This window comes from Catenibacterium sp. GCM10023432 (assembly GCF_042651925.1).
Classification (GTDB): Bacteria; Bacillota_I; Bacilli_A; order Erysipelotrichales; family Coprobacillaceae; genus Catenibacterium; species Catenibacterium mitsuoka.
This window is the reverse complement of sequence record NZ_JBHSEB010000038.1, coordinates 1-46,302: the sequence shown is the minus strand read 5'-3', so window position 1 is coordinate 46,302 and position 46,302 is coordinate 1. Positions and strand designations below refer to the sequence as shown.

The following is a 46,302-nucleotide window of genomic DNA, read 5'->3' as shown; positions in this document are numbered from 1 at the left end:
CACTACACTTGGCGGTAACTACCTGTGGTCGGACTATCTCCGACTGAATTAGTGCCATGCCCGGCACACCATTAAAAAACCTTCTCACGAAGGTTTATAGTGATAAGAAGAAATCCTGCATCTTCTTAGATTCTGTATTAACGATTATAGCTTTTTGATTGTTTCTAGTGATTTACTTAAGAAATATCCGTTACGTACTTTGTTAGAAACATCCTTCACATTTTTCACAATATCAAAGTACTTTTCTTCTGTCATATCACTCATAATATCAGTTAATTCATTAAGTGACTCTACCGCAAAACCAACATTGTATTTTTCTACGAATCCTGCTTCAGCAGACTGTTTCCATACAATAACTGGAATACCTGATGCAAGATATAAAGAAAGTTTATGTGGATTGTTATAACGCAAATAATTACCTGTATTACCTGTACATTCATCAACAGATGACCCGTCCCAAACTAAACCAAAACCTTTTGTTAATTGAGCAGGAACATCATCAGGTGGGAAAGCACCATTATAGTTCACGTTATCAGCTAAACATTCATCACTGCAGTTGACACCATATAACTCAAAATTTACATTTTTGATATTCTTTAACTGACTAATATAATTACTCTTTTGAGGGTTTAAGTTACCTGCTAATAATACTGATTTATCATAAGTTATAGTATTTTCATTTGGATATAAATAGTCAAATACTTCTAAATCAAAAATTCTATCTCTAGGAATTCCATAATCAATTAAGTATTCTGTCATTTTGTCATTATGAGAGATAATATAATCTGCAATTTCAAGCATTGTCTTATCCCATAATTCAAACTTTTCCCTATCATCAAGGAATAATCCTCTTAAGGTTTCTAAATCATGAATTAAAAATACATAAGTTAAATTTTTCTTTTTCTTAATTTTTTTCAATATATTAATATACTGAGTTTCTGTGTAAATCGGATGAGGAAAAACAATAAGAGAATCATTTGGGAACCCATAGAACTTTCTTAAAGCACAAATGTTATATAACTTTTTTATTACTTTATTTCCCTCTTTTTTGTTGTTAATGTCATAGTTTTTAAACCCATTTTCTTTTAAAATCTGATAACAGTCTTTTACTGCTTTTGACCCTGCGTCAAATTTATTATCAGCTGTTAAATTTAAATAATACTTTTCCATTTTACTCTCCTTATTTACTCTTAGAAAATTGTTTCTGTCTTACTTGTCCTACAAGTAATGCGAATCTATTCATCTTATGCTTTAAGAACCATAATGGTACTTTACGTGTAATAGAGATACCATTATAGTTAGAGTTCTTTACAGCACGTTTAAATAAATCATTCTTCATTAATGTATTTAAAGAAGACATCGCATTATCTTTATTTTGTGGATGTGCACAGTAATTCACAAGAATAAGTAAAACATGATAACTTACAAAGTTATAGAATAATGTTTCTATATTCTTGTCCTCTGCCATAACATCTTTTAAATCTTCTTCTACTGCTTTCATAGATAAGAGGAACTTATCTGCATAAGCTGTATCAAACTTACGTACAGCAGACTGATCATTAAATACATAATGAACAAGTGGATGCTCATCTCCCACAATTACGTTCCACTTCTGTGAAGCACGTGCACAATATTCTGCATCTTCTGCAAGACTCAATTCTTCATTTAATAATACATCTTCAATAGTAGAGGCTTTAATCAATTTTCCCCAACAGAATCCTACACCCGCCTGAACATTTAAAAGATCCTTTAAATAATCCTTCCAGTCACTGTACATTGTATCTCTTATATAATGAAGCATCTTTTCACTATGATCACTATAATCTCTACTATAATTACAGATAACACAATCTGCTTCAGCTTCTACTGCATGATTTAGAAGTATTTTACAGGCATTACTTTCAATCCAGTCATCTGCATCTAGAAACATAATATAGTCACCTTTCGCATTCTTTACACCAAGGTTTCTACCTGAACATACACCACTCTTAGAATTCTTAATAACTGTCACATTTTCTTTTGTATTTAATTCATTCAATGTATCCTGTAATTCATCATTAAACCCATTATCAATAATAATCACTTCTACATTTTTATAAGTCTGACTTAAACAGCTTTCAATTGTCTTATTAAAATATACAGGATTCCCACGATATACAGGAATAATAATAGATACTAAATTTTTCATTATTCAAATACCTCTTTTACTTTATCTAACGCAGCCGCAATAACTGCATCCATATCATAATACTTATATTCTCCTAGTCTTCCACCAAAGATCACTTTAGTTTCTGCTTCGCCTAGCTTCTTATATTCTGCATATAAGGCACCATTCTTTTCATCATTGACTGGATAGTATGGTTCATCTCCTAGCTTCCATTCAGAGCTGTATTCTCTACTGATGACAGTCTTAGGCTGTGTACCGAATTCAAACCATTTATGTTCAATAATTCTTGTCCATGGAGTTTCCGCGTCTGTATAGTTCACTGCCGCATTTCCCTGGAAATTTGGCTTATCTAATACTTCTGTTTCAAATCTGACTGATCTGTATTCTAATGTACCTAGCTTATAGTTGAAGTAAGCATCAATAGGTCCTGTATAAACAACCTTATCTGCAAGGCTGTCTAGTTCTTCCTTGTTTTCTAGGTAATCTGTATTCAATCTTACTTCAATACCTTCCAACATGTTTTCTACCATCTTCGTATAGCCACCCATTGGTATACCCTGATATAACGCATTGAAGTAGTTATTATCAAAAGTAAGTCTTACTGGTAATCTCTTGATAATGAATGATGGAAGTTCTGTACATGGTCTTCCCCATTGTTTTTCTGTATAGCCTTTGATGAGCTTTTCATAGATATCTCTACCTACAAGTGAGATAGCCTGTTCTTCAAGGTTCTTTGGTTCTCCCTTGATTTCCTGTCTCTGTTCTTCAATCTTTGCAGCAGCTTCTTCTGGAGTCACTACTCCCCACATCTTATTGAATGTATACATGTTGAATGGAAGTGAATAAAGTTCTCCCTTATAGTTTGCAACAGGTGAGTTTGTGAATCTGTTGAACTCTGCAAACTGAGTGATATACTGCCATACTTCCTTATTATTTGTATGGAAGATATGTGCACCATACTTATGTACATTGATACCTTCTACTTCTTCAGTGTAGATATTTCCTGCAATGTTAGGTCTCTTATCAATGACAAGAACCTTCTTTCCTCGTTTATTTGCTTCATGGGCAAAAATAGCACCATAAAGACCTGATCCTACTACTAGATAATCATATTTCATATTGATGTCCTTCTTTCGTCTCTTCAATAATACCATAATTTGTAATACAAAACGAGGGCTATCCAAGCCCCCGTCTCTTAATTAGTTATTTTCTTTTGCTTCTTTTTCAGCTTTTTCTACATCAAAGATTTTCTTTTCAGTATCGATCTTCTTACCATCACACATAGCGTTGATATACTTAGAATTTAATTTGATACTTTCTTCATCTGGGATGCAATACCATAATCTAGTCTTAGGCATTGAATATCCACCTGTCTGGATGACACCTTCACCCTTTAAGAATGATTTCTGGAAATCCCATTTGATATTGTCATCTAACTGCTTATTAACTAAAGCTCTGATGCTTGAAGATGGCATATTTGTAGTGAATGTATCTTTGATAGAATCTAAGATTTCACTATAGTTAGTAAGAATCTTTGGAGATACTGCTTTCTTGATAATAGCCTGTAATACAGCCTGCTGGTTTTCAGTTCTATGCTGGTCACCAGACTTATAAGTATAACGTTCTCTTGCGAAAGCAAGTGCCATACGACCATTCATATGAACATTACCTTCAGGAATCTTAATACCATGGTCTGTATATGGAATAAATGCCTTATCAGAATAAATATCAATACCACCAAGTGCATCAACTAACTGGATAACTGACTGGAAATCAACTCTTGCATAGAAATCAATATCGATATCTAAGAAGTCTTCAATAGTCTTTACACTGTTATCTGTACCACCATATAAAGCAGAATGTGTTAATTTATCTTTCTTACCACAGTTTGCAAGTTTTACATAGTAGTCTCTTGGAATACTTGTCATTAAGATCTGACCATTATTTGGATTAACAGTCACTAATAAGTTAACATCTGAACGGCTGTTTTCATTTACACCGCCACGTGAGTCAACACCACTGATATAACATACGAAAGGTTTCTTAGTAACGTTAATATCAGATGCAGTATTTTCAACTTTTTCTACAAGCTTAGTCTGCCATAATACTTTAGTCTTTGAATCAAAGTTACTATATGTTTCCTTGATTAAATCACGATAACTTTCATTTAAAAGAATTGCATCACAATCACCAGTATATAAATCTGATGCTAACTTAGCGTTATCTTCTTCTCCATTACCATGAAATTTAATCTGTTTCTGTAACTCATCTTTTACTTCCATAGCTTTCTTTTTATCGTTTGTATAATAATCGATTGTTTTACCTTTTAATGAAGAAACAGTCTTATAACCACTGCTCTTTAGTACAACTAAAGAATAAGTAGTTGTTTCAGTACCTACATTAGTAAGAGATGAAAGGAATGAGTCACCTTTGATGATTTTACTAGTACCAAAAACCATTGCGATACTTAATACAAGAGAAACTATTTTACCTACTAAAGGTCTTCCAACTTTGTTTTTCTTTGATGGCTTAGTAAACAATAACATTAATAGCCATAATACAACGAGTATTGCAAATGCAGCCATTAAATACTTTGTTGGTAAGATTCCAATCTTCACCACAAAGAATGCGAGCACTGCACTCACAACAGCCTGGATACCTAGAATCAAGGCACGTGATGTAATAAATTTCATAACTACCTCCTAATATTCGGGTTCATTCGTCATTATACTCGTAAATGAAAAAATGAAAACCTTTAACGGGATAAATACACAAAAATTACATATCATTTTCATTCACAAGTTAAATTATGACTATTTATTCAAGTCTTTTTTGATTCTTGTAGTACTGATTTCAGGAGTTCTTGGTAAATAAACGACTTCAGCGCCTTCTTCTTCTAAGAAGTCAAACTGACCTTTCCAGTCATCCCCCATAACAAATGTATCAACGTGATATTCATGAACATCTTTACGTTTCTGATCCCATCCACATTCAGGGATAACTAAATCTACATATCTTACTGATTCAAGTAGCTGTTTTCTCTGTTCATATGTAAAATAACATTTCTTCTGTTTTTCATTCCAGTTGAATTCATCTGTTGATAAACCAACAATTAGGTAATCTCCTAATTCTTTTGCTCTTCTTAATAGATTGATATGACCATAATGTAATAAGTCAAAAGTACCATAAGTAATAACTCTCTTCATTCCACTTTTCCTCGTCTTTCTTAATACTGACTCTTCAAATACATCATTAATAGATGGAAGAGGTGTTTCTGATTTTAAATCTCTCTGTAATAATGCATTCACTGCATCCTTTGGATTCAAGCCTTCATTAACGATTTCATTGACAGTCATCACAATAGGCATATCCACTTTATAAGTTTCCGCAAGTTGAACAGCTGCTGGTAATGCATTAATTCCTTCTACAACCATGCCAACTTCTTTCACTGCTTCTGCAGGTGTCTTTCCTTCACCAATCAAATGACCAGCCTGGTTGTTTCTACTAAATTCACTTGTACAAGTGACAATTAAATCACCCATACCTGTTAATCCACTAAATGTATGTGGTGTACATCCAATTCTACCACCCAGTCTCTCCATTTCAGCAAGACCTCTTGTGATTAAAGCAGCACGGGCATTATCTCCATAGCCTAAGCCTCCAGAAATACCTGCAGCTAACGCAATAATATTTTTTAATGCACCACAGATTTCAATTCCTTTTACATCGTTATTTGTATAAACTCGCATAAATGGACTACTGAAGAACTTCTGTACATATTTAGCCGCATCTAGATTCTTACATGCTGATACGATGGCAGTAGGCAATCCTCTTGCTACTTCTTCGGCATGAGTTGGTCCAGATAAAGCAACTAAATGTAATGTGTCATTATCAAGTACATCTTCAATCACTTCAGTGAGGGTCATGAATGTATCTGCTTCAATACCTTTCGCAACATCCACAATAATCTGATGGTCTTTAATATAAGGTTTAGCCTTCTCAGCTGTGCTTCTTACAAATATAGAAGGAACTGCAAACATAATAATATTCTGATCAGTACATGCTTCTTCTATATCTGTTGTATAACGAATGGTTTCAGGAAAATCCACACCAGGAAGTTTCGGATGTGTATGCGTAGTACTTAATTGTTCTACTTCCTGTGGAAGTGCAGACCACACTGTAACTTCCTTATCACAATCAGCAAGCATTCTTGCGAGAGCCATACCCCATGTACCAGCTCCTAAAATACCGATTCTCTGTTTATCAGGCATATCTCTGATTTCCTCCTTCGTATGAATATAATTATTTTACATCATTCATATCCATTAGTCATTACAATAAAAGTATACCCTTTATTGTTTTATAAGTCAAAAAGCGCAGATTATGCGCTTTTATGTTTTAACTTACTAAAGATTTGTGTCAATATTTCAATTACAAGTTTTTCTTTCATGATAATGAGTACAAGACCATATACACCAAAGAACAAGATAGCTGAAATAACGAGTGTAATAAATACATGTAGATTTAATGCAGTCACCCAGAAAGATGCAAGTGATGCAAGAATAATCGCAAGAATAATCTTTAAGTATTTAATATCACTAAAGGCTGTTTTGATTTCATTCTTTAACGCAACACACTGTACGACCATAACTGCAAATTCTGCAAGTAATGTACCAATGGCTGCACCACTTGATTGATATACTGGAATCAATAATGCATTCACTACTAAGTCAATCACTGCACCAACTATTTCAGATACAAGTACAGCTTTTTCATATCCTAATGGTACAAGAATCTGAATACCTAAAATATTGGTAATACCAATAAGAAGCAGGGTAGGCATAATAAGCTGCATTGGCACAACGGCTGGTCCAAAAGCATCACCTGATAGGAAATAGATTCCCTGCTTTGCGAAAAGCATGAAATAAATCATCATTGGTAAAGCGACTAGGAATACAAAGTTTAATGCCTTTCTACTCAACTTCTTAAATTCATCCATCTGCTGATGTTCAATATAATAAGCCGCTCTTGGAAGTAATACAGTACCTAATGACGTAACAATGGATACTAAAATATTCTTGATCTTGACGGCTGCACCATAGTAACCAACATCTGCATTAGTAGCCATGAAACCCAACATAACTGAATCTAGATTAGTATAGATTGTAGTTGCACAACTCATCGCAAAGAAGATAGCGACTGGCTTAAAATGTCTTTTAAAGTTATAATGTCCAACTGGTTTTAACCCAATATACTTATGGGCATTTAATAAGTTAAGCACAAATGAAGCACTCGCCGCAAATACTGTAATACCCGCATACATCACATAGTCGTTTTTTGTTCGTACTAACATGAACATTGCAACAAGTCCGATAAACTTGAAGATAATAGAACGGATAGTGATATATGTATATTGTTCTAGTGCTTTATAGAGCCATTCCATACCTATTGTAGTAAGTAAGATAGTACTACTAGTAATCACATACAATATCTTATCAGATGCAAGCTTTGGTACTGTGAATAACGCAATAATAAACGCAATATAAGAGACTACGGTCATGACAAGATTAATAATTAGTAATTCCTGTGTTGTTCTTGTTAATTTTTCATGATCATCTCTTACCTGTGCACATACTTTGATACCATATGTTGGAATACCTAACTGTGCAAACATAGAGAAATAAGTAATCAATGATGTCGCAAAGTTAACCTGACCTGTTCCTGTAGGTCCTAATACTCTCGATACATATGGGAATGTAATAAGTGGGAATATGAATGAAGACATTGTAAGTAATGCATTCATAATGAAATTCAACTTAAGTGATTTCTGCTTTTTCATACAAGACCTCTCTTTCCTTGTGCAAAAACGGAATCATTATAAATCAAAATACATAAAAGTTGAAGATAATTAATTAGTTTGTAATAAAATATCTTGTACTACCTTTGCTTCTAAATCGATATCATAATGATTATTTATAAAATCTTCTCTATTTAAACATTTACTAGTTTTTGAAAAGGCTTCTATGCTATCTACCCATTCATTAATATTACTATCTTCAATACCTAGTGCATCTACTGCTTTATTCACAACAGCTTCTTTAGGAATAGTATTAGAAATAACACAAGGTAATCCATTTGCTTCTGCTTCTACTAATGAAAGTCCTAATCCCTCAAAACGAGAAGGGAAGCAAAAAATATCCATTGCTTGTAAATAATCATTCACATTACTTACAACACCAGGTAATATTACTGAATTCTGAAGATGATATTCATTAATCATATCTTGAATCATCTTCATGCTTTCACCTTGTCCAATTAATATTAGCTTATATTTATCTGGATATCTTTGGTTTAATTCATTCATTACTTTAATTAAGAATTCCTGATTCTTTTGATAATGAAATCTTCCATCATGTCCAAGTAAAATCTCATTAGAAATATTCAATTTACTTCTATAATCTTTTCTTACTTCATCACTAGGTGCAAAATAGTCTAAATCAATCGCATTATAAATGACTCTATAATTTGGAAGTTCTTCACTAGCTTTTCCAAAGAACCATAAATCAGAATCCTGATTACAAGTCCAAAAATCTGTTGCATACTTAAATACTTTTCTTTGATGATATTTATGAAGTAGATTTCTTAAAAAAGAGTCTCCACCATTTGCCGCATTATGACAATGTATAATTCTTTTATGAATATGATATTTTTTTGCATATAGTAAATAATCAATATTTGATAAAGAACATGTATTAAACCATAATGCACAATATTTATCAGCATTGTTTTCGAAGAAATCTTTCATATCATGTTTATATTGTTTTAAATTCTTACTTCTGGCACATATATTATGAATAACACCACCCAGTTTTCTGATTTCATCTTCATATGCTACTTTTTCTGTATTACATAGGAATTCAAATTGTAAAACTGAACGATCAATATGTCTGTAATAATTCATAATGACGCTTTCCATACCACCTGGATTATCAGTCATCCCAAAAACTAATACCTTTTTCATTTCGCATCACCTCGTAAATATATGTATATTATAAGTCCATATATAGAAAAAAGGAATTAATTAAATTCCTTTTTAACTCTGTCTAATGCAGCTGCAATAACTGCATCCATATCATAATACTTATATTCTCCTAGTCTTCCACCAAAGATCACTTTAGTTTCTGCTTCGCCTAGCTTCTTATATTCTGCATATAAGGCACCATTCTTTTCATCATTGACTGGATAGTATGGTTCATCTCCTAGCTTCCATTCAGAGCTGTATTCTCTACTGATGACAGTCTTAGGCTGTGTACCGAATTCAAACCATTTATGTTCAATAATTCTTGTCCATGGAGTCTCTGCGTCTGTATAGTTCACTGCCGCATTTCCCTGGAAATTTGGCTTATCTAATACTTCTGTTTCAAATCTGACTGATCTGTATTCTAATGCACCTAGCTTATAGTTGAAGTAAGCATCAATAGGTCCTGTATAAACAACCTTATCTGCAAGGCTGTCTAGTTCTTCCTTGTTTTCTAGGTAATCTGTATTCAATCTTACTTCAATACCTTCCAACATGTTTTCTACCATCTTTGTATAGCCACCCATTGGAATACCCTGATATAACGCATTGAAGTAGTTATTATCAAAAGTAAGTCTTACTGGTAATCTCTTGATGATGAATGATGGAAGTTCTGTACATGGTCTTCCCCACTGCTTTTCTGTATAGCCTTTGATGAGCTTTTCATAGATATCTCTACCTACAAGTGAGATAGCCTGTTCTTCAAGGTTCTTTGGTTCTCCCTTGATTTCCTGTCTCTGTTCTTCAATCTTTGCAGCAGCTTCTTCTGGAGTCACTACTCCCCACATCTTATTGAATGTATACATGTTGAATGGAAGTGAATAAAGTTCTCCCTTATAGTTTGCAACAGGTGAGTTTGTGAATCTGTTGAACTCTGCAAACTGAGTGATATACTGCCATACTTCCTTATTATTTGTATGGAAGATATGTGCACCATACTTATGTACATTGATACCTTCTACTTCTTCAGTATAGATATTTCCTGCAATGTTTGGTCTCTTATCAATGACAAGAACCTTCTTTCCTCGTTTATTTGCTTCATGGGCAAAAATAGCACCATAAAGACCTGATCCTACTACTAGATAATCATATTTACTCATCTAAGTGTCCTCCTTGGTTAAATAGTAAATCATTTAGTACTGGTATAATTGTTAAACAGAATATTGAAAATGTAAGTGAAGTAATTCTAGGATTCAATAAACTGAATGTTGTAGTAATAAATGCAATGAACAATAATCCGTCTTTCTTATTCTTATAAAGATACCAGATTACTGCAGCTAAAATAATGAAGAATGAAATAAAGAAAATCCATCCATTTTCAAACAAGAGTCTCATGTATTCATTATCAATGAAATTGCTTCGAATAATACTATATTCTTTCGCATTATCTAATGAATAACCAACCAAATCTATATTACTTCCAAACAAACTATATCCTGATCTTTTAAAGTTATAAAATGTCTGATAAAGTCTGTTAGATAATACATCATTCAACTTTGAAAAAGCCTTAAATAGAAAACTATTGATGTCAGCATGATTAAATGCATAACCAAATATATTTACAATCACAAAACTTCCAATTGGATAAAGAATGAATAATGATGAAAACAACTTTTTGACAACATCAACCAATTTCTCTATCTTTTTAGTAATGTTAAACTTATTTAATACTAAACAAAATACTATTAATTCTGATACTAAGAATTCAGTTCTAGAGTTTGTTACAAAATAAGTAAATAACACTAATAACTGATATACACCAATTTCCTTAAAATCAACTTTAAATCTACATCTATATGACGCATGGAGTATATAAAACAAAACTAATTGTGCCAAGTATGTAGGATATCCAAATCCTAAAGAATGACGTGCTGTTCCATCAGTTCTCATATTAACGTAGTCATACAATATACCAAATGAGCATAGTGTAATAAATAAAACCATTACTAGAAACTGCATATTAGTAACTGAATCAACCATAGAATCAAAATCAAAACATGCAGCATAACATAATGCGAGCAATAAGAATATCAACGTTTTGTTTTTTGTTAAAACAAAATTAATCACTATACTTATTACTGCAACTAAAGACAAACCAAATAATACCCATTGTCTTGAATTAAATGATTTGATTTTATTGATATATTCACCAATATCAAGTCTTATTAATCTGCTGAATATAATGAATATAAAATATAGATAACACAAATATCTTAACAGTTTAATTAATACAACTGCTTTTGGAAAACTATGACTTACAGTAGATAAATCTAACCATAATGTAAAATAATAAAGACCAAACATCAACATACCAAAATTAGAAGTTTGTATTTTATGCAATAAACCTTTTTCTTTCAAATTACGCTCCCCCTCATTAACGCATATACATATATCTAAAGCTATATGGGGCACCACAGAAATTACGAATCAAATCAGTGACACCCATATTAATTAAGTATCTCTGTCCCTGATGGACAACTGGAATGAATGCATAGTCACGCATTGCGACTCTTTCTGCATTTAAGAATGCATAGTAACGTTCATCTTGATCCTTTGCGTTCACTGCAGTTCTAAAGTAGTTATTGAATTCATTATTCGCATAATGATTAATACCCTGGTTATTGACTGCAAGAGGGGCTAGATAATCATAAGCATCATTACATACACCCTTGATACGTAATAAAGAAAGTTCTGCCTGATTATAATCTACAGTATTTACTTCTTTTAAATACACCTTGATTTGTTTTGTTGCTTCAAGATCATCTTTAATCTTATCCGCAATTGCCTTAGTTGCTGGATAATCATTTGTATAAGTTAAAGTAAATGTGAATTTCTTCAATTTGTATTCATTAAGAAGCTTACTTAAAGTTTTCTTTGCTTCTTTCTTGTCATACTTTAATTTATAACTAGAAGCATCTCTAATAAACTGCTTATTAGAGTTGAAACAGATTCCCATAGGAAGTAATCCCTGTGCCTTATGACTTCCATCATGCAATACCTGTTTATTGTATTTCTTTCTTTCAAGTAATAAAGACATTGCTTCACGTACTCTTTCATCTGATAAATACTGATCCTTGAAATTAGGCACTAAATCCCAAATAACACTATCAGGATCTGCAGTACTTGAATCTTTACCATCATACTTCTTCGCATTTTCACCAGTCACTGCCGCAAAGTCAATCTTACCTTCATCAAACATCTTGATCTTATCTTCATTACTGATTCCAAAATACATATTAATACAATCGATATTTGTCTTCTTTGCGATATAACATGTCTTATTCTTCTTTAAAGTAATCTTATCTTTAGAAATAGAAGACACCTTATATGTCCCACATGACAATAATGTCTTAGGAGAAGTTGCATACTGATCTCCCTGTGCTTCTACAAACTTCTGATTTAATGGGAAGAATACTGGCTGAGTCACTAAATCCATAAAACGTGATGTCTTATAAGCAAGATTAACGACTAACTTCTTATCCTTCACATAAACCCCTAATGTATCTGCAGACTTTCTACCGTTGTAGATTTCATCTGCTCCTGCAATGGCTGCACCATAAGATGTAAGAAGCTTAGATGCATCAGAACGCATAGATAAGGCTCTCTTCCATGCATATACAAAGTCCTCTGCAGTCACAGGATCCCCATTAGACCATTTCACATTCTTTCTAATTTCGAAAGTATATGTTTTACCATCATCACTGACTTTCATGCTTTTCGCAATGGCAGGCTTTAACTTACTTTTCACATTATAAGCATATAAACCATCACCAAAAGCCTGAATCACATTCGTAGATGTTTCATCAATAGCCTTTGATGCATCAAGTGAAGTCACATAACCAGAATCTGCAAAATTAAATACCTTCTGTGAATCCGCATTATTAGTCAAAGAACATCCAGTCATCAAACTCATTGCGAGTACAAGTGTCACTATTTTCTTAAATAAACTCATTAAAAACTCTCCCCATACTTCTTATGTAAGAACTTAGCCTTTAAAAATCCCATTCCCTTTTTAAACATGTTGATCTTTTCCATATAAACAAATGGCACTTCCTTACATGAATAACCGTTCTCCATCATCCAGACATCTAATAATAATTCACTAATTCTACCTGGATAACGTGCATGGAAACTATTATATTCAGCATCTTCAAATCTCTTTGTCAATTCAAATAAAATACCAAATAACCATTCACAATAAGCATCAAAATATTCTTTCTTCATCACAAACATATTAAAAGCATGCATTGTCTTTTCTTTCATATGTTTATCAAAAGCTGGTAAATACTCTGGACACTTCTCTTCAATAATCTTTCTTGTTTCATCGAGTGGTTCTGGATAAAGTGTATGAACATAATGATCATAAATTGTTTCAATATAATAATTACGTCTCTTAGTCACTAAGATATCATTGTCCTTTAATAATTCTTCTGCTTCCTTAGAAGTAAGAACACAATCAAATGGATCCTTTGTTTTCTTCTTACCTCTAAAATGTCTACGATAATGCGCTAAACCTACATAATCTGCATCTAAATTCTTCCAAGCCCAATATAATCCTGTTAACTCACAGAACTGTGGGTTTAAAGAAGAAATATTATCACCTGTATTATCACGTGTATATCCAAGATCATCCTTACCTTCTGCACCTACCTGTACAGGAACATACATCTCATCATCAGGCATACGATACTTCTTATGTGTCGCAATAATAATCTTTACTGATGGCATATTCATTACTCCTTTACATTGATCCTTCTTTTTTGAAAACAACCTGTACTGTCTTCAATAAGATCTGAATATCAAGACTGAACTTCCAGTTCTTGATATATTCTTTATCTAATCTTGCGATTTCTTCAAAGTCAGTGATATTACTTCTACCGCTTACCTGCCACATACCTGTAATACCTGGCTTAAATGCAAGACGTGCTCTATGACGTAATTCATACTTATTCCATTCATCAAGAGTAGGAGGTCTAGTACCTACTAAACTCATATCACCCTTTAATACATTAAAGAACTGCGGAAATTCATCAAGAGACCAGTCTCTAATGAAGTTACCTACACCCTTCTTAATAGTTCCGTCGGCTTTCTTCTTACAGCCAATAATACGAGGGTCATATTCAAGTTTGAACATCATACCGTCCTTGACTCTATTCTGCGCCATAAGTTCCTTCTTACGTTCTTCAGCGTCCATATACATACTTCTAAACTTATACATATTGAACACTTTACCATTTCTACCAACTCTCTTCTGTTTAAAGAAGATTGGTCCTGGAGACGCAATAAAAATTGCAGGAGCTAAGAAAATTGTTAGAATGAGTGTAATTAAGCAGCCTACTAAACCACCTAAAATATCTAATATTCTCTTCGCAATCCAGTCGTATTCATTAATAGAGTTCATGCTGACAGTCAATACCTGGTTTTTACCCATTCTTTCAAACTGTTTACGATAACCCTTTAATGAGTTATATTCACTGATTTCTACATGAACTGCAAGACCCATTTCAGCTAAGTCTTTAACTAAAGAAGTTGAGAAAACACCTTCCCTAGGAAGAATAACCAATGCTTCATCCATCCACTGTCTCAATACATAATCTATGACAGTATCCTGAGACGCGACAATAGACCAGCCATGTGATTTCTGACCTTCCATATTCTTATCTAGAACCGCAAATCCAACACTCTGATATTCATCTAAGCCAAATGCTTTCTTATTCTCTGTAATAGAATCAATATACTCAGACTCTGTAATCACGATCAATGACTTCTTATTATTCTTTCTTCTACGTCTTACAATTGGCTTCATAACACAATGCACAATATAAGTAAACATTGCATCAAATACACATGTAAAACCTAAAGTTAAACGTGATACATCATCCTTCTGCGCATAGAAAATATAAGCAGTAGATACAACCATTAATAATAATGATTTCTCTATTACCTTTATCATTTCTGTAACGTTATTACGCTTTAAAATATTCTTTAAAATATTAAAGAATATAATAATCAACATATCCAATAATGTCATAACTATAGCGATATTTACATACAATGATCTAGTATATAAATCAAGTATTCCATGACGCATATAGTAAGCTAGAAAAATGGCTAGCTGTAAACAAATCAGGTCCGCAATTAAAAAATCTAAATGCTTTGCCCATCCTCTTAGTTTCCTTTTATACATCTCATATTCACATCCTTATTGTCAAGTTCGTACTAAGTTAACTATACCACAAAATGACCTGTAATTCACTCATTGCCGTTATTATACCTTATTACAAGGCCATCTATGTGTAATTTTTGTGTAATTATGGTAATACTTTCTTTCCCACTCTTAATTTTCGAATTAATGCAGTTAAAATAATCGTGATAGGAATCACAACGAGCGGCATACCTAAACGATAGATAATTGACTTTGTATAATTCGCAAGATGTAGGTATCTATTTAAGATTTCAATAATGTAATAATGCATTAAATAAATAGGGAATGTATATTTTTTAATGAACTGTACATATTTAGATATTTTAGTCTGCATGACTTTACTACTGATCTGTTTAATAAATAAGAAAATAGCACCAGAATACATCAAAATAGGGGTCTGCATTAAATTCTTATAGATCTGACTCACACCACCTAATGCGTAAGATTCAAAATAAGTACCACCAAAATGCATTAAGAAACCTGCCAAACCAAGAATATAAATAATACACCTCTGATTAAGTGTAAAATCTATCTTATGAATCAAATAACCCATTACCACAAAGATTGCATAACCACTTACTACATTAATTCCTAAAGGCCATGCTATATCAATATGAAAGGCTGATAGAAGGAATGGAATAGTTCCATTAAAAATAAATCCAATGATAAACAAATATTTAAATAGCTCGATTCTTTTTTCTTCCGAAATAGATGCAAATAGAGGAATAGATAAATAGATTCCAAACAATGGCATAAAGAACCAATAAATACTCACAAATTGATTATTAATAATACCATCTACTAGAACTCTTAAAGTTAAATCAGATGGTTTAAGTGTGTGTAAGAAAACAATATCAAATACTAGACCTACAAATGTCCAGAATAGAAATGGAATCACTGTCTTAGAGAAACGTTTCTTTAAGAAAGTCTTTGTATCATATCTCTTTTGATAATCCATCAATGTCACACTTGAAATCATAAAGAATACAGGAACTGCAAAAATAAATACACTTTCAATTAAGTTCGCAGTAATCCAATATCTTGATTTATTAAACTCCCAGAAACACCCATTTGTATGTAGAAATACAACTGCAATTGCCGCAATAACATTCGCTAAATCGATATATTCTATCTTTTTCGTTTTCATATAAATACCCCTCATTACTTCTTAAATACAAATAGCTTACTAATTAAATAATTTCCAATAAGCACAAGAATCTGTGCTGCAACCTTTACACCAATACTATTCATACTTAATAACTTAATACCCACATATAAGATGACTTCTTCCATTAAAAGAGTCGCAACACGTCCTCCAAAGAAAGAAACCATTTCTCTAAGAATCCCATTCATATCTTCCGCATTACTATCAAATACCCAGATACGGTTTGTTATATACGCAAATAATACCGCTAATATCCAAGAAAAGATATTCGCAATCATTGGATCCATATGCATGCCAATATCAAAGAATGCATAAGAACCGATGCTAATAAAAGTCGTTAAACCACCAAAGAATAAATAGAGTAATACTTCTTTATATTTCTTATAAAATGGATTAAAGATACTTAAGATCTTCCACTCCATGATTCTATCAAATATATCTTTATCTTTTTTCATAAAACCTCCATGATACACTCATACAGAATAAGTATACATCATATTGAGGTATTCTCCCAATTAAATTGTACTCTACAAAAAAAGTTCCTCCTAAATAGGAGGAACCTGAGATGTTAATAAATAATTACTTTAGTCTTCTTAGGAATGTTGTCATAGATCCATTTCGCATGATTAATATCTAATCTTACACAACCATGAGAGACTGCTGCATCCATCGCATTATCAATAATATTCTTCGGAGTATTCTGTCTATCATAGATAACTGAATGGAATAAGTAGTTACCAGTAATCTGTGTATAATACCAGCATCTACCTCTTGAGCCTGTATTAAAGTATTTACCTTTAATACCTACATAATACGTACCACTTACAGTAGGTGTAGAAGGTTTACCAACACAGCACTTATAATACTGTACATCCTGCCAGTTATTCTTACCACCCTTAAATATACCTACACGATGTGCCGCTCTATCTACAAGTATAATATAGTTTGTAGGACTTGTTTCATTACGCACTAATCCACGCATCTTATCTAAAGCACTATAAACCATCACACCATTAACTACTTCATAGTATCTGCCTTTACCATCGATCTGTGCAAAACCAGAATAATTCCAATCTAATACACCATGATTAATGTAGTAATAACTACCTGCATGATAGGCTAAACCTGTATAGTTCCAATCAAGAACACCGCCTCTAATACAATACCATGTACCAAAGTACTGGAATAAATCAGTATAGTTCCAGTTTAACTTACCATTTTCTACATAATACCATGTACCATAGTATTTAGTTAGATTAGTGAAATTCCAATCTAACTGTCCATTCACAACCATGTACCATGTACTATAATACTGTGTTAAGCCTGTATAATCCCAATTGATTCTACCATGGTCTACATAATACCAAGTACCACAATGTTGTGTTAAACCTGTATAATTCCAATCAAGAACACCATTCTTTACATAGTACCAAGTACCAAAGTAATAAGTGACATCATTGAATTTCCAGTCTAACTGGCCATTCACAACCATATACCATGTACTATAGTACTTTGTTAGACCTGTATAACTCCAATTAAGAATACCATTCTCAACATAGTACCATCTACCTTCATACTGAACTAAACCAGTATAATCAGTCTTTAATTTACCTTTTTCTAATAAGAACCATGTCCCATCAACATATGTTAAACCATTCTTATTCGTATCAAGAGAGCCTTTACGAATGTAGTATAAAACACCATCTGTTTTACATGCACCAGTATAGTCCCAGTTGATCTGACCTTTTTCAACATAGAAGTAGCCACCACAATGTTCTACTACACCTGTATAAGTCCAGTCAATCGTACCATTCTCTACAAAGTACCATCCACCACAATGATAAATAACATCCCTTGTTTCTTCATTCAAGCGACCCTTATCAATATAGTACCAAGTACCATCAATATAGACTACATCAGTTAACTTTGTATCTACAGTCCCATTCTGTACATAATACTTTTCACCTTCATACTCAGCGAGTCCTTTAAAGTCTTTGTTTACTTCTCCATCTGAATAATAGACAAACTGATTATCTTCATACATAAGTCCAGACTTTGGTGTAATCACATCTTCTGTTGTTTCATCATCTAATGCATAAACAGAATGATTCAAAGCAAGAGGTACCTGAATAACCATAAAAGATAAAATCAAGCCTAATAACAACTTACTTAGTTTCTTCATGAAATGTCGCCTCCTTTCTTTAGAATAGGATTATCATCCCATATTTATTCTACCCTTATAGTTCTTTATAATCAATTATTTGTATCAGATTGTATTTTTATTATACTTAATGTTTAAATACTCCTCTAAACATATCCCTTTATCCACTTTTTTTAGGTAAATAATTCTTCTCATAAAAAATATCCTCCTAATAGGAGGATATCGATCATACTCATCATTTCTAAACACGTTTACCATTAACTACTTTATAGTAAGTTCCTTTATTGTTCACCTGGGCATAACCATTGAAGTTCCAGTTTATCTCACCATTTTCTACATAGAAGTAATTACCAGAATGATAAACAAGACCTTTATAGCTATAGTTGATACGTCCATCTTTTACATAATACCAAGTACCTGAGTGTTGGAATAAGCCTGTGTGGTTCCAATCAAGCTTACCTTTCTTCACATAATACCAAGTGCCATAATAATAAACGACATCAGTAAAATTCCAATCTACTTCACCATTTCTCACATAGTACCATGTTTCTCCATATTTCACTAAGTCAGTATAGCCCCAATTAATTTTTCCATGATCCACATAATACCATCTCTTATCATAAAGAACTAAACTACAATAATCCCAGTTGATCACACCATGATCCACATAGAACCATTCATTATTATAATAAATAAGTCCTGAATGACTATAATCTACAACACCCTTCTTAATATAGTACCAAGTACCATCTTCACTTTGTGCAAGTCCTGTATAATTCCAGGCAACCTCACCATTCTTCACACAATATTTTGTCTGATAGTACTGAACAACACCATTGTAGTCCCAATGAATCATACCTTTATGAATATAGTACCAAATGTTGTTGTAAAGAATTAAGTTGCTGTAGTTCCAGTTAACTGAACCATTATCAAAATAATACCAGTTGTTCTTATAGTAAGTTAATGCGGTATAATTTTCATCTACAATTCCCTTAGTGACATAGAGATAATTTCCACCATTCTCTACAACACCTGTATATTGCGAATTAATCACACCATTCTCAATATAATATCGTTTACCATTATATTTACAAATACCAGTATAACTCTTATCTACCTGACCATTCTTAATATAGTAGTATTTTCCATCCTGTTCATAAAGGTCATTGAAATTATAATCAACCATACTATTTGAAACATAATACAAAGTACCATTTGATTCTACTAAGCCTCGATGATTCCATCTAATCATACTACGATCAACATAATAAATAACTCCATTATATTTAACTAGACTTGTATAGGTCCAGGTAATTTGCCCATTTTCTATATAATACCAATTATTATTGAAATAGTAGAGACTATTAAATCCTGTATCTACTTTTCCACCTTTTATATAATACCAGGTATCACCCGTATAGAATAAATCATTAAATCCATAATCAATCTGACTACTTGAGAAGTAATATTTAATGCCATTATAAGCTGCTACATTATTATACTTCCAGGTAATCATGCTGCTTTCTACATAATAGATATTGTTGTTGTATGGAACCGGACCATTAAATGACCAATCCAATACACCTTTATTGATATAGAACCAGTTCTTATTGTAGTAATACAGGTCAGTAAAGTTCTTATTCACCTTACCTGCATTCAACATATACCAGTTCACACCTGCTTGGGTAAATCCAGTTTTAGAAGTATCCACCTTACCATTCACAACCAGATAATCATTACCATTATAGGATGCGATACCATTATAAGATTTATTGATCTGGTTATTTGTATAATAGTAAAGTCCACCATTGACTTGATGTAATCCATCAGAATATTGAGGTTTATTCACATTAGATGGACCATTAAACGTCTTATACGCATAGTTCAGATCGACACGTCCTGAAATTCCAGGTACGCTACCAGTAGAAGAACATTGCCACATATCATAAGTACCAGTATAAGTACAAGTACTGTTATATTGTGCAACCCACTTCGTCCAGGAAGAGAATCGACTGTCTGTTAAGTAATTCGTAAACCAATCCTTGCTGGCATAAATACCTACTGTATATCCTTTTGCAGATAACTTATTGCAGAATGTTTCCGCAATATCACCAATGCCTGTCTTACTCACTTTATTACGCACTGCATATTCTTCTAAATCATAATAAACAGGATAGCTTAACTTCTTGCCTTGTAATAAGCGAATCGCATGATCTGCTTCACTAGAAGCCTTAGCGACAGTATCTGCATAAGAATACAAATACACACCATAAGGAATATTGTTTTCTACACATCCCTTTACATTCTCTTCCCATCTCTTGTCATCCTGAGATGTTTCATTTGTACCATATCCACATCGAATAATCGCATAATCAACACCTGATTGTTTTACTCTTCTCCAGTCAATCTTTTCATTATGGGTACTTACATCAATACCTTTTGCGATAGCTTTTGAATCCTGAGGCCACGAAGAATCAACTGCCGAACTTAGAAAGAGACTCATAGAATGTCCTTCTCTAGTTTCTCCATCGGTATATCTAAAGCTATTCGCAATATCATTCTTTTCATTATCACTGATATCTTCACTATAGGCTAGTAGAGATGCATTACTTAAAACCATAAAACAAGATAAAATAATAATCCAAAACTTAAAAAGTGTCTTCTTCATAAATGTACTCTCCTTCGCATATCAAAAAATTTTAACATCTACATTATTAATCATCAATTTAGGTAAAATAATTCACATTATTTCCTAAAATTTATGAAAAATGAAAGGGCCGTGCATGAAATATTTTCTTTTGTCTGTTTGATCTCTATTGATTCAATTCTTCTATTTAGTTCTCATATTATTATGGTTTTAACTACTCTTTTTTGAATCCTTAGACATCTATATTACTGATAAATATATTATACCATCACCCTGAATAATCAGTAACCCCCTTATGAAAGTATTTTCATTACTTATATATACTATCATTTGTATATAATTTCTTATTCATTTGTATTTTTTCTTTGCCTGATGTATATTGATACCCTAAGAAAGGAGAAAAAATAATGAAGAAAAAAGTATTACGTATTCTACTCACTCTACTCATCATTGCCTGGATGGGACTTATATTCTTTTTCTCTAGCCAAACAGGTCCAGCAAGTGCATCTTCTTCTCATTCTGTCTTATATCTATTAGGACATATTTCAAAGAGTCTTACAGGGCATGATTTAGTATCTGCATTATCACCTGCAGCTTTTGGTTTCCTAGAATTCATTATTCGTAAATGTGCGCATATGTTTGCGTATTTCATCTTAAGTATTCTCACAATGTCACTTTTGTTTACATATAAAAAATATCCTATACGCTTTAAAGCATGTCTATCTCTACTGATCAGTTTTCTTTATGCCTGTTCAGATGAGATCCACCAGTTCTTTGTAGGAGGGCGCAGTGCAAGTTTTAAAGATGTTCTCATAGATTCCACAGGTGCATGTATTGGAATACTTCTTACATTTATCATTTATATCATAATCAAAAAGGCACAGCATTATTAGCTGTGTCTTTCATTTGGCTTGAATTCTATATAGTCATAAGAATCTTCATCTGTATAATGCCACCATTCTCCCTCATATGCTATGAAGCCATATTTTTCCATTGTCTCTTCTAGTAATAGAACATGTTTAAGAGGACTTCCTGCTAACCATGAATAATCTCTACTTGCCTTACTAGTAAAATCATCAAACTCTGTAGGCATCGCTATTTCACTTCCATCACTCTTTACAAGAGTCACATCAACTACATTTCCAAAATTATGTGTCTTGGGACCATATGTCGGATCAGCAACAAACTCATCATCATGAATAAGTTTCCAGAAGTATTGTTGTGCAGTAAATGGTCTATAAGCATCCCAGATTTTTAAGCTATAACCTATTTCTTTTAACTCTTCCTGAACCTTCTTGAGTTTAAGTGTAGTACCTAGCCTTAAATACGCTTCATCAAAATCATAAACTTTAGTATGTGTAAAATTACGTTCTGTTGCATAACGTAGTTCCACATATATATCAGGAATATAATCCTTCACTCTCACATAATCACTCTTCATAACATCTCCAAAAGAAAATCCAGGGAATAACCCTGGATATTAGTAATTGTTTTTGACATGAATACGTGTAATAGCCTTCTTTAACGCAATTTCAGCACGCTGATAATCGACATCTGGATTCTTTGATCTTAATCTCTCTTCAGCTCTTGCTTTTGCTTCTTCAGCTCTGCGTAAGTCGATTTCTTCTGGTGATTCAATATCATTCACAATAAGTGTAACAGTATTATCACCATCTACATAAACAAATCCACCACCAACAGCGAATTCATATCTGTCTTTATCAATCCTATAATTCATTTCGGCGATTTCCACACCACTCGCCAATGGCATATGGTGAGCAAGTATACCCATCTGACCATCAGTTGTTCTGATGTTCAGAATATCTACGTCTACATCCCTGTAGGTACCTTTAGGAGTGACGATATGTAAATGAAATTTACTCACTTAAAGTTTCAGCTTTCTTTACTGCTTCTTCAATAGTACCTACATTATGGAAAGCCTGCTCTGGTAAATCGTCATATTTGCCTTCTAGAATTTCTTTAAATCCTTTTACTGTATCATCAACATGTACATACTTACCATCTAAACCTGTGAACTGTTCAGCTACAGTAAATGGCTGTGATAAGAAGTTTCTAATTCTTCTTGCACGTGCAACGATAAGTTTATCTTCTTCACTCAATTCATCCATACCAAGAATTGCGATAATATCCTGTAATTCCTGATATTTCTGTAACATCTGAGTTACTCCATGAGCCACTTCATAATGTTCTTTACCAACAACGTTTGGATCAAGACCTCTAGAAGAAGAGTTTAGTGGATCTACTGCAGGGTAAATACCTAATGCTGCAATACTACGATCAAGTACAACTCTTGCATCAAGGTGTGTGAATGTAGTTGCTGGAGCAGGGTCAGTCATATCATCAGCAGGTACATAAACAGCCTGTACTGATGTAATAGAACCCTGTTTAGTTGAAGTAATACGTTCCTGTAACTGACCCATTTCAGTTGCAAGAGTTGGCTGATAACCTGCCTGAGATGGAACACGTCCAAGTAGGGCAGATACTTCTGAACCAGCCTGAGTGAAACGGAAGATATTATCGATGAATAGTAAGACATCCTGTCCCTGTTCATCACGGAAATATTCCGCCATAGTAAGTGCTGATAATGCAACTCTAAGTCTTGATCCAGGTGGTTCATTCATCTGACCAAACACTAGTGTTGTCTTATCTAATACACCACTTTCTTTCATTTCATAGTACAAATCATTACCTTCACGAGAACGTTCACCAACACCGGCGAATACTGATAAACCGTTATGTTCAGTTGCGATATTGTTGATGAATTCCTGGATAAGAACTGTCTTACCTACACCGGCACCACCGAACAATCCGATCTTACCACCCTTGATGAATGGACAGATCAAGTCAACGACTTTAATACCTGTTTCAAGAATTTCAGTTTCTGTTCTCTGATCAGCAAATGTAGGTGCTGATCTATGAATTGGCATATGTTTTTCTTCAGTCAATTCATCTTTACCATCAATAGAATGTCCTAATACGTTGAACATTCTACCAAGTGTTTTATTACCTACTGGAACACTAATAGGTGCATTAGTATCCACAGCATCCATACCTCTTGTTAGACCATCAGTAGGACCCATTGCGATACATCTTACAATATCATCACCAATATGCTGAGCAACTTCTACAGTTAACTCTTCACCATGGTTATCAATTGTAATGGCTGTATTTAGATCTGGAAGATCTTTATCCGCAGCAAACTGTACATCGACAACTGGACCCTGAGCCTTGATAATCTTACCAACATTCAGAGCCATATGGCACCTCCTTCTTATTGTGCATTGGCACCAGCAACGATTTCACTCACTTCACTCGTAATCGCGCTCTGACGTGCCTGGTTGTATTTTAATAACAACTCATCTGTTAATTCATTTGCATTGTCTGTTGCGTTCTTCATAGATGTTCTTCTAGACGCATTTTCTGCAGTCACTGATTCAATCAAGTAACCATAGATAACGGCCTGTAAATACATCGGAATTAAGCTTCCAAGTACTGATTCAGGACTTGGTTCAAACAATGTATCTTTATGGAATTTCTTATCAGAGACAAGATCTTCTGCCTTAAGTGGAAGAAGAGTCACATCTCTAGGTACAAAAGTTAAATCATTCACATATTCTGTATATACAATATGAATAGACTTAATTTCTTTTTTCTTATAGCCTTCTAGAAGTGACGCAACTAATCTCACAACACTTCTAAAATCAAGGGTCGTATTAAGGTCTACATAAGTACCATCTACTTCACCTTTAAAATGTTTCTTAAACTGATTTAAGCCTTTATTACCAATCGCAATAATCTTCTTGGCATCATTCACTGATGCTTCAACCTGCTTAAAGATATTAGAGTTATATCCACCGCATAATCCTAAAGTAGAAGTGATAACAATATAAACATCTTCACCCTTATCATTTAATACTAAATAAGGAGAATCAATATCATTTCCTGCAGAAGATAAGATCTGTGCACAAGTATTCTTTACCTGTGTATAATAAGGCTTCATGTCATTCAACTGATTTCTAGTCTTAGAAAGCTTAGAGCTAGCAACAAGTTCCATAGCTCTTGTGATTTTCTTAGTAGATTCAATTGATTTGATACGACGCTTGATGGCTTGCATCTGCCCAGCCATAATTAAGCCTCAGCTTTCTGTAAGTTTTCGAACTGAGTTGTATAAGCCTTAACAGCTTCCTTCAACTTAGCAGTTAATTCATCAGATAATACTTTCTTTTCTCTGATTTCATCAAGAAGATCACTATGTGCAACAGCAAACTTCTCTACTAAACCATCCATGTATTCCTGTACCTTTTCCACTTTAACATTCTTAACGAATCCATTTTCAAGTGCAAATAGAGTAATGATCTGATCAATAACATCTCTTGGTGCATACTGTGCCTGTTTTAATACTTCACGTACACGTTCACCATGTTCAATCGCATTCTTAGTTGCTGCATCTAAGTCAGAACCAAACTGTGCGAATGACTGCATTTCTTCATACTGTGCTAATTCATACTTCAAGTTTCTAGAAACCTGCTTCATAGCCTTGATCTGTGCTGTAGAACCTACACGTGATACAGATAAACCTGTATCAATAGCAGGTCTGAAACCAGCATTGAATAATTCCTGCTGTAAGAAGATCTGACCATCAGTAATAGAAATAACGTTAGTAGGGATATATGCTGAGATATCCCCTGCCTGTGTTTCAATGATTGGAAGGGCAGTGATAGAACCTCCGCCATTTTCTTCATTTAAACGACAAGATCTTTCTAATAGTCTTGAATGTAAGTAGAATACATCACCTGGATAAGCTTCACGTCCTGGTGGTCTCTTTAATAATAGAGACACTGTACGATAAGCTACGGCATGCTTACTTAAATCATCATAAACGATTAATACATCCTTACCCTGGTCAAGCCATTCTTCAGCAATAGCACAACCTGCATAAGGAGCAATATACTGAACTGGAGCAAGTTCAGAAGCTGATGCAGAAACAACAACAGTATAATCCATTGCGCCTGCCTTCTTTAATTTTTCAACAACCTGTGCAACTGTGGAGTTTTTCTGGCCAATTGCAACATAGATACAATACATATCCTGACCTTTCTGGTTGATGATTGTATCAACAGCGATAGCTGTTTTACCAGTCTGTCTGTCACCGATGATTAACTCACGCTGACCTCTACCAACTGGAATAATTGCATCAATAGTAGTGATACCAGTCTGTACTGGCTGATCTACTGATTTTCTTGTCATAACACCAGGAGCTACTCTTTCGATTGGTCTAGTCTTTGTAGTGATAATTTCACCCTGACCATCAATAGGCTGTCCTAAAGGGTTAACGACACGACCAAGCATTGCATCACCTACAGGTACTTCAATGATCTTACCTGTACGTCTTACTTCGTCGCCTTCTTTAATTTCGTCCGCATTACCTAATAAAGTAACACCAACACTATCTTCATCTAGGTTCATGACCATACCATAAACATCACCTGGGAAAAGGATCAATTCACCTAGCATTGCATTGTCTAAACCATGAACAACACTGACACCGTCACCAACAGTCATAACTGTTCCGACGTCTTTCTGTTCCATGACATCATCATAATGCTTAATCTGCTCTTTGATTAAAGCACTGATTTCATCGGGTCTTAATGCCACTTGCGTCACCTACTTTCTCAACAGCTCAGTCTTGAGCTTGCTGACTTTGTTCTTTAATGAGCCATCATAGACACGGTTCTCAATCTGAACCTTAACACCACCAATAAGTGTCTTATCTTCAACAGTTCTTAAAGTAATTGTTTTGTTTTCTTTCTGAGAAATCGCTTCTTCAATTGCTTTTACCTGTTCATCGCTTAATGCGAAAGGTGTGAAGATAACGCCTTCCTCGATACCAAGATGCTTATTACTCATCTTAATAAAGCTTTTTGTAATAGGCGCAATATATCTTGTTCTTCTTTTCTTTACAAGCAGTTTAAGAAAATTCAATACATAATGATTTACTGAAGTGCCAAAACCTTTATCGAGTAATGCACACTTTGCTTCATCATCTACAAGCACATGAGAGAAGAATTTTTCAAATTCTGGATTACTTTCTAAAACTGTATCAACTAGTTTCATATCTGCTAGATAATCTTCTAGCGCATGATCTTCTAACGCTAACTGATATAAGCTTTCAGCATAACGTTCTGCAACATTTGCATCCATTAGTTAACAACCTGTTTTACGAAATCATCTACTAAAGCTTTATTGACTTCAGTATTCATATTCTGATCCATGACTTTAGTAGCCACTTCAACAGCAACTTCCACAATTTCTTTCTTCATTTCATCCTGTGCTGCAAGCTTTTCAGATTCAATTTCATGGCGAGCCTGTTCAATCTTTTCTTGAGCCTGCTTGTTAGCTTCATCCATGATTTTACTCTTAGCCTTTACGGCATCTTCCTTAGCCTGATCTATGATTTCTTTATACTGTTTTGCAGCTTCTTTAGCCTGCTTTTCACTTTCTAGAAGATATTCAGATGCTTTTTCATTCTTAGCCTTCGCATCATTGATATTACCTTCTATAAAATCAGCTCTCTTCTGGAAGAATTCTAATACATAATTCCATAAATATTTCTTGAACAGAAGAAGCATGATTGCAGTGGAACATAACTGAACAATCATAGTGGTAGGGTTTGGAAATAACTTTGCGGCTATATCTGGCATAGTTTTTTCCTCCTTAAACTATTTTTTATTTGAATACGAATAATAAGATGAAAGAAATAAGTAAACCATAGAGGGCTACTGTTTCTGTTAAGGCGATACCTAAGATCATAGTAGTACGGATCTTGCTTTCAGCCTCAGGATTTCTTCCAATTGCAGATACTGCATGAGCGGCAACTAAACCTTCACCAATACCTGTACCTAAACCTGCAAGTACTGCAATACCAGCAGCGATTGCAATTAAACCTCTTGTCATAATCAATTTCCTCCTATTGACATTTTTTCATTTATTCTTCATCTGGATTTTCATTAGAAATCAGAATTGAAGATAGTGTAACGAATACCAGTGCTTGTACACATCCAGAGAATACATCGAAATAACAATGTAATAGTGGTGCTACCACTGGTCCTAAAAAGTTGAATGGAATCAACTTGTAACTTAAGAATGATGTTGCCTGATATACTAAGGCCATAATAAATGTACCACTCAATAAGTTACAGAAAATACGCATTGATATAGAAATCAATGGTGAAACCAAACCAAATAGGTTTGTTGGGGGAATCAAAGTTCCCTTAATATAACTGCCAACACCCTGATACTTAATCGCATTGATCTGAATTAATACCCATGTAATTAATGTTAAGGATAACGTGATTGAGTAGTTAGTAGTTGGCGCATCAAAACCTGTTAATCCAAATAAGTTAGATACCAACAGCCATGCAAATAACATAGAGAAATAAGGATAGTAGTTCTTCGCATATTTCTTAGGCATGATTGTTCCCATGTAGTCATAAACCATCTTAATGGCGGTTTCAACAAGAAGGACCACACCTTTTGGTCTCTTAGTTGGATCTGCTTCTCTTATTTTTTTACCTGCATAAACAAAGAAAATAGAAAGTAGCACAGTCACAATCAATGATGATATCAGTTCTGGCTGAATAGTGATTTTCATTATCTCATACGCCTCCTTTCTCCATATGCATGTATATAAATAGAAATCTTTACTACTAGATAGCCCAGAAATACAGTATACATATTTACTATTTCTGGAAAGAATCCAGCTATCGCAAAACCAGCGGCAAAAATAAACAATTTAGCCATAAATAACATAACCGCAATTGTCTTACCTGCAGTCTGGATAGAAAGTATTGTATCAGTCATCTTCATATTGATCTGTAAAATTAATAAATCAATAAGATAACCTAATACAAACCCTAAGCAGTAGCTGATTGAATGAAGAATGATGGAAAGTATAACCGCAAGAATCAATCCTGCAAGAAATACTTTAACAGAAGTTCTTCTTACTTCATATTCATCAAATCCCATTAATTAGTACCAAACAAGCGGTCTCCCGCATCTCCTAAACCTGGTACAATATATCCCTTGTCATTTAGTTTTTCATCTAATGCAGCTAAAGTAAGCTTTACATCTGGATGATGTTCTTCAATGTATTTCACACCTTCAGGTGCACCCACAAGACAGACAAGTTCAATATCCTTCGCACCACGATCTTTGATATTTTGGATAGCCATATCAGCTGAACCACCAGTAGCAAGCATAGGATCAAGAACAATAACCTTTGCGCTCTCTAATCCCATAGGAAATTTAGCATAATATTCATGAGGAATCAATGTTTCTTCATCTCTATACATACCAATATGACCTACTTTCGCAGTTGGAATGATTCTTCTGAAGCCGTCCACAAGACCCACACCTGCACGTAAGATAGGTACAAGAATAATATCTCTATCTAGTTCATAACCAGTTGTCTTACAAATAGGTGTTTCAATTTCCTTTTCTTTTAAAGGATAATCTTTTGTGACTTCATAAGCCATCAGCATTGCGATTTCATCAAGGTTCTGCTTGAAAATATAGTTTGATGTCTTTTCTTCTCTCATAATTGAGAGTTTGTGTTTAATTAATGCATGATTGAGTACTTTAACCATCTTATGGCCTCCTAGTATTTAATATCGTCATACATAGTCACTTTATCAGTTAACTTCTTTACTCTCGCAAGACATTCATTCTTTACTTCATCAGTTTCTTCATTCTTTAAACGATAGGCAATAATCTTTCCAACTTCTCTGAAGTCATCTTCCTTGAATCCTTTTGTGGTCATTGCTGGTGTACCAACACGGATTCCAGAAGCCTTGAAAGGTTTTTCTGTATCGAAAGGAATTGCATTCTTATTAGCTGTAATATTGATTTCATCAAGTAATCTCTGAGCCTTCTTACCTGTAATACCACAGCTGCTCTTTACATCAATAAGTAATAGGTGATTATCAGTACCACCAGTTACAAGACGGAATCCTTCTTCCTTTAAAGATTCTTCTAAAGCTTTCGCATTCTTAATGACTTGATGACTATATTCCTTGAATTCAGGCTGTAATGCTTCATAGAAGCAAGCTGCTTTAGCGGCAATAATATGCATAAGAGGTCCACCCTGCATACCAGGGAAAACAGCTCTATCAATATCTTTCGCATACTTTTCCTTACACATGATAACACCACCTCTAGGACCTCTTAAAGTCTTATGAGTTGTAGTAGTTACGATATCTGCATAAGGGAATGGAGATGGATGATCTCCTGCAGCAACTAAACCAGCGATATGTGCCATATCTACCATAAAGATAGCGCCAACACTATGTGCTACTTCAGCCATGAATTTGAAATCAATAGTTCTTGCATAAGCACTTGCCCCTGCAACAACTAACTTAGGTTTGATTTCTTCACATAATCTCTTATATTCATCATAATCGATTCTTTCTGTTTCCTTATCAACACCATAAGCATGGAATTCATAAGTCTTACCAGAGTAGTTTAATGGATGTCCATGAGTTAAATGCCCACCATCATTTAAAGACATACCTAGTACTTTATCACCTGGCTGTAATAAAGCAAAATAAACAGCTGTATTCGCTTGTGCACCAGAATGAGGCTGAACATTTGCATACTCACAGCCAAATAACTTCTTAAGTCTTTCCTGTGCCAATGTTTCTACTTCATCCACAAACTGACATCCACCATAATATCTCTTAGCTGGATATCCTTCAGCATATTTATTTGTTAGAACTGAGCCCGCAAGCTCCATAATTTCTTTAGATACAAAGTTTTCGGAAGCAATCAATTCAATATTGTTTCTTTGTCTATTCAATTCTCGCTCAACGCTCGCAAATACTTCTGTATCTCTCATAATACTTACTCCTTTTCTAAAGCCATCATTTTTTCAATTCTCTTAACATGTCTTCCACCTTCAAAATCAGTATGAAGCCATGCATTAAGAATCTCAACAGCAAGTCCTTCTCCAATAACTCTCTGTCCCATTGCAATCATGTTAGTATCATTATGAGCTCTTGTCGCTTTCGCACTAAATACATCATGACATAATGCGCAGCGGATACCATCTACCTTATTACATGTAATTGATACACCAATGCCTGTTCCACAAACAACGACACCTTTCTCACATTCTCCTGATGCAACAGCTTTAGCTGCCTTAGATGCATAATCAGGATAATCACAAGAGTCTTCAGTATAAGTACCATAGTCTACAACTTCATAACCCTGTTTCTTCATTTCATCAATAAGAACATTCTTTAAACGTAATCCACCATGATCACAAGCGACTGCAATTTTCATAATATACCTCCTCGATTTCTTCTTTGGTAATTAAACCTTCTCTTAGTATTCTCACATCACCTTGACTTAAATCCACGACTGTAGATGCAGTTGCCGAAGCAGTCTGTCCTCTGACAACCATATCAATCTGTCCATCAAGCTGTGCAAGTACTTCTTTTTCGTTTGTCGTATTCCCTTGACCAGATAAATTAGCACTTGTTACTGATAAAGGCCCTGTCTGATCAATGAGTGACAAAACGAAAGAACTGTCTGGGATTCTAATACCTATTGTATCTTTTCCACTAACATGTCTCGAATCCACACTATCCAGTCTTTTTAATACGATTGTCATTCTACCTGGCATAAACTTATCAATCACTCTCTGGGTACCCTCGTCTACTAAGCCATACTTCTTTACATCATCTTTTTCTGACAACATAAGAGTCACTGCTTTATTCGGGTTACGTTTCTTGATTTCCATAATTCTATCAAGACCCTTCAAATCATCGAATAAGCAGGCAACGCCATAAACAGTTTCCGTAGGAAATGCAACAATCTTCCCATCTCTTACTGCACTTACTAATAAATCCATCTGTTCTGGTCCTATAACCTGTGTCATTAAAATCACCTCATATCGGTTATTATTCTAACACAAAAACTTTCTTAAAAACATATATTTATCGCTTTATAAGATACCCTTTTCTATTTACAAATTCATATATCTGTCAATTATTTATTCAAACTTAATTGTTTGTACATGAATTCTTCTTAAATTATCTTATATAATGAATAAAAGGAGGCATTTTGTCATGAAAAAGAAGAATGTAATTATTGGTACAATAGGCGCAGCCGCTGCGGCATCTGCCACTTATCTTGCAGCAGGGCGCATTGCGATAGAAAAAGTATGTACAAGACGCAAAAAAGAAAAAGTAGGATTAAAACATCCAATGAGTGAAGATGATAAACAATGGCTAGATCATCAGACATTTATTGATATGGAAATCACTTCTTATGATGGATTAAAGCTAGAAGGGCAGTTCCTTCCTTATCCCGATTCTAATAAATTAGTGATCTGTGTTCATGGATTCCATTCTTACCATTATCGTGAGTTTGCATATTATATTCGTTTCTATCATGAACTTGGTTATAATATCCTTCTTCCAGATAATAGAGCACATGGACAGTCAGAAGGACATTATATTGGTTTTGGATGGCTGGACCGTTTAGATATATTAGAATGGATTAAAAAAATGGAAGAGTACTTCCATAATGAACCTATGAGCATTGTCTTACATGGTATATCCATGGGTGGGGCAACAGTCCTCATGGTAAGTGGTGAAGAATTATCTGATAATGTGAAAGCTATTGTCGCTGATTGCAGCTATACAAGTGCTTATGATGAATTCAAATACTACTTAAAGAATAAAGGATGTCCACCATTCTTATTACTTCCTAGTGCTACATTATTATCAAAAAAGACAGTAGGGTATAACTTCAAACAGGCCAGTGCAGTCAATCAAGTCAAGAAGTCTAAAACACCTACATTATTTATACATGGTAACCAGGATCACTTTGTGCCTACTTACATGGCATTAGAACTCTATAATGCTTGTCAGGCAGAAAAGAAATTACTTATTGTGAATGATGCCGCACATGGTGAATCTTATCATAAAGAGAAGAAACTTGTTCAAAGCAATATTACTCATTTCTTAGAGAAATATGTAGACTAATAGACCGAGCAATTGCTCGGTCTATTATCATTTCTTCGCATTTCTTATTTTTCTTTCAAAAATAAGCACAACTTCATCACTTGTACTATTGCTTCCTACACCAACACCTACAATAGCACCACCTACCATATTACTGCCTATTTCATTTGTGAAAGCTGTCTTTAGTCTCCAGCCCTGTACACTATATCTTATTAATGTCTTCTTCAAACTATTTGTATCTGTCCTACCATGTGAATCATGAACAGTAACTACATCATATTCATAAAGATTATTACATTCTAAAATAGAATCTAAGTTATAATCGTTATTCTTTTCTTCTAATAATTCTGTGAACTTTTCTTCCGTCATCGAATCATTAGAAGTATTTTTTTCTATGATGTGATCTAGTTTTGAATTGATTTCTTTTTGTTTATCCATACTTTGACGTTGTTTATAATACTTATCAAAATATGCATGAATTCCTTCTTTGACTTCTTGAGAAAAATGACATTTATCTAGCTGTTGATCAATTGCCTGAATAGCTTCATCTAGCTGCTTTGTAGAAAGATGAGTACTTTTCAGTTTAGTAGATGTAATTGTGAGATTAGGTACTTGTTGTAAGCAGGTATTACATAGACATACTTCTCCAAAACTATTTCTATCTGGAATAGTAGTAAAAACCTCCCCACAATGACTACATTTCATTTGTTTTTACACATGATTTTCCTCTTATAAATAAATTCACTTTTTCAAAGAACCTATATTAAGCTTTTCCGTTTTTATTCAAAAGATAGGATTTATGATACATCCTCTAACTTAAAATGAATATCATTATTTTCAGTTTGGACTATTAAACGCTTTTTTTCTGTATCATTATTTAAGTTAAATGTAAATTCTATTTCATTGTCTGTAATCTTTATAATTTTTGAATTTTTATTTAATGTTGTACCGATTTCAGGGCTATCCCTATCCTATAGTATTGCTTACCAATAATAACCCCTATACCATGTCTTTCTATTAACTCTTTATCTTGATATAAATAAGCCATAGAAATCAGACCATCACTTTCTTTAATATCCATATATTCTGTAGCTGTTCCAGTTTCAAGTAATTCACTATACTTTTCTAATTCTTTAGTTTTTTTATTTAACTGCACTATGGTTGTAGCTTTATTTTTATTTTCAATAAACAAATATCCATTAAAAACAATTGAAAACCCCAATAAAAGTATAATGATTAGATTCTTTATTTTATTTTTCATATATACTTTCTCCTGTTTTATAAATCTTTATTTGCATTTATGATAATAATATTGCATGTATTACATTTGTATGCATCAATTTTGTCACCTTTGTAGTAGCTAAAATGTCCTAACTTGATATCATCCTCCCCAAAATGCCATTTATTCGTCATAAAGGGTAGTTTTTCAGGATTTGGTGACCATGCAAGAGCCTCACCCCTTGTTTTAATATAACCATGAATTAACTTACCCGAACAATAAGGACATCTATTGATTATCATTTTGTTTCCTCCAAATATATCTTGACTTTTCTAATTTCTTACCTAAATGACTATTTTTATTCATTCTTTTTATATCATTTATGATTTCGTCATCATAATAATAGTTATATCCTATTATTATAAAATAATTCTTTACATTTATAACAGGAAATCTATTGAGGTGTTCATCACTAAAATTATCAATAGAATTAACTAACTGTTTATACTTTTGTTCATTATTTTTATCGTCTACATCAATAACTTCTATATTGACTAAATCTCCAAATTCATCCTTTAGTTTTATTGGAAGCGATTTTTTTACTTGAATACATAATGGGCAACACTCTATTGAATATATTTCGACATTTAATTGTTGTTCATTGTTTTTATGATTTTCAAAGTATAAAAAGCAACACAATAAGAATACCAAACAACTTATCAAATAAATAATTGTCCTTTTTTTTAATAATTCATACATGCTGGATTACCTGTGTAATCTGGACGTTGACTGTGAAAATAACTATAAGTTACCTTTGCGGCGCCACTTTTTGTTTTTATCTGTTCATACCACTTTTTTGAAATCTCACTATATGCTCCGAAATAATATTTTTGTTCTCTAATATAAGATAAACAATCTGATGCTCCGTATTGATAAAACTTAATATGAATAGTAGGTTTAACGCTTGAACCAACTGATACAGCAACAGAATAAAGAAATACCACTTTTCCCAAAGGACCTGAAACGAACAAAGAAACGGCACTTCCAACCATACCTATTATTTCAAGAACTTTAAAAGTCATTTTTGACGTTTTATGAAATGGACCTCCTAATTTTTTCCAAGTTGTATATGTGGTTGGGGTTTCCCCATCTACATTTAACACTTCTTCACCCTCAGCAGGCATTAAAGGATCAGGATAATCTTTATCAAGAATTTCTTCATAAAACATTAATTCAGATCCATTTTCAGTGACTAATGATAAATTAGAATTGTTTTCATTTATTAAATATGTTTCTTCGTCAATAGTCATTGTTGATGTATTATTTACTAAATCTTCTTCCAATAAGATATATGTGGAATCAGTTTTATCGTATGCTATTACATCACTTACATTTTCGTCTTTATAGGTATATAAATATTCAAAGTCATAATTTCCATCAGCAATTTGAGTAAGTTTAGAAAAATCGGAAGTGTCTGATGCGTATAATTCTGAATTTTTTAATTCCATATTATCAGATATAGCTTTCCCTCTTTGATTTTTCTTCTTTAAATATGTATTTAACTTTTTTCTTGCATTAATGTTTTTGATTTCAAATGGATTATCACTGTAAGTATAGTTATTATCTTTAGCATAAACAGGAATTAAAACAGATGATAAAACTAAAGCAAAAGCACATAAATTAATCATTATTTTTTTCATTTATTTTTATTCTCCTTTCTATTTGATTTTTGAATACCTACAAACCACAGGTTAGTGAAAAATAAATATCATAAGAACCACTTAAACGGGGTTCATGAAGCTGAACCAAACACATAGATTTTCCATCTGTTCTATAATTAGTTTAGAAATCAGATAGAGGTATAATCACATGTCAAACAAAGTATTAAAGCCAAAGAAAGCTTCTCTATATGAGTTCACTCAGAACTATTCTAATAACATCAATAACTGTATTGAATTTTTCAAATCCATGAAATGGCCTGTTGGCTTCTCATGTGATTGCTGCGGATGCCATAAGTATTACTTAGTCAAGCGTGTAAGAAAGACCAAGACTTCATATGTTCTTGAAAGCAGATCATGCCATAAGCAGCATTCACTGCTTTCAGGCACTATTTTTCAGAGCTGCAAGCTTGATCTATACAAGCTCCTTTTAAGTATTTTCCTTTTCTTCAATGAAAATAAAGGAATCAGTGCAATAGATTTATGTTCAATACTAGACGTTAACTAGCAGACTGCACTTCTTCTAGAAAACAAGTGTAGAATTCTTATGTCAATAAGCAATTCAGGCAAGCTGCCCAACGTCCTTTTCTATGAGGCAGATGTCTTCAATATTGGTGTAAACTCCAAGAATAATGCGAGTCGTTCAAGTGAGCAACAGTCTATTCTTGGTATTCTATCTACAGATAAAGAGAAAAACTATCCCCGGTACCTCAAGTTAAGATCATTAATGATTATACAGTTTTGTTACTTAAGAAAAACATAGAACAGTGCTGTGTATTATCATATGATGCATTACTCAATACTGATGCTGAGAAATGCTTTAATACACTAAATGAAGAAATACAAGTAAACAACTAGAAAATCGGCCATGAAGAAAATAATCATAGACTACTATGGTTAAACATAATAATCGGAAATATTAAGAATAATATTACTGGGATTATCATGGAATAACCAAAAGAGAGATGCCTTTATTCCTGAATGAACAGGAGTATAGATTTACCCATAGAAGTGTGGGAAAGACTGTGATGGATAAGGTAAAGAAATATCTGCAAAGATCATTTCCTATCAGTCATAGACAGATAGTCTGTATTCTGAATATTTCTGTTCTACACTTCTCTTAAATCGTTACCTTGCAGATTATGGGTATTCAAAATGAATATTCATTTCTAGCAATATGTTTTTATCATTCGTCAACAGTCTGAAACCACAAAATGTGGCCTATTTGAGGCTAGGATTAATAAAAAGGGTTGAATAATAAATAAGATAATTATAAGTTTTTTTCTTTGGCAGACTTATTCTTTTTACTTGTTTAAAGTCACTCTTATAATCGTAGATATTAACACTGTATTTATCATGCTCATTACGAGATAGAATATAAGCATGAGAACCATTAAAATCAATCATATCAAGATGATGTTTCAAGGTATATGTTTTTTCTAATTGATGCGTATCTTGATCAAAAACACAAATCTTATTGCCTTCATTTGAAACAAGATTATAGAAAGAAACATAGATTTTTCCATCATTTACATAAATATTATCAGCATAGCTATAAGGCATATCAATGATTTTTAATTCATCTGTATTCATGTTTAATTGACCAATATATTTATTTTGGTTATTAAATGAAAAATATAATGTATCTTTATCTGTATAGTACTTACAAATATTATCTCCATATTGGGTAAGACTAATACTTTTAAGTCGTTTTAAATTTTGATCATAGATATCACATGCAATATCATTTTCAATATCTACAAAATTATATACTTTAGAATGACTTGGAACAACCATATAAGAGAAACGAGATTTTTCTTTTATTTCATTTACTTTTTTCTCTTTAAAATTCATCTGAGTTAGATAACCATAATCATTAAGATTAGATACACCATAATAATAGTGATCATCTGCACTGACTGCATCAATGGCTGTTCCAGGTAAATGAAGCTTATTCACTTCAGTAGAATTTCCTTTTATCTGAATAATATTTTGAGGATTCTTATCTCCTTGAAGACCGATATTATTAATATAAGCATAACCATCATGATAGCTTGTGGTATTGAATGATGTGCCTACTTGAGCCTCATCCAATTTTGTAGAAGCAACTTTTTTACCATCATCACTATAATATTTAATAACAGTATATTTTCTTGCAGAAGAAGTTTCAATCACACCAAATGTATAATGGATATTGCTTTGTGATTGTGAGAATGAGCATCCTGTGAATAGTAAGACTGTGGTAATTATTAAAATTGTTTTTTTCATTGTAATCACTTCTTATAAAGAATCATTGTCTTATCACTTGAGACAAGTTCAAGAGGATGCACTGCTGCGCCATATTGGCTAGTGTTTAAATCTACATTGTATTTATCTTTAAATCCAGCCCATATGAGTTGAGAACAGTAAAATTTTGATCTTGTATTTACATCATAATACTTAATATTATATGGTTTGCCTCTTTGTGAATAACACCAATCTGCGACTTTTTTTGCTTGATTTTCTGTTACGTCTGTCACATAAAGTCCCCAGCATGTATTTTTGCTTTTATTCCAATCATTTTTACCAGTTACAACTCCATTGGATAAAGCTTCAACAACTCTATTTTGTGAATAGACTATAGCTGCATGACCAGTTGGAATCAGATTTTTATAAGCGTCTCCTGTGACTAGTATTCTGCCTTTTGTAGTAGGGTATCCCCATGTATAAACAGCTTGGCCATCAAGAGAACATGCATTAATTGATTTTTCTTTCTTCGCTATCTGATTGTAAATAATTTTTAATTCATCAGTGTTTTCGAATGCGTTTTCATTATAATTGTACGCATTTACACTTGTGATAGTAGAGAGGCTCACTCCTATAATCATAGTCAGTGAAGACAATAATTTAATTGAATGTTTCATAATAATAACCTATAAGATTTCCTTTCTTTTTTATTTTTAATTATTAGATTCATTATGTTTGTATTACTAGTTAATGTAACCAATGGAATCTCCTCCTTTCATTAAGTAAACTTTAACTTCATAAATATGATAGCATGCAACATTATAGTACTCCATAATACTGATAAAAATTTTAAAAAATATTAAATAAAAATATGGTCAGTTTAAAATAAAATTATCTCAGGTTATCTTATTCATCAATAGCAACATAACGACACTCATAATATGCTTTCTTAAGGCTATTATAATGTATACCTACAAAATAAAAGACTAGAAGTTAAATATAAGTAACCTCTAGTCTGTATGTTTATTTAATGAAGAGAAGAACAACACATTAATAGTTATAACTATTAATCGTTATTCACGAGCTTACCTTATGAATGTCTCAAGTCATAATGAATAACTTCTCTTCAATGATGTGATATCACTTTTTAGTTCTATAATACAAAAGGTACAAGATAAAACGGTCTAAACAATAGACTATTCTCTTTGCCTATATCTTTTTGTGAAATCAAATATGACTTATTCACAATATTGGAATATTTCTTGCAGAATTCATTGATTGATTCATGTTTTCCAATACCTGAAGATTTTACCTCAAATACATTGATTTTACTTCCATCTGATACTAGAAAATCAACCTCATAATAATGTGTACTTCCTTTTTTATCCCAAGTATGATAGTACAATTCTCTTCCTGATGCAGCAATCATCTGAGCCATTAGATTTTCATACAAATAGCCAAGATTAATAGGTAACTTATCAGACAATAGTTTTGCATATATTTCATTTTCTGTTGCTGGGCGATCAATAAACATAAGTGTGACAAACAAACCAGTATCTGCAATATAGAGCTTATAACTATCAAAATCTTTTGTGTCTGCCAAGCTTACTTTTGGATCAGTTGTATTAAAACATGGTAGCACTGTCTTTGAATCAATCAACTCATATAATAATTCTTCACTTCTTACATTATTCTTCTTACCTATCGCAGTTGTTATGCGATATTTTTTTGTATCTTTTGCGAGCTGAGCAGGTATTGAATGATACATAGCTGATAATCTACCAGAAGCATCAATCTTCTTAAAATCTTCTTCATACAGATTAATAATCTGTCTTTTGACCATATCTATTTCTGAAAAGTTTTTACCATTTACATAGGCTTCTACAGCTTGTGGCATTCCCCCAACAGCCATATATATTCTCAAATCTCTCATTAACTTACGATTTGTAGCCTGACCAATGGCTTTACCCATATTATATATATCTTTCAACAATCCATAATTACTACCTGTGGCAGTACAGAACTCTTCATAGTCCATTGGGTAAATCTGAATCTTCATCTCCTCAGAAGGAATAAGAATATCCTTTACATTCTTCTTAATTGATATCAAAGATCCTGTTTCTAGATAACTATATCTACCATCTGCAACAAGATGTTTAATTGCTTGTCTTGCTTTAGGAAATAACTGTACTTCATCAAAAATAATAAGAGACTCATGTTCATATAATGTTATTCCTGTTTCAGCCTGCAATCTTAGAAAAAATATATTTAGATTACCTATATCATCAAAACATTCAAGAATATTATTTGTTGTCTTTGAAAAGTCTATCAAAATATATGACTTGTACTCATTCTTCGCAAAATTTTCCGCAATAGTTGACTTACCAACACGTCTTGCTCCCTCTAATAGAACTGCATATCGATCTGAATAATTATGCTTCCATTCAAGTAGCTTATCATACGCCTTTCTCTTAAAAAACATAGAATACCTCCTCGCTTTTTAAATATATATAACTTTCTTCAATCTTATTATCTGCCAAAATATGACTTTCTTCAATCTTTTATTCGCCAAAAATATGACTTTCTTCAATCTTTTTTTACCCTAAAATGGTACTTTCTTCAAAGTAACGGTAATTATATTATATATAATTATGCATAAAAAAAGGGGATAGCAACAGCTATCTCCTCATGACTATTCTTCATCAAATAAAATTAGATCATCAAATGTCTGTCTTCTTACAACGACTCTTGATTCACCTTCATAAGTGAATACTACAGCTGGTTTAGGTAACTGGTTGTAATTAGAAGACATAGAGTAGTTATATGCACCTGTAGAGAATACTGCAAAAATATCTCCTGGCATAATATTAGCTGTAACTGGTAAATCCTTAGTAATCATATCAGCACTTTCACAGATCTTACCTACAACTGTTACAGTCTTAGTTTTTGTTTCTCCTGCTTTATTTGCGACAATACCATCATATTTCGCATCATATAAAGGTGTACGGATATTATCAGACATACCACCATCAATAGAGACATAAGTACGTACATCAGGGATTTCTTTAATACATCCTACTGTATAAAGAGTAATACCTGCATTACCTACAACATAACGTCCTGGTTCAATCATAACAGCTGGACGTTCCCAACCATGACTATCATATTCATTATAAATAACTTTCATGATTTCTGATGTAATAGATTCAAAATCAAGTGGTTCATCCCGTTTAGTATAAGCAATACCATAACCACCACCGGCATTAATCTTACTTGTTACAACACCAAATGTATTATAGATTTCATTTACGAACTTCATGAACTGAAGCATTGCATTCACATAAGCGAATAAATCAAATACCTGAGAACCGATATGACAATGAATTCCTTCATATTCGATATTATCAGACTCTAAGATTCGCTGAATAGCTTTTAAATAGATACCATAATGAGAACTAAAGCCAAACTTAGTATCCTTATGACCAGTCATGATATAGTTATGACCACCGGCTTTAATACCAGGGACAATTCTTAAAGTTGCTTTGACTTTCTTACCTAGCTTACCTGCAATCTGTTCACAGTTTTCAATTTCATAGAAATTATCTACTACGAAATGAGTCACATCATGACTTAATGCATATTCAATTTCTGAAGGAAGCTTATTGTTTCCATGGAAGTATATCTTATCTGGATCAAATCCAGCACGTAATGCGATACTGATTTCTCCTGCAGATACGCAGTCAATTCCAATACCATATTCGCTTGCAAGCTTATAGATTGCAAGACAGCTAAAAGACTTAGATGCAAATAATGGAAGTGCCTTTTCATACTTATCCATGAACTTTGTCTTTAATTCATTCATCTGATGTCTAATATGACCTTCACTCATAACATAAAGTGGTGTGCCATACTGCTTTGCGAGATCAGATGCTTTAATACCATCTATATATAAATCATTGCCTTTTATATCAGCAAACTGTGTCTGTAATACCATACCATTCCCCTTAATATAATGTTTTTAAATCAAATAAACCTTTGTCTTTATTCATTAATGCCTTTAATGCAGCAACAGCACCATTCGCAAATACTTCTTTAGAAAGAGCTGTATGCTTTACTTCTACGATTTCATCCTGTCCTGCAAACATTACTGTATGTTCACCAAAGATTGTCCCACCTCTTATAGATGAAATACCTACTTCATTTCTTTCTCTCTTACGATGAATAGAATGACGATCATAAGTAGGTTCTAATGAATCATCTAAAGCATTATTAATACCATCATATAACATCACTGCAGTACCTGATGGTGAATCAATCTTTTGATTATGATGTTTTTCCATGATTTCAATATCAAAATGATGTTCAAAGAATTCTTTCGCAAATTCACTCACCATCTTATTCATCATAGCCACACCATAAGAAGTGTTATAAGACTGGAAGAGGGCAATCTCATGAGATGCTTCTTCAATCTTCTTTAAGTCTTCTGCACTAAAGCCAGTAGTAGCGAATACAACTTTACACTTATTCTTTAATGCATAAGATAGAATGCTATCTAGATTGGCAGGATGTGAGAAATCAATAATGGCATCAATATCATCCTGTACTTCATCTAATGACTTATATGCAGGTACTTCTGGCTGTACATCAAACACAGGAGATACAACACCAGCCAATTCTAAATCTGCATCATTCATCACTGCATGGGCTACTTTCTTCCCCATTAAACCATAACCATATACTAATACTTTCATCTTAATAACCCTTGCTTTCAAATTCTTTCATTGCATCAAATAATAACTTCTTATTTTCTTCTGTAGTTGGAATAAGAGGCTGACGAAGCATATCACTTTCAATAACACCCATATGCTTTAAAGCAGCCTTAGGCATGATTGGATTAACATCAATGAATAAATATTTAGAAACATCATTTAAATCATAAGCCATCTTTCTAGCAAGTTCTAAATCACCCTTTAATGCAGCCTGTGCAAACATTTCTGTTTCTCTTGGATAAAGGTTAGATAATACTGAAATAACACCTTTTCCTCCTGCTGCGATAAATGGAAGAATATTATCATCACATCCAGAATATAAATCAAAGTCCATATCCTTAGTACGTGTTAATACTTCCATTGCATATGCAATATCATCTGTTGCATCTTTCATAGCAACAATATTAGGAACCTTTGCAAGTTCTACTACTGTATCTACACTGATCTTCATACCAGTTCTACCTGGTACATTATACATAATAAGTGGTAAATCACTTGCAGCAGCAACAGCCTTATAATGTTCAATTAAACCTCTCTGAGAAGTCTTATTGTAGTAAGGTGTTACAACTAAGTTTGCATCAGCACCTGCTTCAGCATTGAACTTAGCCTTTCTAATAGCCTGTGCAGTATAGTTAGAACCTGCACCTACAATAACCTTTACACCTGTACCCTTAGCCATTTCTACTGTAATCTTAGTGAGTTTAAATTCATCTTCAATATCAATAGTTGCAGGCTCACCAGTAGTTCCGTTGACAAGTAATGCTTTTACACCACCATCAATCATTCTCTGTACCTGTCTTTTATAACCTTCGTAATCAATACTTCCATCTTCAAACATTGGTAATACCAATGCAACACCTGTACCTTCAAAAATTGGTTCCATTTTATGCTAATTCCTCCTGAATCTTTTCTAATGCTTTCTTTAAATATTTCTTTTCTATAACATATGAAATAGATACTTCACTTGTTGTCACTTGAGCAAATGGGATCTGGTTATCACCTAGAACTTTGAATAACTTACTTGCAAAACCGACTTCATTTTCCATATGACCTTCTACAACAAGCTTACCTACATTCTTAGATGCAAATACACCAATACGTGGGTGATTTTTCTTAACTTCTTCAATAGCCTTGTTTAAAGCGCTTTGTGCTTTTGCATCACATGTGAAATCAATACGCATTTCATCTTCTAGCATGACTGATGAGATCATATCGATGTTCACACCTTCACGACTAATTGTTTCAAACACATCAGCCACAAAGAGAGGATTCTTTTCAACATTCATTAACTTCACTTGAATAATGTCTTCTTCAATCTCCAATCTTGTAATCACACTGTTCATCTTAATCATCTCCATTTTTCTATAAAAAAATATTGCAATGGTGCCATTGCAATATAATTAGTAGTCTTCATTATATTCAATAGCGCACCACAAATATTTTGTGACAGTGAATAAGATTTTCTCTTATCCCCCAGATAACAGTTCATATACAGTTCCCTGTCTCTTCGGCATTTGCTCCCCCTTCATTATCTGGCTGTATCCATTAATAACGAATTCTTAACGCATGCACCTCTATTTGCCAACATAATAACATATTATCAATCATAAAAAAAGTGATTTTCTTCTAAATAGTGCATATATTCTTTGATCCAGGGACTACCTACCGCATATCACTGAAGCATGAATTCTATTTTATTTCCATTATACATAAAACTCATCTTTAGCTCTGCACCTTTCTTCTTTGTTTTAAAGTCTGTCACAGATTGATAATCAAAGAAATAAACTTCTTCTATAAACTTTAAATTCTCATAACACATAAAAGTAATACCATCGTAATCAAAACTCATCATATAAAAATGCACTGGTTTACCATGTACATGACCTAACCACATTGTGAAAGCTGTCTTTTTCCAATCTACTTCATATTTCGTATGGGCAAAAGCTACATTATTATGAAATGGGATTCTTGATAAACGAATGTAATCTTGTAATAATTCTTCTCTCTTATTCATGGATTTCTAAAGGCAATTGATCAGGATCTTTAAAAAATGTCATTTTCTTGCCTGTAAATGTATCATAACGGATTGGTTCTGTTTCAATACCCAATGCATTTAATTCTTTGACTGTTTCTTCTACATCTTCTACCTTAAAAGCCAGATGTCTTAGTCCTGCAGTTTCAGGGAAAGGATGTAGTGGGGCATCAGGTTTAATAAATATTTCTAATTCCATATCTCCAAGTTGAAGATCTAACTTGATATCCTGTTTATCCTCTCTCTTGTTTTCTCTAATAATATTAAAGCCTAATTTATTGACATAAAAGTCAATTGTTTGATCATAATCTTTTGTAATGATCGCAATATGATGTACTGTGTCTAATCTCATAAGAACACCTCCTGTTACTGTTATATCATTGACATCAAGAATGATATATAGTTATTATAATACAAACCAACTAATGAGGTAGGTAATACATGAATAAGAAAACAATTATATATTCTATTAAATCTGCACTCCCTGTTATAAATTTGTGGCGAAAAAAACCACACGCTTGCGTGTGGGATAAAAGCCACATTTCACTTGATAAATACTAAGAAAAATGATATATAATCTGTTATGAAATGACGATTGTCAAGTGGAAATAACACATTTCTTTGATTTTCTTTTTTTCGTTTTATTTTGTTTTTTAAATCAAGGACATAGGACAAGAAACTTCTATACAGATTTATCGGCGGTTGGCCACTCTGTTATTCGTGGATTGGTTACCTCAGGTCAATGGTTTCGCCGCAAGTTTCTTTGTCTATGGTCGTGAATCAAATCTTTGGAATAAGAAGTGTCTACATAGATTAGTCTTGAATAACTTTAACCATCTTCTTATAGAGATTTCCTGTCCAATAGCCT

At 33.2% G+C, this 46,302-nt stretch carries 48 protein-coding genes, 1 pseudogene and 1 riboswitch; of the genes and pseudogenes, 4 read left to right on the top strand and 45 right to left on the bottom strand.

What is annotated here, in order from left to right:
* Nucleotides 1-144 precede the first annotated feature (144 nt).
* The 17 genes and pseudogenes from ACFOZZ_RS05590 to ACFOZZ_RS05510 all read right to left on the bottom strand — a co-directional run bounded on the left by ACFOZZ_RS05590 (nucleotide 145) and on the right by ACFOZZ_RS05510 (nucleotide 21,444).
* Nucleotides 145-1,170 carry a hypothetical protein gene (locus ACFOZZ_RS05590; protein WP_376814884.1) on the bottom strand — a complete coding sequence of 342 codons (1,026 nt, stop codon included), beginning with the start codon at nucleotides 1,168-1,170 and terminating at the stop codon, nucleotides 145-147.
* Nucleotides 1,171-1,180: 10 nt separating this feature from the next.
* A complete protein-coding gene (locus ACFOZZ_RS05585) occupies nucleotides 1,181-2,188 on the bottom strand; it encodes a glycosyltransferase family 2 protein (protein ID WP_055233016.1) in 1,008 nt (335 codons plus the stop codon).
* Nucleotides 2,188-3,285 carry a UDP-galactopyranose mutase gene (glf, locus tag ACFOZZ_RS05580; protein WP_343017931.1) on the bottom strand — a complete coding sequence of 366 codons (1,098 nt, stop codon included), beginning with the start codon at nucleotides 3,283-3,285 and terminating at the stop codon, nucleotides 2,188-2,190. The genes ACFOZZ_RS05585 and glf (ACFOZZ_RS05580) overlap by 1 nt, the downstream gene beginning before the upstream one ends.
* Before the next feature lie 81 nt (nucleotides 3,286-3,366).
* Nucleotides 3,367-4,860: an LCP family protein gene (locus ACFOZZ_RS05575; protein ID WP_055234675.1), complete on the bottom strand. Its 1,494-nt coding sequence runs from the start codon at nucleotides 4,858-4,860 to the stop codon at nucleotides 3,367-3,369.
* Nucleotides 4,861-4,980: 120 nt separating this feature from the next.
* On the bottom strand, nucleotides 4,981-5,373 hold the full coding sequence (gene tagD, locus ACFOZZ_RS05570; RefSeq protein ID WP_040390148.1) for a glycerol-3-phosphate cytidylyltransferase: 393 nt from the start codon (nucleotides 5,371-5,373) through the stop codon (nucleotides 4,981-4,983).
* A gap of 78 nt (nucleotides 5,374-5,451) precedes the next feature.
* Nucleotides 5,452-6,438, bottom strand: a pseudogene (locus tag ACFOZZ_RS05565) (NAD(P)H-dependent glycerol-3-phosphate dehydrogenase); the annotation flags it as partial.
* A gap of 110 nt (nucleotides 6,439-6,548) precedes the next feature.
* Entirely contained in the window at nucleotides 6,549-8,006 is a 1,458-nt protein-coding gene (locus ACFOZZ_RS05560) for a flippase (protein ID WP_376814883.1), read from the bottom strand.
* A gap of 69 nt (nucleotides 8,007-8,075) precedes the next feature.
* Nucleotides 8,076-9,188: a glycosyltransferase gene (locus tag ACFOZZ_RS05555; RefSeq protein ID WP_376814882.1), complete on the bottom strand. Its 1,113-nt coding sequence runs from the start codon at nucleotides 9,186-9,188 to the stop codon at nucleotides 8,076-8,078.
* 56 nt (nucleotides 9,189-9,244) lie between these two features.
* Complete coding sequence (gene glf, locus ACFOZZ_RS05550) at nucleotides 9,245-10,345, bottom strand: UDP-galactopyranose mutase (RefSeq protein ID WP_376814881.1); 1,101 nt, start codon at nucleotides 10,343-10,345, stop codon at nucleotides 9,245-9,247.
* Nucleotides 10,338-11,603, bottom strand: coding sequence for a hypothetical protein (locus ACFOZZ_RS05545; protein WP_279068337.1), 1,266 nt, complete (start codon nucleotides 11,601-11,603; stop codon nucleotides 10,338-10,340). Before ACFOZZ_RS05545 ends, glf (ACFOZZ_RS05550) begins: the two co-directional genes overlap by 8 nt.
* A gap of 16 nt (nucleotides 11,604-11,619) precedes the next feature.
* Complete coding sequence (locus ACFOZZ_RS05540; protein ID WP_376814880.1) at nucleotides 11,620-13,197, bottom strand: peptide ABC transporter substrate-binding protein; 1,578 nt, start codon at nucleotides 13,195-13,197, stop codon at nucleotides 11,620-11,622.
* On the bottom strand, nucleotides 13,197-13,973 hold the full coding sequence (locus ACFOZZ_RS05535) for a DUF4422 domain-containing protein (RefSeq protein ID WP_055233008.1): 777 nt from the start codon (nucleotides 13,971-13,973) through the stop codon (nucleotides 13,197-13,199). Before ACFOZZ_RS05535 ends, ACFOZZ_RS05540 begins: the two co-directional genes overlap by 1 nt.
* Before the next feature lie 13 nt (nucleotides 13,974-13,986).
* Nucleotides 13,987-15,432: a sugar transferase gene (locus tag ACFOZZ_RS05530; protein WP_070101836.1), complete on the bottom strand. Its 1,446-nt coding sequence runs from the start codon at nucleotides 15,430-15,432 to the stop codon at nucleotides 13,987-13,989.
* Nucleotides 15,433-15,556: 124 nt separating this feature from the next.
* On the bottom strand, nucleotides 15,557-16,597 hold the full coding sequence (locus ACFOZZ_RS05525) for an acyltransferase (protein ID WP_376814879.1): 1,041 nt from the start codon (nucleotides 16,595-16,597) through the stop codon (nucleotides 15,557-15,559).
* 14 nt (nucleotides 16,598-16,611) lie between these two features.
* The gene (locus tag ACFOZZ_RS05520; RefSeq protein WP_278861070.1) at nucleotides 16,612-17,070 is read right to left on the bottom strand and encodes a GtrA family protein; all 459 of its coding nucleotides are present in this window, start codon (nucleotides 17,068-17,070) and stop codon (nucleotides 16,612-16,614) included.
* 113 nt (nucleotides 17,071-17,183) lie between these two features.
* Nucleotides 17,184-18,797: a L,D-transpeptidase family protein gene (locus ACFOZZ_RS05515; RefSeq protein WP_279080189.1), complete on the bottom strand. Its 1,614-nt coding sequence runs from the start codon at nucleotides 18,795-18,797 to the stop codon at nucleotides 17,184-17,186.
* Nucleotides 18,798-19,017: 220 nt separating this feature from the next.
* On the bottom strand, nucleotides 19,018-21,444 hold the full coding sequence (locus ACFOZZ_RS05510) for a GH25 family lysozyme (RefSeq protein ID WP_376814878.1): 2,427 nt from the start codon (nucleotides 21,442-21,444) through the stop codon (nucleotides 19,018-19,020).
* Nucleotides 21,445-21,830: 386 nt separating this feature from the next.
* On the opposite strand from ACFOZZ_RS05510, the gene ACFOZZ_RS05505 reads away from it, so the two are divergent.
* On the top strand, nucleotides 21,831-22,316 hold the full coding sequence (locus ACFOZZ_RS05505; RefSeq protein WP_286696918.1) for a VanZ family protein: 486 nt from the start codon (nucleotides 21,831-21,833) through the stop codon (nucleotides 22,314-22,316).
* Here ACFOZZ_RS05505 and ACFOZZ_RS05500 read toward each other — a convergent pair.
* The 14 genes from ACFOZZ_RS05500 to ACFOZZ_RS05435 are packed head-to-tail and all read right to left on the bottom strand — an operon-like array spanning nucleotide 22,313 to nucleotide 32,380.
* Complete coding sequence (locus ACFOZZ_RS05500; RefSeq protein ID WP_279080239.1) at nucleotides 22,313-22,864, bottom strand: M15 family metallopeptidase; 552 nt, start codon at nucleotides 22,862-22,864, stop codon at nucleotides 22,313-22,315. The genes ACFOZZ_RS05505 and ACFOZZ_RS05500 overlap by 4 nt on opposite strands.
* A 39-nt stretch (nucleotides 22,865-22,903) precedes the next feature.
* Entirely contained in the window at nucleotides 22,904-23,308 is a 405-nt protein-coding gene (gene atpC, locus ACFOZZ_RS05495) for an ATP synthase F1 subunit epsilon (RefSeq protein WP_055232993.1), read from the bottom strand.
* The gene (atpD, locus tag ACFOZZ_RS05490) at nucleotides 23,301-24,701 is read right to left on the bottom strand and encodes a F0F1 ATP synthase subunit beta (RefSeq protein ID WP_055232991.1); all 1,401 of its coding nucleotides are present in this window, start codon (nucleotides 24,699-24,701) and stop codon (nucleotides 23,301-23,303) included. Before atpD ends, atpC begins: the two co-directional genes overlap by 8 nt.
* Before the next feature lie 14 nt (nucleotides 24,702-24,715).
* The gene (gene atpG / locus ACFOZZ_RS05485; RefSeq protein WP_055232989.1) at nucleotides 24,716-25,570 is read right to left on the bottom strand and encodes an ATP synthase F1 subunit gamma; all 855 of its coding nucleotides are present in this window, start codon (nucleotides 25,568-25,570) and stop codon (nucleotides 24,716-24,718) included.
* 2 nt (nucleotides 25,571-25,572) lie between these two features.
* On the bottom strand, nucleotides 25,573-27,099 hold the full coding sequence (atpA, locus tag ACFOZZ_RS05480) for a F0F1 ATP synthase subunit alpha (protein WP_022425537.1): 1,527 nt from the start codon (nucleotides 27,097-27,099) through the stop codon (nucleotides 25,573-25,575).
* A gap of 9 nt (nucleotides 27,100-27,108) precedes the next feature.
* Nucleotides 27,109-27,645 carry a F0F1 ATP synthase subunit delta gene (locus ACFOZZ_RS05475; protein ID WP_187011872.1) on the bottom strand — a complete coding sequence of 179 codons (537 nt, stop codon included), beginning with the start codon at nucleotides 27,643-27,645 and terminating at the stop codon, nucleotides 27,109-27,111.
* The gene (gene atpF / locus ACFOZZ_RS05470; RefSeq protein ID WP_286696919.1) at nucleotides 27,645-28,145 is read right to left on the bottom strand and encodes a F0F1 ATP synthase subunit B; all 501 of its coding nucleotides are present in this window, start codon (nucleotides 28,143-28,145) and stop codon (nucleotides 27,645-27,647) included. The genes ACFOZZ_RS05475 and atpF overlap by 1 nt, the downstream gene beginning before the upstream one ends.
* 25 nt (nucleotides 28,146-28,170) lie before the next feature.
* Nucleotides 28,171-28,398: an ATP synthase F0 subunit C gene (gene atpE / locus ACFOZZ_RS05465; RefSeq protein ID WP_006506960.1), complete on the bottom strand. Its 228-nt coding sequence runs from the start codon at nucleotides 28,396-28,398 to the stop codon at nucleotides 28,171-28,173.
* A gap of 31 nt (nucleotides 28,399-28,429) precedes the next feature.
* On the bottom strand, nucleotides 28,430-29,095 hold the full coding sequence (locus ACFOZZ_RS05460) for a F0F1 ATP synthase subunit A (RefSeq protein WP_006506959.1): 666 nt from the start codon (nucleotides 29,093-29,095) through the stop codon (nucleotides 28,430-28,432).
* Entirely contained in the window at nucleotides 29,095-29,469 is a 375-nt protein-coding gene (locus ACFOZZ_RS05455) for a hypothetical protein (protein WP_278861098.1), read from the bottom strand. Before ACFOZZ_RS05455 ends, ACFOZZ_RS05460 begins: the two co-directional genes overlap by 1 nt.
* A complete protein-coding gene (gene upp, locus ACFOZZ_RS05450) occupies nucleotides 29,469-30,089 on the bottom strand; it encodes a uracil phosphoribosyltransferase (RefSeq protein WP_278780801.1) in 621 nt (206 codons plus the stop codon). The genes ACFOZZ_RS05455 and upp overlap by 1 nt, the downstream gene beginning before the upstream one ends.
* Before the next feature lie 11 nt (nucleotides 30,090-30,100).
* Complete coding sequence (glyA, locus tag ACFOZZ_RS05445) at nucleotides 30,101-31,336, bottom strand: serine hydroxymethyltransferase (RefSeq protein WP_278780802.1); 1,236 nt, start codon at nucleotides 31,334-31,336, stop codon at nucleotides 30,101-30,103.
* A gap of 5 nt (nucleotides 31,337-31,341) precedes the next feature.
* A complete protein-coding gene (rpiB, locus tag ACFOZZ_RS05440) occupies nucleotides 31,342-31,782 on the bottom strand; it encodes a ribose 5-phosphate isomerase B (protein WP_006506955.1) in 441 nt (146 codons plus the stop codon).
* The gene (locus ACFOZZ_RS05435) at nucleotides 31,760-32,380 is read right to left on the bottom strand and encodes an L-threonylcarbamoyladenylate synthase (protein WP_278861100.1); all 621 of its coding nucleotides are present in this window, start codon (nucleotides 32,378-32,380) and stop codon (nucleotides 31,760-31,762) included. The genes rpiB and ACFOZZ_RS05435 overlap by 23 nt, the downstream gene beginning before the upstream one ends.
* A 190-nt stretch (nucleotides 32,381-32,570) precedes the next feature.
* On the opposite strand from ACFOZZ_RS05435, the gene ACFOZZ_RS05430 reads away from it, so the two are divergent.
* Nucleotides 32,571-33,491, top strand: a complete 921-nt coding sequence (locus ACFOZZ_RS05430) for an alpha/beta hydrolase (protein ID WP_238703600.1) — start codon at nucleotides 32,571-32,573, stop codon at nucleotides 33,489-33,491.
* A gap of 27 nt (nucleotides 33,492-33,518) precedes the next feature.
* Here ACFOZZ_RS05430 and ACFOZZ_RS05425 read toward each other — a convergent pair whose 3' ends face one another.
* The 5 genes from ACFOZZ_RS05425 to ACFOZZ_RS05405 all read right to left on the bottom strand — a co-directional run bounded on the left by ACFOZZ_RS05425 (nucleotide 33,519) and on the right by ACFOZZ_RS05405 (nucleotide 36,389).
* Nucleotides 33,519-34,175, bottom strand: coding sequence for a hypothetical protein (locus tag ACFOZZ_RS05425; protein WP_376814877.1), 657 nt, complete (start codon nucleotides 34,173-34,175; stop codon nucleotides 33,519-33,521).
* A 232-nt stretch (nucleotides 34,176-34,407) separates the two neighbouring features.
* Nucleotides 34,408-34,731: a hypothetical protein gene (locus tag ACFOZZ_RS05420; protein WP_286696920.1), complete on the bottom strand. Its 324-nt coding sequence runs from the start codon at nucleotides 34,729-34,731 to the stop codon at nucleotides 34,408-34,410.
* Between the two features lie 17 nt (nucleotides 34,732-34,748).
* Nucleotides 34,749-34,991, bottom strand: a complete 243-nt coding sequence (locus tag ACFOZZ_RS05415; RefSeq protein WP_278861103.1) for a PF20097 family protein — start codon at nucleotides 34,989-34,991, stop codon at nucleotides 34,749-34,751.
* The gene (locus ACFOZZ_RS05410; RefSeq protein ID WP_286696921.1) at nucleotides 34,978-35,448 is read right to left on the bottom strand and encodes a hypothetical protein; all 471 of its coding nucleotides are present in this window, start codon (nucleotides 35,446-35,448) and stop codon (nucleotides 34,978-34,980) included. The genes ACFOZZ_RS05415 and ACFOZZ_RS05410 overlap by 14 nt, the downstream gene beginning before the upstream one ends.
* Complete coding sequence (locus ACFOZZ_RS05405; RefSeq protein ID WP_286696922.1) at nucleotides 35,433-36,389, bottom strand: hypothetical protein; 957 nt, start codon at nucleotides 36,387-36,389, stop codon at nucleotides 35,433-35,435. Before ACFOZZ_RS05405 ends, ACFOZZ_RS05410 begins: the two co-directional genes overlap by 16 nt.
* A gap of 169 nt (nucleotides 36,390-36,558) precedes the next feature.
* Here ACFOZZ_RS05405 and ACFOZZ_RS05400 point away from each other — a divergent pair, with 169 nt between their 5' ends.
* Both ACFOZZ_RS05400 and ACFOZZ_RS05395 read left to right on the top strand, forming a co-directional pair.
* Nucleotides 36,559-36,915: a hypothetical protein gene (locus ACFOZZ_RS05400; protein WP_376814876.1), complete on the top strand. Its 357-nt coding sequence runs from the start codon at nucleotides 36,559-36,561 to the stop codon at nucleotides 36,913-36,915.
* A 39-nt stretch (nucleotides 36,916-36,954) separates the two neighbouring features.
* Nucleotides 36,955-37,170, top strand: coding sequence for a hypothetical protein (locus ACFOZZ_RS05395; protein WP_376814875.1), 216 nt, complete (start codon nucleotides 36,955-36,957; stop codon nucleotides 37,168-37,170).
* A 458-nt stretch (nucleotides 37,171-37,628) separates the two neighbouring features.
* Here ACFOZZ_RS05395 and ACFOZZ_RS05390 read toward each other — a convergent pair whose 3' ends face one another.
* The 9 genes from ACFOZZ_RS05390 to ACFOZZ_RS05350 form a co-directional block, all read right to left on the bottom strand.
* Entirely contained in the window at nucleotides 37,629-38,675 is a 1,047-nt protein-coding gene (locus ACFOZZ_RS05390; RefSeq protein WP_278861363.1) for a hypothetical protein, read from the bottom strand.
* A gap of 5 nt (nucleotides 38,676-38,680) precedes the next feature.
* Nucleotides 38,681-39,310, bottom strand: coding sequence for a YiiX/YebB-like N1pC/P60 family cysteine hydrolase (locus tag ACFOZZ_RS05385; RefSeq protein WP_278861364.1), 630 nt, complete (start codon nucleotides 39,308-39,310; stop codon nucleotides 38,681-38,683).
* A 476-nt stretch (nucleotides 39,311-39,786) separates the two neighbouring features.
* Nucleotides 39,787-41,115: an ATP-binding protein gene (locus tag ACFOZZ_RS05380; RefSeq protein ID WP_288208683.1), complete on the bottom strand. Its 1,329-nt coding sequence runs from the start codon at nucleotides 41,113-41,115 to the stop codon at nucleotides 39,787-39,789.
* 210 nt (nucleotides 41,116-41,325) lie between these two features.
* Entirely contained in the window at nucleotides 41,326-42,627 is a 1,302-nt protein-coding gene (lysA, locus tag ACFOZZ_RS05375) for a diaminopimelate decarboxylase (protein WP_286696589.1), read from the bottom strand.
* A gap of 10 nt (nucleotides 42,628-42,637) precedes the next feature.
* Nucleotides 42,638-43,384 carry a 4-hydroxy-tetrahydrodipicolinate reductase gene (dapB, locus tag ACFOZZ_RS05370; RefSeq protein ID WP_022424591.1) on the bottom strand — a complete coding sequence of 249 codons (747 nt, stop codon included), beginning with the start codon at nucleotides 43,382-43,384 and terminating at the stop codon, nucleotides 42,638-42,640.
* A 1-nt stretch (nucleotide 43,385) separates the two neighbouring features.
* Nucleotides 43,386-44,285 (bottom strand): 4-hydroxy-tetrahydrodipicolinate synthase, encoded by a 900-nt coding sequence (gene dapA, locus ACFOZZ_RS05365; protein WP_279080261.1) that lies wholly within the window; start codon nucleotides 44,283-44,285, stop codon nucleotides 43,386-43,388.
* Between the two features lies 1 nt (nucleotide 44,286).
* Nucleotides 44,287-44,745 carry an ACT domain-containing protein gene (locus ACFOZZ_RS05360; protein ID WP_022424590.1) on the bottom strand — a complete coding sequence of 153 codons (459 nt, stop codon included), beginning with the start codon at nucleotides 44,743-44,745 and terminating at the stop codon, nucleotides 44,287-44,289.
* Between the two features lie 72 nt (nucleotides 44,746-44,817).
* Nucleotides 44,818-44,987: riboswitch (Lysine riboswitch) on the bottom strand.
* Between the two features lie 87 nt (nucleotides 44,988-45,074).
* Nucleotides 45,075-45,416: a hypothetical protein gene (locus ACFOZZ_RS05355; RefSeq protein ID WP_376814874.1), complete on the bottom strand. Its 342-nt coding sequence runs from the start codon at nucleotides 45,414-45,416 to the stop codon at nucleotides 45,075-45,077.
* The gene (locus ACFOZZ_RS05350; protein ID WP_278861626.1) at nucleotides 45,409-45,786 is read right to left on the bottom strand and encodes a VOC family protein; all 378 of its coding nucleotides are present in this window, start codon (nucleotides 45,784-45,786) and stop codon (nucleotides 45,409-45,411) included. The genes ACFOZZ_RS05355 and ACFOZZ_RS05350 overlap by 8 nt, the downstream gene beginning before the upstream one ends.
* Nucleotides 45,787-46,302 lie beyond the last annotated feature (516 nt).

What these genes read in the sequence shown, in the direction of transcription:
- ACFOZZ_RS05590 (WP_376814884.1), bottom strand. Translation starts at nt 1,170, where the DNA reads ATGGAAAAGTATTATTTAAATTTAACAGCTGATAATAAATTTGACGCA.
- ACFOZZ_RS05585 (WP_055233016.1), bottom strand. Translation starts at nt 2,188, where the DNA reads ATGAAAAATTTAGTATCTATTATTATTCCTGTATATCGTGGGAATCCT.
- glf (WP_343017931.1), bottom strand. Translation starts at nt 3,285, where the DNA reads ATGAAATATGATTATCTAGTAGTAGGATCAGGTCTTTATGGTGCTATT.
- ACFOZZ_RS05575 (WP_055234675.1), bottom strand. Translation starts at nt 4,860, where the DNA reads ATGAAATTTATTACATCACGTGCCTTGATTCTAGGTATCCAGGCTGTT.
- tagD (WP_040390148.1), bottom strand. Translation starts at nt 5,373, where the DNA reads ATGAAGAGAGTTATTACTTATGGTACTTTTGACTTATTACATTATGGT.
- ACFOZZ_RS05560 (WP_376814883.1), bottom strand. Translation starts at nt 8,006, where the DNA reads ATGAAAAAGCAGAAATCACTTAAGTTGAATTTCATTATGAATGCATTA.
- ACFOZZ_RS05555 (WP_376814882.1), bottom strand. Translation starts at nt 9,188, where the DNA reads ATGAAAAAGGTATTAGTTTTTGGGATGACTGATAATCCAGGTGGTATG.
- glf (WP_376814881.1), bottom strand. Translation starts at nt 10,345, where the DNA reads ATGAGTAAATATGATTATCTAGTAGTAGGATCAGGTCTTTATGGTGCT.
- ACFOZZ_RS05540 (WP_376814880.1), bottom strand. Translation starts at nt 13,197, where the DNA reads ATGAGTTTATTTAAGAAAATAGTGACACTTGTACTCGCAATGAGTTTG.
- ACFOZZ_RS05535 (WP_055233008.1), bottom strand. Translation starts at nt 13,973, where the DNA reads ATGCCATCAGTAAAGATTATTATTGCGACACATAAGAAGTATCGTATG.
- ACFOZZ_RS05530 (WP_070101836.1), bottom strand. Translation starts at nt 15,432, where the DNA reads ATGTATAAAAGGAAACTAAGAGGATGGGCAAAGCATTTAGATTTTTTA.
- ACFOZZ_RS05525 (WP_376814879.1), bottom strand. Translation starts at nt 16,597, where the DNA reads ATGAAAACGAAAAAGATAGAATATATCGATTTAGCGAATGTTATTGCG.
- ACFOZZ_RS05520 (WP_278861070.1), bottom strand. Translation starts at nt 17,070, where the DNA reads ATGAAAAAAGATAAAGATATATTTGATAGAATCATGGAGTGGAAGATC.
- ACFOZZ_RS05515 (WP_279080189.1), bottom strand. Translation starts at nt 18,797, where the DNA reads ATGAAGAAACTAAGTAAGTTGTTATTAGGCTTGATTTTATCTTTTATG.
- ACFOZZ_RS05510 (WP_376814878.1), bottom strand. Translation starts at nt 21,444, where the DNA reads ATGAAGAAGACACTTTTTAAGTTTTGGATTATTATTTTATCTTGTTTT.
- ACFOZZ_RS05505 (WP_286696918.1), top strand. Translation starts at nt 21,831, where the DNA reads ATGAAGAAAAAAGTATTACGTATTCTACTCACTCTACTCATCATTGCC.
- ACFOZZ_RS05500 (WP_279080239.1), bottom strand. Translation starts at nt 22,864, where the DNA reads ATGAAGAGTGATTATGTGAGAGTGAAGGATTATATTCCTGATATATAT.
- atpD (WP_055232991.1), bottom strand. Translation starts at nt 24,701, where the DNA reads ATGGCTCTGAATGTTGGTAAGATTATCAAGGCTCAGGGTCCAGTTGTC.
- atpG (WP_055232989.1), bottom strand. Translation starts at nt 25,570, where the DNA reads ATGGCTGGGCAGATGCAAGCCATCAAGCGTCGTATCAAATCAATTGAA.
- ACFOZZ_RS05475 (WP_187011872.1), bottom strand. Translation starts at nt 27,645, where the DNA reads ATGGATGCAAATGTTGCAGAACGTTATGCTGAAAGCTTATATCAGTTA.
- atpF (WP_286696919.1), bottom strand. Translation starts at nt 28,145, where the DNA reads ATGCCAGATATAGCCGCAAAGTTATTTCCAAACCCTACCACTATGATT.
- atpE (WP_006506960.1), bottom strand. Translation starts at nt 28,398, where the DNA reads ATGACAAGAGGTTTAATTGCAATCGCTGCTGGTATTGCAGTACTTGCA.
- ACFOZZ_RS05460 (WP_006506959.1), bottom strand. Translation starts at nt 29,095, where the DNA reads ATGAAAATCACTATTCAGCCAGAACTGATATCATCATTGATTGTGACT.
- ACFOZZ_RS05455 (WP_278861098.1), bottom strand. Translation starts at nt 29,469, where the DNA reads ATGGGATTTGATGAATATGAAGTAAGAAGAACTTCTGTTAAAGTATTT.
- upp (WP_278780801.1), bottom strand. Translation starts at nt 30,089, where the DNA reads ATGGTTAAAGTACTCAATCATGCATTAATTAAACACAAACTCTCAATT.
- glyA (WP_278780802.1), bottom strand. Translation starts at nt 31,336, where the DNA reads ATGAGAGATACAGAAGTATTTGCGAGCGTTGAGCGAGAATTGAATAGA.
- rpiB (WP_006506955.1), bottom strand. Translation starts at nt 31,782, where the DNA reads ATGAAAATTGCAGTCGCTTGTGATCATGGTGGATTACGTTTAAAGAAT.
- ACFOZZ_RS05435 (WP_278861100.1), bottom strand. Translation starts at nt 32,380, where the DNA reads ATGACACAGGTTATAGGACCAGAACAGATGGATTTATTAGTAAGTGCA.
- ACFOZZ_RS05430 (WP_238703600.1), top strand. Translation starts at nt 32,571, where the DNA reads ATGAAAAAGAAGAATGTAATTATTGGTACAATAGGCGCAGCCGCTGCG.
- ACFOZZ_RS05425 (WP_376814877.1), bottom strand. Translation starts at nt 34,175, where the DNA reads ATGAAATGTAGTCATTGTGGGGAGGTTTTTACTACTATTCCAGATAGA.
- ACFOZZ_RS05420 (WP_286696920.1), bottom strand. Translation starts at nt 34,731, where the DNA reads ATGAAAAATAAAATAAAGAATCTAATCATTATACTTTTATTGGGGTTT.
- ACFOZZ_RS05415 (WP_278861103.1), bottom strand. Translation starts at nt 34,991, where the DNA reads ATGATAATCAATAGATGTCCTTATTGTTCGGGTAAGTTAATTCATGGT.
- ACFOZZ_RS05410 (WP_286696921.1), bottom strand. Translation starts at nt 35,448, where the DNA reads ATGTATGAATTATTAAAAAAAAGGACAATTATTTATTTGATAAGTTGT.
- ACFOZZ_RS05405 (WP_286696922.1), bottom strand. Translation starts at nt 36,389, where the DNA reads ATGAAAAAAATAATGATTAATTTATGTGCTTTTGCTTTAGTTTTATCA.
- ACFOZZ_RS05400 (WP_376814876.1), top strand. Translation starts at nt 36,559, where the DNA reads ATGTCAAACAAAGTATTAAAGCCAAAGAAAGCTTCTCTATATGAGTTC.
- ACFOZZ_RS05395 (WP_376814875.1), top strand. Translation starts at nt 36,955, where the DNA reads ATGTCAATAAGCAATTCAGGCAAGCTGCCCAACGTCCTTTTCTATGAG.
- ACFOZZ_RS05390 (WP_278861363.1), bottom strand. Translation starts at nt 38,675, where the DNA reads ATGAAAAAAACAATTTTAATAATTACCACAGTCTTACTATTCACAGGA.
- ACFOZZ_RS05385 (WP_278861364.1), bottom strand. Translation starts at nt 39,310, where the DNA reads ATGAAACATTCAATTAAATTATTGTCTTCACTGACTATGATTATAGGA.
- ACFOZZ_RS05380 (WP_288208683.1), bottom strand. Translation starts at nt 41,115, where the DNA reads ATGTTTTTTAAGAGAAAGGCGTATGATAAGCTACTTGAATGGAAGCAT.
- lysA (WP_286696589.1), bottom strand. Translation starts at nt 42,627, where the DNA reads ATGGTATTACAGACACAGTTTGCTGATATAAAAGGCAATGATTTATAT.
- dapB (WP_022424591.1), bottom strand. Translation starts at nt 43,384, where the DNA reads ATGAAAGTATTAGTATATGGTTATGGTTTAATGGGGAAGAAAGTAGCC.
- dapA (WP_279080261.1), bottom strand. Translation starts at nt 44,285, where the DNA reads ATGGAACCAATTTTTGAAGGTACAGGTGTTGCATTGGTATTACCAATG.
- ACFOZZ_RS05360 (WP_022424590.1), bottom strand. Translation starts at nt 44,745, where the DNA reads ATGAACAGTGTGATTACAAGATTGGAGATTGAAGAAGACATTATTCAA.
- ACFOZZ_RS05355 (WP_376814874.1), bottom strand. Translation starts at nt 45,416, where the DNA reads ATGAATAAGAGAGAAGAATTATTACAAGATTACATTCGTTTATCAAGA.
- ACFOZZ_RS05350 (WP_278861626.1), bottom strand. Translation starts at nt 45,786, where the DNA reads ATGAGATTAGACACAGTACATCATATTGCGATCATTACAAAAGATTAT.